This window comes from Arthrobacter sp. HS15c, assembly GCF_040812005.1.
Classification (GTDB): domain Bacteria; phylum Actinomycetota; class Actinomycetes; order Actinomycetales; family Micrococcaceae; genus Arthrobacter.
Window position 1 is genome coordinate 57,672 of the sequence record NZ_JBFOHM010000007.1, and the last position, 57,671, is coordinate 115,342.

The 57,671-nt window shown below is 66.2% G+C and carries 51 protein-coding genes and 1 tRNA gene (2 of these 52 cut by a window edge); 24 read left to right on the forward strand and 28 right to left on the reverse strand.

Going from position 1 to position 57,671, the window contains the following annotated elements:
- Both glmU and ABV518_RS12815 read right to left on the reverse strand, forming a co-directional pair.
- Positions 1–913, reverse strand: partial view of a bifunctional UDP-N-acetylglucosamine diphosphorylase/glucosamine-1-phosphate N-acetyltransferase GlmU gene (gene glmU / locus ABV518_RS12810; RefSeq protein ID WP_367767466.1) — the 5' portion only. 569 nt of this gene lie to the left of the window's left edge; 913 of the gene's 1,482 nt are visible here — the first part of the coding sequence; it begins with the start codon at positions 911–913; its stop codon lies off the left edge, out of view.
- 124 nt (positions 914–1,037) lie between these two features.
- Positions 1,038–1,109 (reverse strand) — tRNA-Gln (locus ABV518_RS12815).
- Between the two features lie 124 nt (positions 1,110–1,233).
- Between ABV518_RS12815 and ABV518_RS12820 the strand changes: the two genes are divergently transcribed.
- The gene (locus ABV518_RS12820; protein ID WP_367767467.1) at positions 1,234–1,860 is read left to right on the forward strand and encodes a TetR/AcrR family transcriptional regulator; all 627 of its coding nucleotides are present in this window, start codon (positions 1,234–1,236) and stop codon (positions 1,858–1,860) included.
- Between the two features lie 583 nt (positions 1,861–2,443).
- Here the strand turns inward: ABV518_RS12820 and ABV518_RS12825 are convergent.
- The 5 genes from ABV518_RS12825 to ABV518_RS12845 form a co-directional block, all read right to left on the reverse strand.
- Entirely contained in the window at positions 2,444–4,270 is a 1,827-nt protein-coding gene (locus tag ABV518_RS12825; RefSeq protein ID WP_367767468.1) for an ABC-F family ATP-binding cassette domain-containing protein, read from the reverse strand.
- 36 nt (positions 4,271–4,306) lie between these two features.
- The gene (locus ABV518_RS12830) at positions 4,307–5,269 is read right to left on the reverse strand and encodes a 4-(cytidine 5'-diphospho)-2-C-methyl-D-erythritol kinase (RefSeq protein ID WP_367767469.1); all 963 of its coding nucleotides are present in this window, start codon (positions 5,267–5,269) and stop codon (positions 4,307–4,309) included.
- Complete coding sequence (rsmA, locus tag ABV518_RS12835) at positions 5,266–6,138, reverse strand: 16S rRNA (adenine(1518)-N(6)/adenine(1519)-N(6))-dimethyltransferase RsmA (RefSeq protein ID WP_367767470.1); 873 nt, start codon at positions 6,136–6,138, stop codon at positions 5,266–5,268. The genes ABV518_RS12830 and rsmA overlap by 4 nt, the downstream gene beginning before the upstream one ends.
- A 167-nt stretch (positions 6,139–6,305) precedes the next feature.
- Positions 6,306–7,463, reverse strand: a complete 1,158-nt coding sequence (locus ABV518_RS12840) for a transglycosylase family protein (RefSeq protein WP_367767471.1) — start codon at positions 7,461–7,463, stop codon at positions 6,306–6,308.
- Between the two features lie 283 nt (positions 7,464–7,746).
- A complete protein-coding gene (locus ABV518_RS12845; RefSeq protein ID WP_367767472.1) occupies positions 7,747–8,652 on the reverse strand; it encodes a TatD family hydrolase in 906 nt (301 codons plus the stop codon).
- Between the two features lie 164 nt (positions 8,653–8,816).
- Between ABV518_RS12845 and ABV518_RS12850 the strand changes: the two genes are divergently transcribed.
- Genes ABV518_RS12850 through ABV518_RS12860 form a run of 3 tightly spaced genes read left to right on the forward strand, consistent with a single transcriptional unit; the run spans position 8,817 to position 13,934 of the window.
- A complete protein-coding gene (locus ABV518_RS12850; RefSeq protein ID WP_367767473.1) occupies positions 8,817–9,947 on the forward strand; it encodes an AAA family ATPase in 1,131 nt (376 codons plus the stop codon).
- Between the two features lie 10 nt (positions 9,948–9,957).
- Positions 9,958–11,448, forward strand: coding sequence for a DUF58 domain-containing protein (locus tag ABV518_RS12855; RefSeq protein ID WP_367767474.1), 1,491 nt, complete (start codon positions 9,958–9,960; stop codon positions 11,446–11,448).
- Complete coding sequence (locus tag ABV518_RS12860; RefSeq protein WP_367767475.1) at positions 11,445–13,934, forward strand: transglutaminaseTgpA domain-containing protein; 2,490 nt, start codon at positions 11,445–11,447, stop codon at positions 13,932–13,934. Before ABV518_RS12855 ends, ABV518_RS12860 begins: the two co-directional genes overlap by 4 nt.
- A gap of 35 nt (positions 13,935–13,969) precedes the next feature.
- On the opposite strand, the gene ABV518_RS12865 is transcribed toward ABV518_RS12860, so the two are convergent.
- Positions 13,970–15,469, reverse strand: a complete 1,500-nt coding sequence (locus ABV518_RS12865; protein WP_367767476.1) for an NAD-dependent succinate-semialdehyde dehydrogenase — start codon at positions 15,467–15,469, stop codon at positions 13,970–13,972.
- A 219-nt stretch (positions 15,470–15,688) separates the two neighbouring features.
- The gene (gene rsmI, locus ABV518_RS12870) at positions 15,689–16,558 is read right to left on the reverse strand and encodes a 16S rRNA (cytidine(1402)-2'-O)-methyltransferase (RefSeq protein ID WP_367767723.1); all 870 of its coding nucleotides are present in this window, start codon (positions 16,556–16,558) and stop codon (positions 15,689–15,691) included.
- 82 nt (positions 16,559–16,640) lie between these two features.
- Here rsmI and ABV518_RS12875 point away from each other — a divergent pair, with 82 nt between their 5' ends.
- Together ABV518_RS12875 and ABV518_RS12880 are read left to right on the forward strand one after the other, a co-directional pair.
- The gene (locus ABV518_RS12875) at positions 16,641–18,371 is read left to right on the forward strand and encodes a dolichyl-phosphate-mannose--protein mannosyltransferase (RefSeq protein ID WP_367767477.1); all 1,731 of its coding nucleotides are present in this window, start codon (positions 16,641–16,643) and stop codon (positions 18,369–18,371) included.
- A 68-nt stretch (positions 18,372–18,439) separates the two neighbouring features.
- The gene (locus ABV518_RS12880; RefSeq protein ID WP_367767478.1) at positions 18,440–20,269 is read left to right on the forward strand and encodes a long-chain fatty acid--CoA ligase; all 1,830 of its coding nucleotides are present in this window, start codon (positions 18,440–18,442) and stop codon (positions 20,267–20,269) included.
- 32 nt (positions 20,270–20,301) lie between these two features.
- Here ABV518_RS12880 and ABV518_RS12885 read toward each other — a convergent pair whose 3' ends face one another.
- Positions 20,302–21,360, reverse strand: a complete 1,059-nt coding sequence (locus ABV518_RS12885) for a TIGR01906 family membrane protein (RefSeq protein WP_367767479.1) — start codon at positions 21,358–21,360, stop codon at positions 20,302–20,304.
- A gap of 124 nt (positions 21,361–21,484) precedes the next feature.
- Positions 21,485–22,477: a stage II sporulation protein M gene (locus tag ABV518_RS12890; protein ID WP_367767480.1), complete on the reverse strand. Its 993-nt coding sequence runs from the start codon at positions 22,475–22,477 to the stop codon at positions 21,485–21,487.
- Between the two features lie 72 nt (positions 22,478–22,549).
- On the opposite strand from ABV518_RS12890, the gene ABV518_RS12895 reads away from it, so the two are divergent.
- Entirely contained in the window at positions 22,550–23,347 is a 798-nt protein-coding gene (locus tag ABV518_RS12895) for an RDD family protein (protein WP_367767725.1), read from the forward strand.
- 7 nt (positions 23,348–23,354) lie between these two features.
- On the opposite strand, the gene ABV518_RS12900 is transcribed toward ABV518_RS12895, so the two are convergent.
- The 4 genes from ABV518_RS12900 to ABV518_RS12915 all read right to left on the reverse strand — a co-directional run bounded on the left by ABV518_RS12900 (position 23,355) and on the right by ABV518_RS12915 (position 26,925).
- Positions 23,355–24,593, reverse strand: coding sequence for an Ig-like domain-containing protein (locus ABV518_RS12900; RefSeq protein ID WP_367767481.1), 1,239 nt, complete (start codon positions 24,591–24,593; stop codon positions 23,355–23,357).
- A gap of 63 nt (positions 24,594–24,656) precedes the next feature.
- Positions 24,657–26,135, reverse strand: coding sequence for an adenosylhomocysteinase (ahcY, locus tag ABV518_RS12905; protein ID WP_367767482.1), 1,479 nt, complete (start codon positions 26,133–26,135; stop codon positions 24,657–24,659).
- Between the two features lie 74 nt (positions 26,136–26,209).
- The gene (locus tag ABV518_RS12910) at positions 26,210–26,458 is read right to left on the reverse strand and encodes a hypothetical protein (RefSeq protein ID WP_310167501.1); all 249 of its coding nucleotides are present in this window, start codon (positions 26,456–26,458) and stop codon (positions 26,210–26,212) included.
- Between the two features lie 77 nt (positions 26,459–26,535).
- On the reverse strand, positions 26,536–26,925 hold the full coding sequence (locus tag ABV518_RS12915) for a DUF3499 domain-containing protein (protein WP_131132658.1): 390 nt from the start codon (positions 26,923–26,925) through the stop codon (positions 26,536–26,538).
- Between the two features lie 117 nt (positions 26,926–27,042).
- Here ABV518_RS12915 and ABV518_RS12920 point away from each other — a divergent pair, with 117 nt between their 5' ends.
- Entirely contained in the window at positions 27,043–27,558 is a 516-nt protein-coding gene (locus ABV518_RS12920; protein WP_367767484.1) for a metallopeptidase family protein, read from the forward strand.
- 50 nt (positions 27,559–27,608) lie between these two features.
- Here the strand turns inward: ABV518_RS12920 and ABV518_RS12925 are convergent, their stop codons facing one another.
- From ABV518_RS12925 to ABV518_RS12935, 3 genes are read right to left on the reverse strand one after another with little or no spacing between them, the layout of a single operon-like run.
- Positions 27,609–29,210, reverse strand: a complete 1,602-nt coding sequence (locus ABV518_RS12925) for a DUF5719 family protein (protein WP_367767485.1) — start codon at positions 29,208–29,210, stop codon at positions 27,609–27,611.
- The gene (locus ABV518_RS12930) at positions 29,203–32,550 is read right to left on the reverse strand and encodes a glycosyltransferase family 2 protein (RefSeq protein ID WP_367767486.1); all 3,348 of its coding nucleotides are present in this window, start codon (positions 32,548–32,550) and stop codon (positions 29,203–29,205) included. The genes ABV518_RS12925 and ABV518_RS12930 overlap by 8 nt, the downstream gene beginning before the upstream one ends.
- An 11-nt stretch (positions 32,551–32,561) precedes the next feature.
- A complete protein-coding gene (locus ABV518_RS12935; protein WP_367767487.1) occupies positions 32,562–33,104 on the reverse strand; it encodes a WhiB family transcriptional regulator in 543 nt (180 codons plus the stop codon).
- A gap of 411 nt (positions 33,105–33,515) precedes the next feature.
- Here ABV518_RS12935 and ABV518_RS12940 point away from each other — a divergent pair, with 411 nt between their 5' ends.
- Complete coding sequence (locus ABV518_RS12940) at positions 33,516–34,211, forward strand: TIGR03089 family protein (RefSeq protein ID WP_131132662.1); 696 nt, start codon at positions 33,516–33,518, stop codon at positions 34,209–34,211.
- Positions 34,212–34,253: 42 nt separating this feature from the next.
- On the opposite strand, the gene ABV518_RS12945 is transcribed toward ABV518_RS12940, so the two are convergent.
- Positions 34,254–34,829 carry a GtrA family protein gene (locus ABV518_RS12945; protein ID WP_367767488.1) on the reverse strand — a complete coding sequence of 192 codons (576 nt, stop codon included), beginning with the start codon at positions 34,827–34,829 and terminating at the stop codon, positions 34,254–34,256.
- A gap of 172 nt (positions 34,830–35,001) precedes the next feature.
- Here ABV518_RS12945 and ABV518_RS12950 point away from each other — a divergent pair, with 172 nt between their 5' ends.
- From ABV518_RS12950 to ABV518_RS12970, 5 genes are all read left to right on the forward strand, one after another.
- Positions 35,002–36,198: a 5-(carboxyamino)imidazole ribonucleotide synthase gene (locus ABV518_RS12950; RefSeq protein ID WP_367767489.1), complete on the forward strand. Its 1,197-nt coding sequence runs from the start codon at positions 35,002–35,004 to the stop codon at positions 36,196–36,198.
- On the forward strand, positions 36,195–36,782 hold the full coding sequence (purE, locus tag ABV518_RS12955; protein ID WP_367767490.1) for a 5-(carboxyamino)imidazole ribonucleotide mutase: 588 nt from the start codon (positions 36,195–36,197) through the stop codon (positions 36,780–36,782). The genes ABV518_RS12950 and purE overlap by 4 nt, the downstream gene beginning before the upstream one ends.
- Positions 36,783–36,835: 53 nt before the next feature.
- Positions 36,836–38,443 carry an LCP family protein gene (locus ABV518_RS12960; RefSeq protein ID WP_367767492.1) on the forward strand — a complete coding sequence of 536 codons (1,608 nt, stop codon included), beginning with the start codon at positions 36,836–36,838 and terminating at the stop codon, positions 38,441–38,443.
- A gap of 63 nt (positions 38,444–38,506) precedes the next feature.
- Positions 38,507–39,757: a mannose-6-phosphate isomerase, class I gene (manA, locus tag ABV518_RS12965; protein ID WP_367767493.1), complete on the forward strand. Its 1,251-nt coding sequence runs from the start codon at positions 38,507–38,509 to the stop codon at positions 39,755–39,757.
- 3 nt (positions 39,758–39,760) lie between these two features.
- On the forward strand, positions 39,761–40,729 hold the full coding sequence (locus tag ABV518_RS12970; protein ID WP_367767494.1) for a lipid II:glycine glycyltransferase FemX: 969 nt from the start codon (positions 39,761–39,763) through the stop codon (positions 40,727–40,729).
- A gap of 27 nt (positions 40,730–40,756) precedes the next feature.
- Here ABV518_RS12970 and ABV518_RS12975 read toward each other — a convergent pair whose 3' ends face one another.
- Both ABV518_RS12975 and glpX read right to left on the reverse strand, forming a co-directional pair.
- Entirely contained in the window at positions 40,757–41,554 is a 798-nt protein-coding gene (locus ABV518_RS12975; RefSeq protein ID WP_367767495.1) for a hypothetical protein, read from the reverse strand.
- Between the two features lie 305 nt (positions 41,555–41,859).
- A complete protein-coding gene (gene glpX, locus ABV518_RS12980) occupies positions 41,860–42,882 on the reverse strand; it encodes a class II fructose-bisphosphatase (protein ID WP_181037131.1) in 1,023 nt (340 codons plus the stop codon).
- Between the two features lie 229 nt (positions 42,883–43,111).
- On the opposite strand from glpX, the gene ABV518_RS12985 reads away from it, so the two are divergent.
- The 5 genes from ABV518_RS12985 (at position 43,112) to ABV518_RS13005 (ending at position 48,451) form a co-directional block, all read left to right on the forward strand.
- On the forward strand, positions 43,112–43,792 hold the full coding sequence (locus ABV518_RS12985; protein WP_367767728.1) for a DUF4245 domain-containing protein: 681 nt from the start codon (positions 43,112–43,114) through the stop codon (positions 43,790–43,792).
- A 9-nt stretch (positions 43,793–43,801) separates the two neighbouring features.
- Positions 43,802–44,416 carry a carbonic anhydrase gene (locus tag ABV518_RS12990; RefSeq protein ID WP_367767496.1) on the forward strand — a complete coding sequence of 205 codons (615 nt, stop codon included), beginning with the start codon at positions 43,802–43,804 and terminating at the stop codon, positions 44,414–44,416.
- 76 nt (positions 44,417–44,492) lie between these two features.
- Positions 44,493–45,914 (forward strand): class II fumarate hydratase, encoded by a 1,422-nt coding sequence (locus tag ABV518_RS12995; RefSeq protein WP_104042977.1) that lies wholly within the window; start codon positions 44,493–44,495, stop codon positions 45,912–45,914.
- A 162-nt stretch (positions 45,915–46,076) separates the two neighbouring features.
- The gene (locus ABV518_RS13000; protein ID WP_367767497.1) at positions 46,077–46,742 is read left to right on the forward strand and encodes a TetR/AcrR family transcriptional regulator; all 666 of its coding nucleotides are present in this window, start codon (positions 46,077–46,079) and stop codon (positions 46,740–46,742) included.
- A complete protein-coding gene (locus ABV518_RS13005) occupies positions 46,739–48,451 on the forward strand; it encodes an MDR family MFS transporter (RefSeq protein ID WP_367767498.1) in 1,713 nt (570 codons plus the stop codon). Before ABV518_RS13000 ends, ABV518_RS13005 begins: the two co-directional genes overlap by 4 nt.
- A 98-nt stretch (positions 48,452–48,549) precedes the next feature.
- On the opposite strand, the gene ABV518_RS13010 is transcribed toward ABV518_RS13005, so the two are convergent.
- Both ABV518_RS13010 and ABV518_RS13015 read right to left on the reverse strand, forming a co-directional pair.
- Entirely contained in the window at positions 48,550–49,020 is a 471-nt protein-coding gene (locus ABV518_RS13010) for an NUDIX domain-containing protein (RefSeq protein ID WP_367767499.1), read from the reverse strand.
- 64 nt (positions 49,021–49,084) lie between these two features.
- On the reverse strand, positions 49,085–49,642 hold the full coding sequence (locus ABV518_RS13015; RefSeq protein WP_367767500.1) for a prepilin peptidase: 558 nt from the start codon (positions 49,640–49,642) through the stop codon (positions 49,085–49,087).
- A gap of 59 nt (positions 49,643–49,701) precedes the next feature.
- Here ABV518_RS13015 and ABV518_RS13020 point away from each other — a divergent pair, with 59 nt between their 5' ends.
- Positions 49,702–50,496, forward strand: a complete 795-nt coding sequence (locus ABV518_RS13020; protein ID WP_367767501.1) for a hypothetical protein — start codon at positions 49,702–49,704, stop codon at positions 50,494–50,496.
- A gap of 21 nt (positions 50,497–50,517) precedes the next feature.
- Positions 50,518–51,165, forward strand: coding sequence for a GNAT family N-acetyltransferase (locus ABV518_RS13025; protein WP_367767502.1), 648 nt, complete (start codon positions 50,518–50,520; stop codon positions 51,163–51,165).
- A 248-nt stretch (positions 51,166–51,413) separates the two neighbouring features.
- Here the strand turns inward: ABV518_RS13025 and ABV518_RS13030 are convergent, their stop codons facing one another.
- Together ABV518_RS13030 and ABV518_RS13035 are read right to left on the reverse strand one after the other, a co-directional pair.
- Positions 51,414–52,844, reverse strand: a complete 1,431-nt coding sequence (locus ABV518_RS13030; RefSeq protein WP_367767503.1) for a PhoH family protein — start codon at positions 52,842–52,844, stop codon at positions 51,414–51,416.
- A 238-nt stretch (positions 52,845–53,082) separates the two neighbouring features.
- On the reverse strand, positions 53,083–53,844 hold the full coding sequence (locus ABV518_RS13035) for an isoprenyl transferase (protein ID WP_367767730.1): 762 nt from the start codon (positions 53,842–53,844) through the stop codon (positions 53,083–53,085).
- Positions 53,845–54,076: 232 nt separating this feature from the next.
- On the opposite strand from ABV518_RS13035, the gene ABV518_RS13040 reads away from it, so the two are divergent.
- Positions 54,077–54,742, forward strand: a complete 666-nt coding sequence (locus tag ABV518_RS13040; protein WP_367767732.1) for a hemolysin III family protein — start codon at positions 54,077–54,079, stop codon at positions 54,740–54,742.
- A 46-nt stretch (positions 54,743–54,788) separates the two neighbouring features.
- Here ABV518_RS13040 and ABV518_RS13045 read toward each other — a convergent pair whose 3' ends face one another.
- Positions 54,789–55,130, reverse strand: a complete 342-nt coding sequence (locus tag ABV518_RS13045; protein ID WP_367767504.1) for a hypothetical protein — start codon at positions 55,128–55,130, stop codon at positions 54,789–54,791.
- Between the two features lie 101 nt (positions 55,131–55,231).
- On the reverse strand, positions 55,232–56,137 hold the full coding sequence (mca, locus tag ABV518_RS13050; protein WP_367767505.1) for a mycothiol conjugate amidase Mca: 906 nt from the start codon (positions 56,135–56,137) through the stop codon (positions 55,232–55,234).
- A 106-nt stretch (positions 56,138–56,243) separates the two neighbouring features.
- Here mca and ABV518_RS13055 point away from each other — a divergent pair, with 106 nt between their 5' ends.
- Both ABV518_RS13055 and greA read left to right on the forward strand, forming a co-directional pair.
- Positions 56,244–56,702: a DUF4307 domain-containing protein gene (locus tag ABV518_RS13055; protein ID WP_367767506.1), complete on the forward strand. Its 459-nt coding sequence runs from the start codon at positions 56,244–56,246 to the stop codon at positions 56,700–56,702.
- Between the two features lie 153 nt (positions 56,703–56,855).
- A complete protein-coding gene (gene greA, locus ABV518_RS13060) occupies positions 56,856–57,350 on the forward strand; it encodes a transcription elongation factor GreA (RefSeq protein WP_131132681.1) in 495 nt (164 codons plus the stop codon).
- Between the two features lie 78 nt (positions 57,351–57,428).
- Here the strand turns inward: greA and ABV518_RS13065 are convergent, their stop codons facing one another.
- On the reverse strand, positions 57,429–57,671 hold the 3' end of the coding sequence (locus tag ABV518_RS13065) for a rhomboid family intramembrane serine protease (protein WP_367767507.1). It continues 363 nt past the right edge of the window; the window shows 243 of its 606 coding nt (coding positions 364–606); its start codon lies off the right edge, out of view; it ends in the stop codon at positions 57,429–57,431.

A 57,671-nucleotide genomic window follows, 5' to 3' on the forward strand; every position in this document is an offset into this window, starting at 1 on the left:
CGACGACGGCGTCCCGGGCCACGGTGGTGTCGCCGTGCAGCTGTGTGTTGGGCAGGATCCTGACGTCCTCGTCCAGCGTGACGGTGGAATCGATCCAGGTGGTGGCAGGATCAACCACGGTGACACCTGCCCGCATCCATGCTTCAACCGTCCTGCGGTTCAGTTCCGCCCCCAGTGCCGAGAGCTGGACACGGTCGTTGGCGCCCTCCACCTGCCAGCGGTCCTCAGTAACGACGGCGGCAACCCGACCGCCCGCCTGCCGGGCCAGGCCCAGCACGTCGGTGAGGTACTTCTCACCCTGGGAGTTGTCGGTGGTGACGTGGACCAGCGCGTTACGGAGGACGGCCGCGTCGAAAGCGTAGATGCCTGAATTGACTTCGCGGATGAGGCGCTCAGCCTCGGTGGCGTCCTTGTGTTCGCGGATGCCGGTGACGGTCCCGTCGTCCCCGCGGAGGATCCGGCCGTAGCCGGTTGCGTCCGCCAGCACGGCTGTCAGGACGGTCACTGCGTTGGCTTCACGCTCATGGGTGGCCACGAGTTCGGCGAGCAGGGTGCCGGTCAGCAGCGGAACATCGCCATAGGTGACGACGACGGTACCGGATAGCTCCTGGTGTGCGTCCAGGGCCTGGAGCGCGACTTCGACAGCGCGGCCGGTGCCCGGGATCTCGTCCTGGTCAACGATGACGGCGTCGGGGTCCAGTTCCACGAGGTGTTTGGCCACAAGGTCACGTTCGTGCCGGACCACCAGGGCCAACTGCCGGGGGTGGATGCTGCGGGCAGCCAGCAGGGCGTGCCCCACCATGGAGAGGCCGCCGATTTCGTGGAGGATCTTGGGGGTACGGGATTTCATCCGGGTACCGGCGCCTGCTGCCAGAACTATGACGGCGGCTGGACCGGTAGTCTCGGGGATCACGTACGGGCTCTCCTTGCTTGTTGGCGCGGTGCTTGTGTGCGCCGTGCGCTGGGCGCGATGCCGGCCGGGCCAGCGGCCTGGTGCGGCACCGAGTTCATCCTACTGGACGGTCATCGCACAGCAGTTCCGCCCATAGGATTCGAACCTATACTCCACGGCTCCAAAGGCCGGGGTGCTGCCATTACACCAGGGCGGACCATGCCGCCGGCACAAGGCCCGGGCACAAGTATTTATTTTGCCATGGGTTCGGGGCCCGATGCGACATCGGCCGGAATCTGCCCGTATCAAGGGGCTTCCCGCCGGTAGGGCATGATGGAAATGTGAGCAACAACCCTCCCCGGACACGGATGACAGGCCTGCAGCGGCGCAGCCAGCTGATCGAAGTGGGCCGGGGCCTCTTCGCCATCCGGGGGCTCGACGGGACCACCATTGAGGAAATCGCCGCCTGCGCCGGCGTCTCCAAGCCGGTCATCTACGAGCACTTCGGTTCCAAAGAGGGCCTGTACACCCAGGTGGTGGACTTCGAGTTCCGCATCCTGCTCGATTCGATCAACAGCGCCCTCACCGAAGAAGCCAAGCCCCGCATCCTGGTGGAGCGCGCCGCCCTGGCCCTGCTGACCTACATCGAGGACCGCACCGACGGTTTCCGCATCCTGATGCGGGACGCCCCGCCGTCGCAGCCGGAAGGCGCCTTTTCTACCCTGCTGTCCCACGTGACCGCCCGGGTGGAACACATCCTCTCCGACGAATTCGACCGCCGCGGCTTCAGCTCCGAGGACGGCGCCATGTACGCCCAGATGCTCGTGGGCATGGTGGCCATGACCGGCCAATGGTGGCAGGACAGCCGCCAGCCCGACAAGCACACCGTAGCCGCGCATCTGGTCAACCTCGCCTGGAACGGCCTGACGGGCCTCAAGAAGGACCCGGAACTGACGAGCGAGGCTTAGGTTTTCATGCCCGCGTGGTCGTCCGCGGCGCAGGCGCCATTCGCTGGCGTCCTTGGTCACCTTCGCGGCGCAGGCGCCATTCGCTGGCGTCCTTGGTCACCTTCGCGGCGCAGGCGCCCTTCGCCGTCGCTTAGACACGGGCCATAGGGGCTCCAACGGTCGCTAGGCGACCTTATGGGCCCGATGGCCCGCGATGCGCGACTACGCGAAGGCCCCCTGCCCCGCTACTGCCGACGGCTCCGTTCGGGCGCCCTACACGAGTACCCCCTGCCGAACGTTCCGCGCGGGTTGCCCACTGTTCCAGGCCGGAAGGTGACGTGCTTTGTCGGGAGGCGGGCCTTCGGTAGGTGACGTCCGCTCGCCGGAGGCGGTCCTTCGGAAAGGAGCGCATCGCGGCGCGTCAGGGCATGGAGGTCGCCCGCGACCGGAATGTCCTCTACGCGTCGTGTCTAAGCGACGCCGAAGGGCCGGCTCCGGCACCCAAGGCGTGCGGAGCCCCTCAGGGCCGGCTCCGGCACCCAAGGCGTGCGGAGCCCCAGGGCCTGCTCCGGCACCCAAGGCGCGCGGACGCCGAAACCCTGGGCTACTCGCCAAGGACTTCCAGGGCTTCGAGCCATTCGAGTTCTAACGCTTCGCGTTCCCCGGCGAGGTCCTTGAGCTTTTTGTTTTGCTCGGCCAGGGCGTCGAAGTCGTTGTCGTTGGTGCTTTTGACCATCTGGTCGTGGAGCTTCTTTTCCTGCTGCTCGAGTTTGCCCAGCTGGCGTTCGATGCGGTTCTTGGCCTTGCGGGCGTCGCGCTTTTCGGCTTCGGAGGCACCGGTCGCTGCGGGGGCGGAGCTGCCACTCGGACCGGTGACGGGGTTGCCGCCGCCGGTGATGGTGGAGCCGGCCAGGGCGGATTCGCGGAGCTCCAGGTACTGGTCCACGCCCCGCGGCAGGGCGCGGATCTTGCCGTCGCCCAGGAGCGCCATCTGGTGGTCGGTCACGCGCTCCAGCAGGTAGCGGTCGTGGCTCACCACAACGAGGGTGCCCGGCCAGCCGTCGAGGACATCCTCGACGGCGGCGAGGGTGTCGGTGTCGAGGTCGTTCGTGGGCTCATCGAGCATCAGCACGTTCGGCTCCCCCACCAGCAGGCGCAGGAGCTGGAGGCGCCGGCGCTCACCGCCGGAGAGGTCCTTCACGGGGGTCCACTGCTTTTCGTTGGTGAAGCCAAGCTGCTCGACGAGCTGGCCGGCGGTGAACTCCTTGCCGCCGACGTTGAAGGACCGCTTCTCGCGCTCGATCACTTCGATGACGCGGAGGTCCTTGACGTCGTCGAGCTCTTTGACCTCCTGGGTCAGCACGGCGGTGACAACCGTCTTGCCGCGCTTGAGCTTGCCGGAGGACGGCTCAATTTCTCCGTTGAGGAGCTTCAGCAGGGTGGTCTTGCCGGCGCCGTTGACGCCCACCAGGCCCAGCCGCTCACCCGGGGCAAGCCGGAGCGTGATGTTGTCGAAGAGTTTCTGGCCTTCGTCACCGCCGAGGAAGTCCAGGGAGACGTGCTCAAGGTCCAGCACGTCCTTGCCAAGGCGCGCCGTGGCCATTTTGCTCAATGCCGTCGAGTCGCGCGGCTCCGGGACATCGGCAATGAGTGCGTTGGCTGCCTCGATCCGGAACTTGGGCTTGGCCGTGCGTGCCGGGGCGCCGCGGCGCAGCCATGCCAGCTCCTTCTTCACCAGCTGCTGGCGCTTGCTTTCCATCACGTTGGCGGAGCGGTCACGTTCGGCCCGGGCCAGGACGTAGGCTGCGTAGCCGCCGTCGAACGGGTCCATGATGCCGTCGTGGATTTCCCAGGTCTTGGTGCAGACTTCGTCGAGGAACCAGCGGTCGTGGGTGACCACGAGGAAAGCGCCCTGGTTGGCGCGCCAGCGGGTCTTCAGGTGCCGGGACAGCCATGCGACGCCTTCGACGTCGAGGTGGTTGGTGGGCTCGTCGAGCATGATGACGTCGTGGTCTTCGATGAGCAGCTTGGCGAGGGCAACGCGGCGCTTTTGCCCGCCGGAGAGGGCATGGACGTTGGCGTGCCAGTCGACGTCGGACACCAGCCCGCCCATGACCTCGCGGATCTGCGGGTTCCGCGCCCATTCGTAGTCCGCCTGGTCCCCGACGATGGCGGCACCGACCGTGAGGTCGCCGTCGAGCACGTCACTCTGGTCCAGGTATCCGATGTTGACTTCGCTGCGCTTGGTCACCCGGCCGGAATCCGGGGTGGAGCGCATGGCCAGCAGCCGCATCAGCGTGGATTTGCCGTCACCGTTCCGGCCCACCATGCCGATCCGGTCACCCTCTTCCAGTCCGAGGGTGATGCCGTCAAGGACGGTGCGCGTCGCGTACGAAACCGTGAGGTTTTCGCCGCCAAGAAGGTGTGCCAAGGGGACTGCTTTCTACTGCTAAATACGAAAGGGGCTCTAAAGGAGGGTATCGGAGATGATGCGGGCACCGGGCACTGGCCCGTGCACAGCCCAGGCTGTCAGCCCATGGTGCAGCAGGTCCTCGGCAAGGCTTTCGGCCGCCGTCGGGCTGTGCGCCAGCAGTGCCACCGTGGGCCCTGAGCCTGAGACGATGCCCGCGATGGCGCCAAGTGATTCGCCCATCCCCAGCGTGCTGCGGAGGTCGGGAGCCAGTTCGATGGAGGCACGCTGGAGGTCGTTGACCAGGACCCGGCTCAACGCTTCGGCGTCACCGCTCCGCAGTGCCTGCAGGATCTTGGGATCGACGCCGGCAGGCTCGGCGGCGACGAGGCCCTCGGCATCGCGGAGCCGGTCCAGGGTGCGGTAGACCTCGGGGGTGGACAGCCCATAGTCGGCCGCCACCAGGACCCAGTCAGTCTGGGCCTTGGCCAGTGCCGGCGACAGTTCGTCGCCCAGGCCCAGCCCTACGGCGGTCCCGCCGAGGAGGGAAAACGGCACGTCGGCGCCGAGCTCCGCCGCCAGGTGCGCCAGTTCCTCCCGCGAGAGTCCGCTGTTCCACAGTGCGTCGCAGGCCAGCAGCGTGGCGGCGGCGTCCGCAGAGCCGCCACCCATGCCACCGGCCACGGGAACCCGCTTGGTGATTTCGAGGTGGACCCCGGTGGCGTGCTCGGAGACGTCCGCCATGATGGCCGCGGCTTTGTACGCGAGGTTGTTACCGTCCAGGGGGATGTCCACGCCGTCGAGGTCAAGGGTGCTGTCCGGGCTGATGCTGACCGTGATGCCAGGGGTTTCCGTGCTTGTGGCGGCGACTTCCTCATAGAGCGACACTGCGAGGTATACGCTAGCCACCGAGTGGTAGCCATCCGGCCGGAGCGGGCCTACATCCAGGGAGACGTTGACCTTGCCCGGGGCCTTGACCCGGACGGTCCGGGCGGCGAACCGGCCTGCCCGGGCATTCACGCGGTGGCCTGGCGGGCTTCAGCGATCCGGGCGAAAGCCACGATGTCGATGACCTCGCCGCGGGCGGTGGGATCCACGCCGGCTGCCACGAGGCAACGTTCAGCCTCGGCGGCGCCGCCTGCCCAGCCTGCGAGGGCGGCCCGCAGCGTCTTCCGGCGCTGCGCGAATGCTGCGTCGATCACGGCGAAGACCTGTTCGCGCGTGGCAGTGGTGACGGGCTGCTCCCTGCGCGTGAACGCCACGAGCCCGGAATGGATCTTCGGCGCGGGCCAGAAGACGTTCATCCCGATCACCCCGGCTTTGCGCATGCTGCTGTACCAGGCCGCCTTGACCGACGGCACCCCGTAGGTCTTGGATCCGGGCCCGGCTGCCAGCCTGTCAGCCACCTCGTCCTGCACCATCACCAGGCCGTGCTGCAGGCTCGGGAAGTGCTGCAGGAGGTGGAGGACCACGGGCACGGCAACGTTATAAGGGAGGTTGGCCACCAGCGCCGTTGGTTCGACCGGCAGCGTGGTCACCTTCATCGCGTCGGCCTGGACCAGGTAAAAGTCGTCGGCAGCACCGGGCCGCCACTCGTTGACCGTATGGGGCAGCTTCGCCGCCAGGACCGGATCGATTTCGACGGCGACCACTGACTTTGCGGCGTCCAGCAGCCCGAGCGTCAGCGAGCCAAGGCCGGGACCGACCTCCAGGACTGTCTCCTCAGGGCCGATGTTGGCGGCAGATACGATCCTGCGGATGGTATTGCCGTCGATGACGAAATTCTGGCCAAGGGTCTTCGTGGGCCGGATTCCGATCTCCTCCGCCAGCCGGCGTATATCGGAGGCACCGAAGAGGGGTGCGGGCGCGGCGGGGCTCGGTTCAGTCACCTAGGTATCCTATCCCGGCAGGTGCAAATGCCACGCGGAGTTAACGGAAGCGGCCGGCCCCGGGAATCCGGGTCCGGCCGCTGCACGTGCTTGTTCGCCCTGTGCCCTGCGCGGCTGTGGTCAGCTGCCGCTGCAGGCTTGCCCGCGATGCGGGGCGGGCGATGATCCTAGCTGGTAGCCGCCCAGCCGCAGCCCCACGGCTGGAGGCCCCGCTGTGCGTAAACGCGGTTCGCGATGTCGATCTGCTGGGCCTTGGTGGCGAGGCTGGCGTTGGGGGCGTACGCGCCGCCGCCCGAACCGATCCACGTCCGGATGTCGAACTGGAGGCCGCCGTAGTAGCCGTTGCCTGAGTTGATGGACCAGTTGCCGCCCGATTCGCACTGGGCGATCTTGTCCCACATGGCTTCGTTCATCATGGCCGGCGCTGCTGCACCGGTGTTGGCGCCCGCCGTGGCGGTTGCTGCGGGCTTTGCCTTGGTGCCTACCGTGACCTGCTCCGTCACGGGCTGGACGGAAACGGTCTCGGAAACCAGGGTGCGTGAGGCTTCGCGGCCGTCAACCAGCACGAGCTTGAAGGTGCGCTCGACCTTTCCGGCAGCCCCGGCCTGGGTCACTTTTTTCTCACCCTTGAACAGGTCCGCGCTTTCGGAGGTCATGGTCTCGAACGCTACGTCTTCAGTGGTGGCCGCCGTCTGGCCGGTGTCCACCCGGGAAACCTTGACCACCATGTTGTTGACTACCAGGGCATTGCCGGGCTGTGAGGCCCGGTCGTTGACACCCAGGGTCACGCCGGCGTCCTCCAGGACAGCCTCCACCGTGGATGCGGTGGTGGTTGCCGTGGTGACTTTACCGTCGGCGACGATGCTCACGTTCTTGGGGGTGGTGATGGAAACGAATGATCCATCCACCGCCAACTGGGCGTCCTTCGGGACGGAAACGGACGACGAACTGGCCACACCGAGCTCGGTCACCAGCCCGGCGACATCCGGGGCGGTGGTGCTGACGGTCTTCTCAGAGCCGTCCAGGCTGACTTTCACGGCCTTGGCCATGTTCACATTGATAACGGTGCCGTTTTCCACGGTCGCGTCGGCTGACGGGGATACGCGGTCTGCGGGCTTCAGGTCCAGCTTTGCGCTTTTGACTACCTGGCCTACTGTGCCGCCGAAGGTCTGGACCGAAGTCACCTTGCCGTCGACGTTGAGCGTGATTGTTTTGTTATTCCCGACAAAGGCCACGAGCCCGACGACGAGTGCGCAGAGCACCAGCAGCTGGGTACCAACCTTGACGAAACTGAACTTGCCGTCAGATGTGAAAAGCTTGACCACGTTTGCCCGTAACTTTAGGACCGTCCGGGCACGGGGAAAAACGCAGTAAAACACCCGGCGCAGAACCCCTGAGGTCAGCTCCGGGCACCTTTGCGCCGCCACACTCCACTTGGCACTCATGCGGCATCAAAGCCGTTCATGATCCTGCTGCGGATGAAGTGAAATTATCCGAAGGCCTTCCCCGACCCCGGCTAATAGTTACCCACTGTAACCGTAGCGTTATAAAGCGGCCAAGAATTTTGCATACCTGGTATTTAAAGTCGGAATTCTTCCGGCTGTGATTTCAGTCCCACGATCCGTATGCCCGCACGGTATTTTCGCTGATCTGCTGGCAGAGTTCGGAGAGGTCGGTTCCTGTCAAATCAGCCATGGCACGGACGGTGTACGGCACCATGTAGCTGGCATTGGCCCGGCCCCGGTGCGGGTGCGGGGTGAGAAAGGGCGCGTCCGTTTCCACCAGCACCAGCTCGGGTTCGGCGACGGCGAGCGCCGCCCGGAGGTTGTGCGCGTTCTTGAACGTCAGGGTGCCCGCGAACGACATGTTCCAGCCCTCCGCGTTGCAGATGCGCGCGAGCCCCTCATCGCCGGAAAAGCAGTGGAACACCACGCGCTCCGGGGCTCCCTCCTCGCGCAGGACCTGCACTACGTCGTCGTGGGCGTCACGGTCATGGATCTGGAGGGTGAGGTCAAGACGCTTGGCGATGTCGATGTGCCGCCTGAACGAGTAGCGCTGGTGCACCAGGCCCTCGCCCCCGGTACGGAAGAAGTCCAGCCCGGTTTCGCCGATGGCCCGGATCCGGGGATGCGCGGCCAGGCGCTCAATCTCCGCCAGCGCGTCCTCCAGCTCGCCACGGGCCGCGTAGTCCGGTGCATCGTTGGGGTGCAGTGCCACCGCCCCCAGGAGCCTGCTGTCCAGATCCACCGCCTGCACGGTGAAGCGGGAGGATTCGAGGTCGCAGCCCACCTGGACCGCACCCTGGACTCCGACTGCCTGCGCGGCATCCAAGGCCGCAGCGACCCCTACCGGCCCGGCGCCGTCGGGAAAATCAAGGTGCGTGTGGTTGTCCATGACCGGTGCCGGCAGCGGCTCCGGCGCCGGCGGAAAATCCCGCCGGCCCGCGGCGCCTGCCGCGGGCGAACCGTCCGGTCCGGCGGCACGGTAAGCGGCAGGAATCAGCGAATTGCACATCCCTCTAGCCTAGCGGCGGGCGATGCATCGAGAATTACGGGAACTCTCTGTCAGGCACGGCAGTTCTGTTAGTAGTCTGTTACCAACAGATGCGAACGCCCACCGACGGGCGAAGGCAGGCTTGCTGTCCCGTCCCAGTCGATACCCGGGCTGAAAGGTTGCCGATGGACTCCCACCGACGCACGGCCGTCAATGAGATCGACCCCGCGGGCCGGAACTTCGCAGGGATTGCGGAACCGGTCACGCAGCTGAACGGCCACAAGGCCCAGGCGATGGACGCGGCCGCTTTCCACTCTGCAAGCCAGCGCATCCTGGATGAAGTCAATACTGTGATCGACGGAAAGTCGGAAGCCGCGAAACTGGCCCTGACCGTCCTGCTGGCCCAGGGCCACCTCCTCCTCGAAGACGTTCCCGGCGTTGGCAAGACCCTCCTCGCCAAGACCCTGGCCAGGACCATCGACTGCACGGTCAGCCGGATCCAGTTCACCCCTGACCTCTTGCCGTCCGATGTCACCGGTGTGTCCATCTACAACCAGTCGTCCCGGCTGTTCGAGTTCCGCCCGGGCGCCGTGTTTGCCAACATCGTGATCGGCGATGAAATCAACCGCGCCTCGGCCAAAACCCAATCCGCCCTCCTGGAATGCATGGAGGAGCACCAGGTCACGGTGGACGGACACTCCTACAAACTCGACGAGCCGTTCATGGTGGTGGCTACCCAGAATCCGATCGAGATGGAGGGGACCTATCCCCTCCCGGAAGCACAGCGGGACCGCTTTATGGCGCGCATCTCCATGGGTTATCCGGACAAGGACTCTGAGATCGAAATGCTCGAAACCCACCAGGCGACATCACCGCTGGCCAAGGTATCCGCCGTGGTCACGGCGGCGGACGTCGCGGCAATGATCGCCTCCGTCCAGCAGGTCTACGTGTCCCAGGCCGTCAAGGAATACACCGTGTCCGTGGGCAGGGCAACCCGCGAGAGTCCCCTGCTCCGCCTGGGTGCCAGCCCGCGCTCGATGTTGCAGCTGCTCCGGGCGGCCAAGGCCACCGCGGCCTTGGACGGGCGCGATTTTGTGCTTCCCGACGACGTAGTCAACGTGGCTGAATCCGTGTTGGCGCACCGGATCATCCTTGACCGCAAGGCCGCCAGCGCCGGGGAAACACCGCACAGCGTCATCCGCGGGATCCTGAACAGGTTGCCGGTGAGCCAGGACCTGGCGGATGCCTCGGCACGGTCCGCAGCCGGACCCGCGGCCAAGACTCCATCGGCCTCCGGGCTCCGCAGGAACCACTAGGCAGAGCCCCATGGCACTGCTGGACCGGCTCCCCCGCCACCTTTTCAGCCAGCGCGGCTGGGGCCTCCTCGCGGCCGGCGCGGTGTCGCTGTTGGCTGCGCAGATCATGGGCCGTCGGGATCTCCTCAGCCTCAGCATCCTGCTGATTGTGCTTCCCCTGGTCTCGCTGGCGGGGATCCGGCTGGTTAAACCAAAATTCCAGGTCTACCGGGAGTTCAATCCATCTCCCGTGGAGACCTCGGCCGCCACGACAGTCAGGCTGGCTGTAGCAAGGACCGGGCCGGTCACCGGACGCGCGATCATGGAGGAACGGCTGCCGCCGCGGTTTGGCGAATCTCCCGCATTCCGGTTCCCCGCGCGGTCGGCAACCGGCGGCACCAGCCGGTACGAATACCATCTGCGTTCCAGCCAGCGCGGCCAGTTTCTCATCGGGCCGGTGACCGCCGAGTTCACCGACCCGTTCGGGTTGTCCCTGCACCGGCAGGCAATCGACGACGGCGAGACGCTCACGGTGACGCCGGCCGCCGTCGAGCTTCCGGTCACCGGTCTCGCAGGGGCGCGCGGGAGCGACGGCGTCACTGCCACCCGGATCCGGGCCAACCCCAGCGACGACGACGTGATGACCCGCGAATACCGGCACGGCGACCCGATGCGCCGTGTCCATTGGGCAGCGACTGCCCGGCACGGTGCACTGATGGTCAGGCAGGAGGAGTCCGTCACCACCCCCGAGGCCACCATCATCCTTGACCAGCGGTTCGCCGCCTTCGCAGGAGGTCCCGGGACGGGCTTTGGCGGGAATGCGGCCATGGACGGCCACGAGATGGTCACCAGCGACACCTTCGAGTGGGCAGTGGTGGCGGCCATCTCCATCAGCGCGCATCTTGCCGAGCGGAATTATGCGCTGCGCCTGCTCGACGCCGCCGGCGAACCGGCCTTCCTGCGTTCCCCCTCAGCGCCTGAACCGCAGACCGAGGAGTACCTGGGCACTGGCGGGCTGCAGTCCATTGCCGAAAGCCTGGCAGCCATCCAGCTCTCCGGCCCGCACCACGGCTATCATGGCCATCACGGCCGCAAGGAGGCCGCCCCCCGGGGCCCGGTCCACACGGGCGCGGTCCGCACGGACTCCTCAGGTGCCGCGCGGGATCATGGCGGTGGGCAGGATTCCGGTCCGGGGCTTTTTGACGACCTGCTTATGGACAAGCTCTCCGCGCACCGGATGCGGGGGCCGATCATCGCGGTGCTGGGCAGATTGTCGCTGGCGGAAGCCATCGCCCTGGCCCCGGCGGCAGGTTATGGGGCGAATTCCTTCGCCATCATCGTCGCTGAGAGGCCGTCGGATTTCCACGACGAACTTGAAGCGCTCCGGCGTGGGGGGTGGCGTGCGGCGGCCGTGTCCCCGTCGGTTTCCGTGCCCGCCGCCTGGAGCCACTTCGACCAGGGCGGAGCAGCCCTGGATGCCGCTGCGGCGGATGTCCGGCGTGGCGCGGGGGTGGCACGGTGACACTCGCCCCGGAAAAGCACACCTCCGCCGCGGCGCAGCCTTCCAGCAGTCCGGTTTCCGGCAAGCAGCCCGGCAAGGCCAGGGTCGGCGCTTACCCGTGGGTCATGGCCGGAGCTGTGGGGCTGTCGGTGTGTGGTGCGGCCCTTTCGCTGAACGGTGTCCTGCGGGGGTGGGCGTGGTACCTGCCCGTGCTGACTACGGTTTTTGTGGTCTGCCTGACCATGGCCGGACTCCGGGCTTTGCGGGCGCACCCCCTCGTTGTCACAGCGGGTGGCTTCGCCGCCCTGGTGGGTATCCTGACGCTGACGTTCTTCCGCGGCTCAGGCATTGCCGGGCTCATCCCGTCGGGCGCCACGATGAAGGAGCTGGACAGGTTCATCCGCCGGGCCAGCGAGACAGTTCTGGCCGAAAGCGCGCCGGTCGCCCCCAACGCCGGCATTGTGATGGTGACCTGCGCCGTCCTGGGCCTGACGGTCATCCTCATCGATGCTTTGGCGTTGCCCCTGGCCATGCCTGCCACCACCGGCCTGGGGCTCGTGGCCATCCTCATCGTGCCGGCCATGGTGAAGCCGCAAAGCGTGGGCATGTGGGGGTTCATCGCCACGGTGGCCGGCTACCTGCTGATACTGGCGTGCAGCCAGTGGTTCGCGCCGGACGCGCGTACGCCGGCCGATACCGCCCGCAACCCAGGGCAGATGAAGCGCGCCGCACTCACCGGATCCGTTGCCCTGGTGGCCACGCTGATCATCCCGCTGGCCATCCCCGGCTTCGACCAGGGAACGTTTCCGCAGGGTTCGCGGGTGAACCCTTGGGGCACCTCCACTGGGCTGAATCCCATGATCACCCTCGGAAACAGCCTCCGCCAGCCCGCCGGCACAGGACGGATCACCTACGCCACCACGGCCACCGCCCCGATTTACCTGCGGTCCGTCACGGTGGACAATTTCGACGGCGACTCCTGGGGACCCGACGACCGCGACGCATCGCGGCGACCAGTGGCCGGACCCATCGAGACCGGCTACGAGATCCTCGCCGACGAGCAGCTCCGCCAGGTCACCGCGGTGGACACGGGCTCTTTCACCAGCCCTTACCTCCCTGTTCCGTACGCTCCCGAGTCCATTCGGGGACTGGCCGGGCGCTGGACATGGGACCCCGCCACCCTGAGCGTTAAGGGAGCAGACACCAACTCGCGGAGCCAGGAATACATTGCGGTCTCTTCAGTGCCCCGGCTGACCGCCAGCCTGCTCGACCGCTCGTCAGCCACTGTGCAGGGAATAGCGGACGATTTCACCCGCGTACCCGGCAACCTGCCTGACATAGTCAGGACCACTGCGGATACCGTCACCGGATCGAGCGGCACGGCGTATGCAAAGGCCATGGCCATCCAGAAATACCTGCGGTCTGCCGAGTTCACGTATTCGCTCCAGTCCCCGGTCCAGGGCGGCTATGACGGCAACGGACTGTCCGTGCTGGCCGACTTCCTCGCCCAAAAAAGCGGATACTGCATCCACTACGCCTCGGCGATGGCAGTCATGGCCAGGCTTGAAGGCATTCCCAGCCGGATCGCCGTCGGCTACGCCCCCGGACGGCTGACCGGAGCCACCGTGACCGTGGCCGGGCAAGGTGCGCTGGCAGAGTACGAAGTGGACGCACGGGATGCCCACGCGTGGCCCGAACTCTACTTCCAGGGCCTCGGGTGGGTGCCGTTTGAGCCCACGCCCTCGCGGGGGGTGGTCCCGGATTACGCCACCGAAAGCTCGGTACCCGGCTCGCCCGGCTCCCTCGACAACAACTCCGACCTCGTACCTTCCGGCAACCCGCTGGCAACCCCGCTGCCAAGCGCCGCGCCCCTGCCCATGCCCGGCACTGGCCCGGGGAGCGACACAGGGTCGCAGGTCCTGCCGTGGCTGCTGGGCCTGGCAGGATCAGCACTGCTGCTCCTCCTGGCCTCTTCGCCGCGGCTGGTCCGGCTGGGGGTCCGCGCCCGCAGGCTGCGCAGCACCGATCCTCCGTCCCCGGCGGCCGTCCCCTTGGCGTGGTCCGAGCTCCGGGACCTCGGCACGGACTTTGGCCTGCCGCCGGGACCAGCTGAGACGCCCAGGACATATTCCGCCCGGATCCGCGGCTCGCATCTGCTGGGTGAACCAGGCGGAATGGACGACGCCGCACACCAGGCTGTCATCTCCCTCACGGCCGACTTCGAACGGCACGCGTACGGCCCGCCAGCCGCCGGTTCCCCGGGTTCGGTCAGTGCGGAACCTGCAGCCGCCCGGATTTCCGCGCTCCAGGGGTCAATGCGGGCCAACGTCACCCGTATCCGACGGCTGCGCGCTGACTGGCTGCCGCCGTCGGTCCTTGCCCGCTGGGGACGGATGCTGACGGCGCCGTTCCGGTTCATCGGCAGGCTGGCCCGGCGGACGGCAAAGGCCGCCGCCCACTCGTGGTCACGAGTACGCGACGGCCTGCGGCGTCCGAGCGAAGGCTAGCTTCCCCTGGCCCGTCCGCGGATCACCGTGGTGGGTCAGCCGGCGTAGGGGTCGGCGATGCCGATGTACTGGGTGTAGAGGTATTCCTCGATGCCTTCGAGGCCGCCTTCACGGCCGAGTCCGGATTGTTTGACGCCGCCGAAGGGCGCCGCGGCGTTGGAGATGACGCCGGCGTTCAGGCCGAGCATGCCGGTTTCGAGGCGTTCGCCCATCCGGATCCCGCGGTTCAGGTCCTTGGTGAAAACGTAGGCGACGAGTCCGTATTCGGTGTTGTTGGCCAGCCGGATGGCTTCCTCTTCGGTGCCGAACGTGATGATCGGTGCGACGGGGCCGAAGATTTCCTCGGACAGGATCCGGGTGCCTTCGGTGACGCCGGTGAGGATGGTGGGCTGGTAGAAGTAGCCGGGCCCCTCTGCAGGTGCGCCGCCCAGGACCGCCCGGGCGCCGGAGGCCACGGCGTCGGAGACGAGTTCGTGGACCTTGTCCCGGCTCTTGGCGTCGATCAGCGGACCCACCTTGGAGTGCGGCTCGGTGCCCCTGGCGGTGGTCATCTCCCGCATCTTCGCGGCGAACTTCTCCGCGAACTCGTCAGCGACCGATTCGTGGACGATGAACCGGTTGGCCGCGGTGCAGGCCTCGCCCATGTTCCGCAGCTTGGCCAGCATGGCCCCGGCGACGGCGGCGTCCAGGTCGGCGTCTTCAAAGACGACGAACGGGGCGTTGCCACCGAGCTCCATGGAGGTGCGCAGCACTGTCTCGGAGGCGTCGGCGAGCAGGCGGCGGCCCACTTCGGTGGAGCCGGTGAAGGAGAGCTTGCGGAGCCGGGAGTCCTTGATCAGCGGGCCCGTGGTGGCGCCGGCCGTGGAGGTGGGGATGACGTTCAGGACGCCGGCGGGCAGGCCGGCTTCCTGCATGACGGCGGCGAACAGCTGGGAGGTCAGCGGCGTGAGGTTCGCGGACTTCAGCACCATGGTGCAGCCGGCGGCGACGGCGGGGGCGATCTTGCGGGTGGCCATGGCCAGCGGGAAGTTCCACGGGGTGATCAGCAGGCAGGGACCCACCGGCTTCTTGGTGACCAGCAGCCGGGACTTGCCGTCCGGGGAGACCGAGTAGCGGCCGAAAGCACGGACAGCCTCTTCCGAGAACCAGCGCAGGAACTCGGCACCATAGGTCACCTCACCGCGGGCCTCGGCCAGGGGCTTGCCCATTTCCATGGTCATCAGCAGCGCGAAGTCCTCCGCGCGCTCGGTGACCAGGTCAAAGGCGCGGCGCAGGATTTCGCCCCGCTCACGCGGCGGGACCTTCGCCCAGGACTCCTGGGCGGCAGCAGCGGCGTCCAGGGCCGCCTTGCCGTCCTCGGCGCCGGCGTCGGCAATGCTCAGCAGCACCTTGCCCGTGGCGGGATCCTCGACGTCGAACGTCTTTCCGGAAGCGGCCGGCCGCCACTGCCCATTGATGAGCAGGCCGGTGGGAACAGAGGCCAGCAGCTCGCTCTCGCGCTCGGCGGTAACAGCTGGCTGTGCAGTGACAGTCACGATGACTCCCTCGTCAGTAGGGTTGTTTCCAGCCGCGCACCGGCGGCCGGAGCGGCCTGCCTTTGTGGCTGATTAACTGTCAGACTACTGCTGCCGCTGCCGGAGGGTCTACGCCTGGACGCACTACAGAATCAACGCCACGCTGTGCAGGTGCACAGCGTGTGGGCGGCGTGCTTACGCTCCTTCAGCCCCGCATCCGGGAGGCTCTGCCAGGATGAATCAGCGCGCCGCCAGCACGGCAGAATACAGTTCCCTCTTGCTGACCCGAACGTCCTCGGCCACCGCGGCCACGGCTTCCTTGAGCCGGATTCCCTGGGACACCAGCGCGTTGACCGCGGCCACGTGGTCTTCGGGCGTCCCCGGTGCCTGTTCGGGCGCTCCTCCGAGGACCACCGCTATCTCGCCCCTGACCTCATTCGCTTCAGCCCAGAGCAGCAGTTCGCCCACGGTCCCCCGGATGACCTCTTCATAGGTCTTGGTCAGTTCGCGGCAGACAGCGATCCGGCGGTCCGAGCCAAACCGCTCACGCAAGGCGCGCAACATGGCTTCCAGTCGGTGCGGGGCTTCAAAGAACACCATGGTCCGGCGCTCAGCTGAAAGGTCGGCCAGCCTCGATGCCCGTTCCCCTGCTTTCCGCGGAAGGAAGCCCTCAAAGCAGAACCTGTCCGTGGGCAGGCCGGAGAGAGCCAGGGCTGTCAATACGGCCGAGGGGCCCGGGGCGGCCGTAACGGTGAGTCCGGCGGCAACGGCTCCCTCAACCAGACGGAAACCCGGATCCGAAACCGAAGGCATCCCCGCGTCAGTAACCATGACCATGGTTTTGCCCGCCCGGACCGCATCAAGGAGTTCTGCAGTTTTCGCCGCCTCATTGTGCTCGTGGTAGCTGATCACGCGGCCCGCCACCGTAACGCCGAGGTTCTGGACGAGGCGGTGGAGCCGCCGGGTGTCCTCTGCCGCGACGATGTCTGCGGTGGCCAGCAGTTCAATGAGCCGGGCGGAGGCATCGCCGGCGTTGCCGATCGGCGTTGCGGCCAGCACGATCCGCCCCGGCCCGGTGCTGCCCGCGTTGGGGCCGATGGCGTCAGGCAGGCTGGAGTCGGGCAGGGTTTCGGGGTTAGGGTCCACGCCACCAGCCTACTGCTGGCAGGCGGCTCAAGCTGCAAAAGGTAGCATGGGGCACGTGACGCAGACCCCCACACGGCCCGTCGGGTCCGGCCAGGCCCACCCGGCAGGCCCGCCCCAAGGCTCCCCGGAAAGCGCCGCACAGGCACAGGCTCCCGCCGGCAAGCCCTGGGTCATCCGGCCCGCCGTCGCATTTTCCGCAGAAGCCCTCCAGGAGCGGCTGATCGGAAGCGTCCGCAGCTGGCGGGACTACCCGCCGTCGCTCCGGCTGTGGTTCTGGCTGGTTCCGGTGCTGACGGCGGTCATCGGAGGGATCCTCCGCTTCGTCCGTCTGGAGTCCCCGCACAGCCTGGTCTTTGACGAAACGTACTACGTCAAGGATGCCTATTCCTTCCTGGTCAGCGGCTATGAGCGGAGCTGGCCGGACAAAGCAAACGATTCGTTCAACGCCGGGAACCCCAACATTCTGCTGGGCACTCCCGAGTACGTGGTCCACCCGCCAGTGGGCAAGTGGATGATCGCCGGCGGTATGTGGCTTTTCGGCGCCGACAACCCCTTCGGCTGGCGCTTCGCCGCGGCCCTGACCGGCACGGTATCCATCCTGTTGCTTGCCCTGATCGCGCAAAAGCTGTTCCATTCGCTGCCCCTGTCGGCGGCGGCAGGACTGCTGCTGGCCGTGGACGGCCACCACCTGGTGATGTCAAGGACGTCGCTGCTGGATATTTTCCTGATGTTCTGGATCCTGGCTGCTTTTGGGGCCCTGCTGATGGACCGCGACCACGGCCGCCGCAGGCTGGCCGCCCGGCTCGGCAGGCAAGCCGCTGCCGGCAGGCACGGCCGGCCGTCCGCAGAGCAACTGCTGGCGGGCCCGTGGCTGGGGATCCGCTGGTGGCGGATCGCAGCAGGGGTGTGCCTGGGCCTTGCCGTAGGGACCAAATGGTCAGGGTTGTTCTTCCTGGCCGGCTTCGGGCTGCTGTCCGTCCTGTGGGACCTCTCGGCCCGTCGCGTCGCGGGAATCCGCGGCTGGATCACCGGGGGCATCATCAAGGACGGCCTCCCGGCCTTCCTCAGCATGGTTCCCGTGGCGGCCCTGGTGTATGCCGCCACCTGGACCGGCTGGTTCCGTTCCAACGACGCCTACTTCCGGCGCTGGGCCCAGTCCAATCCCTCGGCCGAATGGGGCTGGCTTCCGGACGCGGTCAGGTCCCTGGCCCACTACCATCTGGAGGCGTACAAGTTCCATCAGGGGCTGGGTTCCGAGCACCCCTACGAGGCGAGCGCCTGGAGCTGGCTGGTGATGGGCCGGCCCACATCGTTCTTCTACGAATCCCCGCAGCAGGGGACGCAGGGATGCGCGGTATCGAACTGCGCCTCGGCCATCCTCTCCGTCGGAAACCCCCTCATCTGGTGGGGTGCCACCGTCTCGCTGGCCGTGCTTCTGCTCTGGTGGGCCGGACGCCGCGACTGGCGCGCCGGCGCCGTGCTGGCCGCGTTCGGTGCCGGGTATCTCCCATGGTTCATGTACCCGGAACGGACCATGTTCTACTTCTACGCCGTGTCCTTTGAGCCTTTCTTGGTCCTGGCGCTGGTCTACTGCCTGGGCCTGGTCCTGGGACGGGACACCGATCCGCCGTGGCGCCGGCGCTCAGGCCTGTACCTGGTGGCACTCTTTGTGGTTGGGGTGGTGTTGCTGTCCGCCTTCTTCTACCCTGTGTGGGCAGCCGAAGTCATTCCCTACCAGCAGTGGCGCTACCGGATGTGGATGCCGTCCTGGATCTAGGGCAGGATTGCAGAAGACCCTGACGATTTCAGCCGCGCTGCGGTGTGGCAGCCGAACGGAGACCGCCTGTGAGAGAAGCAAGCACGGAACTGCTGGTGGAGCTTGATCCTGCCAGCAACGTGACGGACCTCCTCCTGGAACAGCAGGCGGCCAACCCTGCCCACGCGCTGTATGCCCGCAAGGGGCCGAACGGCTGGACGGACGTTACTGCCCGGAAGTTCGTCCAGGACGTCAGCGCACTGGCGAAAGGACTGATCGCGGGCGGGCTGGAGCCCGGCAACACCGTGGCGGTCATGTCCGCCACCCGCTACGAATGGACACTGGTGGACTTCGCCATCTGGTTCGCGGGCGGCGTCACCGTGCCGATCTACGAAACCTCCTCCGCCAGCCAGGTCGAGTGGATCCTGCATGACTCCGGAGCGCTGAGGGTGTTTGCGGAGGACCGCGGAAAAGTGGACCTGGTGGCCAAGGTCCTGGCGTCGTCCGAGCTCCTCAAGGACCGCCTGGTGAACGTGGTGAGAATGGATTACGACGGCGTAGCCCCGGATCTTGCCAGCCTCGCCGCTGCAGGCATGGGGGTTACGGACGCGGAGCTCGAACGGCACCGCTCCTCGGCGGCGCTCGAAGACGTCGCGTCCCTCGTGTATACCTCCGGCACCACCGGCAACCCGAAGGGCTGCGAAATCACTCATGGGAACTTCGCTTTGGTGGCCAGGAACATCGTGGCGTTCCTCCCGGAGCTCCTGCTGCAGGAGAACGCCCGCACCCTGATGTTCCTCCCGCTGGCCCACGTGCTGGCCCGCGCTGTCCAGGTGGTCTGCCTGAGCGCCGGGGCCACGTTCGGCCACACCGGCAGCGCAACACAGCTATTGGAGGACCTGGGCACCTTCAAGCCGACGTTCCTGCTGGTAGTGCCGCGGATCTTCGAAAAGCTCCGTGCCGGTGCCGCGCACAAAGCCGCGTTGGCCGGCAAGTCGGGCATCTTCGGTGCCGCGACGGCCGCTGCGATCCGCTTTTCCCGTGAGCAGGACGCCGCTGCGCGCGGGGAGGGCAAGGGGCCGGGTTTCCTGTCCCGCACCCGTCATGCCCTTTTCGACCGGCTGGTGTACCCCAAACTGCGCCAGACGCTGGGCGGGCAGGTACGCTACACCGTCTCCGGAGCCAGTCCCCTTGGCGCGGACGACGCGCACTTCTTCCGCGGTGCCGGGATCCCGGTCCTGGAAGGATACGGCCTGACAGAGACCACCGCTCCCTGCACAGCCAACACTCCCACCCGGACCCGCGTAGGCAGCGTCGGCGTACCCATTCCCGGCACCACCATCCGCGTCGCTGCGGACGGCGAAATCCTGGTCAAGGGAATCGGCGTTTTCAAGGGCTACCACGCCAACGAGGCCGCCAACGCCGAAGCCTTTGTCGATGGCTTCTTCCGCACCGGGGACCTGGGAGAGCTCGACCCTGACGGCTTCCTGACCATTACGGGACGAAAGAAGGATGTGCTGGTCACGGCAGGCGGAAAGAACGTTGTTCCCGGTCCTCTCGAGGAAAGGATCCGCGCGCACCAGCTCGTGGCCCATGCCGTTGTGGTGGGAGAGGGAAAGCCGTTCGTCGCTGCCCTGGTCAGCCTCGACGCGGAAGGCCTGGAAAACTGGTGTGCACTGCACAAGTTGCCGGCGCTGTCCCTGCGTGAGGCCACGGCCGATCCCGGTGTGCGGGCGGCCATCCAGGAAGCCGTGGACCAGGCTAACGGACTGGTCTCCAAGGCGGAATCCATCCGAAGCTTCGCGGTGCTGGACGCCGAGTTCACCCTCGCTTCCGGGCATCTGACGCCCTCGCTCAAACTCAAGCGGGCCGCCGTCGTGCGTGACTTCGACGCTGAGATCACCAGGCTCTACGGCTGAACAGCACCCGGCCAGGGCAGGGTTCTCCGGGCTTACGTGGCTTCCGCAGGTGCCTGGGTTGGATCGCCGGCTGTTAGGCCACGGCGCCGGCGGGTGGGCCAGGTCAGGATCAGGGTCACCAGCGCCGTGAGGAGTACCAGCCCGGCGATCACGATGCCGGCGTCGATCCAGAACTGCCCCGGGAACAGCCTGATCAGGGTGTCCTCCAAGGCAAACGTCCACGAGCCGCTGGCGAAGAAGATCCGGTGGAATTCCGTGAAGAACTGCTGCCAGCCCAGTACGGCCAGCGCACCGAGGCCCAGGATAATTACGAGGGTCAGGATGGATCCTCCGAAGAGGCCACGGCGCACGCCCCCCGTGCTTCGGCGGCGCAGGTAGGCGATGGCGATGATGCTGACAAGGACCAGCAGGGCCCCGGCACCGAAAGTGGACAGGATCACGAGCTTTACGTCCGCCATGTGGCTGACCTCGCCGTCCTTGAAGAGCTTGTCCCCGCTCCGGTTGACGAGCTCCCCCAGATAACGCGGTCCGGACCAGTTGCTGAGGTAGTCGACAGCGTAGGAGCCGTAGGTCATTCTGTCGTCGGTGCTGAACCCGTAGCCATCGCCCGGAAAGCCGGGACGGTTGTACTCGGTCCAGAGGAACAGGGGGCTGGTGACGGCCCGGACTGCCAGGACCAGGAGGATGACGGGGTAAAAAATGGCGAGGAGCACCTGCATCACGCGAGGTGCCAGCGGCTTGGCGTTGGCAGCACTCTCGCGCTGGGCGTTGCGCCGCTCCACTTCCTCCTGAGGCGGACGGACCTGCAGGGCCGAGGTGGGAAGCGGTTCACTGAACGGCTGCGCGTTTGGCTCGGCGGCTGGTTCGACGGCGGCTTCCGCAGCCTTGCGGTCTGCCCGGCTTTCGGCCTGCTGGACACTCTCGGATCCGCCGGTGTCCACGTTTTTCGAGGGGCCTTTGCTGTCCGCACCGCTGGACGTGGAATCACTCATCCAGGAAAAGGCCGGTTCATCCGAATCCGCCGATGAGTCCAGGAGGGGATCGGGCTGCGGCTCCATGCGTTTGGCAGGGGTCGGAGAATTGTCATTCACAGCAGCGTCACTTCCGTTGGGGTCCGTGCCGCCGGCTCTGGTCCGGGCGTCACAAGTATCTCTGGGACGAGCCTACCGTCCGGTCCTCGGGCACGGCGAGGAGCCACCCCGGGCGGCCGACGATTCAGGCTGCAATTTCGCTGTACCCGGCATCCTCGGACCCCAGGTCGCCTCGCGCCCCGGCGAGGTAGGCGCGGCGGCCCCAAGCCAGGACATACAGCCAGTACGCGGCCAGAACGGCAGACCCGATAGCGATCTTGGCCCACACCGGCAACGGGCTGGGTGTCACGAATCCTTCCACCAGGCCGGAGACGAACAGCACCAGCACCAGTCCCAGCGCCACGGTGATCAGGGACCGTCCTTCCTCGGCGATGGCCCGGCCCCGGGTGCGGGGGCCCGGCGCGACCATGGCCCAGAAGATCCGCAGGCCTGCGGCGCAGGCGATGAACACCGCTGTCAGTTCCATCAGCCCGTGCGGCAGGATGTAGCTGTAGAACACGTCGGTTTTGCCGGACGCGGCGAAGATTCCGGCGGCGATGCCCACACCCTGCGCGTTGCTGAACAGGATCATCGGCACCCAGAACCCGGTGATGCCCAGCGCTACGGCCTGGGCGCTGATCCAGGCGTTGTTGGTCCACACCGCGCCGGCAAACGATGCTGCCGGGTTTTCGGAGTAGTAGCCAACAAAGTCTTCCTCGACGTACTGCCTGACGGCGGCCTCGGAGGCGACCGCGCGGAGTGCGTCCGGGGACGTTCCGATCCAGAGCGCGTAGGCGCCGCCGATCAGGATGAAGGCCGCCCCGCAGGCCACGGTGAGCCACCGCAGCCGGTACAGCGCGGCCGGGAGCGCCACCACAAAGAAGCGGGCAAGGTCGGCCGTGAAATTCGAACGTGCTCCGGTAAACCGCGTCCTGGACTGGGCAAGGGTTGCCGAGAGGGACGCCGAGAGCCCGCTTTCCGGGGCGATGGACCTGATAAGGGACAGGTGCGAGGAGGTCAGCTGGTACAGGCGCAGCAATTCGTCCGCCTCAGCCCCGCTGAGCCGCCGTTTGAAGGCAAGTTTGTGCAGCCTCGACCATGTGTCCCCGTTGACGGCCGAGAAGGCATCCATATCCACGGCACCAGCCTAGCGTCACGCCATTAGACTGTGAGCGTCCGCAGGATCACTCGCGTCGAACGGAACACTGTTTTGGGCTCAATCATCACGGGCGAGGCCGTTGTCCTTGAACTGCGGCCCGCGTCCTTCGCGGCCCGTGCGCTGGGGCTGTTGCTGGACGTGATGGTCAACGTGGTCCTGCTGGTGCTGATGCTCATCGGTGTGGCCGCGGCCAGCGCCGAACTCGACGAGGCGGCGGCGCGGGCGCTGATGCTCTCCAGCGTCGTGTTCTGCTTTGTGATTGTCCCGGTCGCTGTGGAAACCCTCAGCCGCGGTCTCTCGCTGGGAAAGCTGGCGGCGGGGCTGCGCGTGGTGCGCGATGACGGTGGCGCCATCCGGTTCCGGCACGCCCTGATCCGCGGTCTGACCGGGTTCCTGGAGATCTACCTCACGCTCGGCGGGCTGGCCATTGCCGTGGCCCTCTTCAACGACAGGTCGAAGCGGCTCGGGGACACGATGGCGGGAACCTACGCCCTGCGCAGCCGTGTGCCTGTTGAAGCCGCGGCCCCGGTGTTTATGCCGCCCCGGCTGCGCGCCTGGGCGGAAACAGCAGACATCGGCCGCATACCGGACGCGACGGCACGCCAGGCGTCCCAGTTCGTCCGCCAGGCAGGCAGGATGTCACCGCTGTCCCGTGCCGGCATGGCGGCATCGATTGCCACGGAACTGGCCAGGCATGTGGCACCCCCGCCGCCGCCCGGGACGGGCCCCGACGACTATCTGGCCGCGGTGGTCGCTGAACGGCGCAACAGGGAGCTCGTCAGACTCCGGGAGGCCCGCCGTCGTAATGCGGTGGTGGGCGAGCGGCTCGAACGGCTTCCGTTCGGGTAACGACGCGTCAGTTGTCGTATTCCGCCCACGGAATGTTCCAGTCACCGTAGCCGTCCTCGCGCGCGGCGTAGTCCCCTTCGGTGTTAATGATCTGCACTACGTCGCCGGTGGTCATGTTGTTGAACACCCAGGCCGCGCCGTCGGGGGCGAAACCGATGCAGCCGTGCGAGACGTTGGTGTTGCCGATGTAGGGGAAGGCGGACTCCAGCGCCTGGTGGATGTAGGCGCCGCTCAGCGTCAGGCGGATCGCGTACTCCACATCCACTTCGCCGTAATAGGCGGGATCCCCGGGCTTAAGGCCGATGCTGGCCGCCCTGAAGTGGTCGTACCGGTTCTTTTCCATCAGCACGGCATAGCCGCGGGCTGAGGGGAAGCGCTGGTCCCCCATGCTTACCGGGAGCGTCTTGACCACCTGGTCGTTGACGCTGAGTGTGAACGTGTGCGCGGCGGCGTCGGCGATTGCCACCTTTTTGTCGCCGAAGTTGACGTTGACTTTTTTGTTGAAATTGGCAATCTGGCCGTTTCCGAGGTCAACGCCGAAAAGCTGCATGTCCATGGTGACCGTGGAGTTGGCCGCCCAGAAGGCCTCCGGCCGGTAGCGGACCATGGTGTCGCTGAACCAGTGGAAGGCGCCGGCCTGGCCGGCGCTGGACGTGATCTTAATGGCCTTTTCCACCTCGGCCCGGTTCACCACGGGTTCGCTGAAGATGATCTGCAGCGGCTGCCCCACGCCAACCTTCATGCCGTCCAGCGGGTAGATCGCAGCATCCGCTTCGTGGGTGCTGGAAACCGTGTTGAACGCCCGCGTTGTGCTGGTTTCCCGGCCGGCGCCGTCCGTGACGACGTAGGTGTAGCTGTACTCGGTGTTGAACTTGAGGGGTTCGGCCGCGGTCCAGCTGCTGCCGTCGTTGGCGAAGGTTCCCTGCACGGTGTCGCCGGCCGTGCTGGTGAGCGTGACGCTTTCGATCCGCCCGTTGCCGACTTTTACGGAGACGGGTGCTGCGGGGTTAACCTGCTTGGCGCCGTCGGCCGGTGCCACGTCCAGGGTGACCGGAGCAACCACCGGCGACGCGATGCCGGGAGCGGAACGTGACGCGGAGCCTGCCTCGGATTCCAGCGCAGCATTCGCCAGGCCCGGTGCCACTGCGGCGAAGGCTCCGCCGGCAGCCGCCAGGACACACACCATCGCCACCAGGAAAATCTTCTTGGCGGTTCCGGCGCGGCGTGGCTTGTCGTCAGGCTCCATATACCGATCTTAAGGGCTGGAGGTAACAACCCCGGGCGCACCCGGCGCCCGGGGCGTCACGCCTCAGTAACGATAGTGCTCCGGCTTGTACGGGCCTGCCACGTCGAGGTCCAGATAGTCAGCCTGTTCTTTGGACAGTTCGGTCAGCTCGACGTCGAGGGCCGCGAGGTGGAGGCGGGCAACCTTTTCGTCCAGGATCTTGGGCAGGACATATACCTCGTTGACGTATTCCCGTTCGCCTTCAGGCTGGTCCCGCTTGGTCCACAGTTCGATCTGCGCGATCGTCTGGTTGGCGAAGGAGTTGCTCATGACGAAGGACGGGTGGCCGGTGGCGTTGCCCAGGTTCAGGAGCCGTCCCTCGGAAAGGACGATGATGGAGCGCTCTTCCGCGGTCCCGGCGTCGAGGACCCACTCGTGGACCTGCGGCTTGATCTCCACTTTCTTGATGCCGGGGATGCGGGCCAGCCCGGCCATGTCGATCTCGTTGTCAAAGTGGCCGATGTTGCCCACGATGGCCTTGTCACGCATGCCGGCCATGTGCTCGGCCAGGATGACATCCTTGTTGCCCGTGGTGGTGATGAAGATGTGGCCCTCGCCCAGCACTGACTCCAGCTTCGCCACCTGGTAGCCGTCCATGGCTGCCTGGAGCGCGCAGATGGGGTCGATCTCGGTGACGATGACCCGGGAGCCCTGGCCGCGGAACGCCTCGGCGGCGCCCTTGCCGACGTCGCCATAGCCACAGACGACGGCGACCTTGCCGCCCATCAGGACATCGGTGGCGCGGTTGATGCCGTCCGGCAGCGAGTGGCGGATGCCGTACTTGTTGTCGAACTTGCTCTTGGTGACGGAGTCGTTGACGTTGATTGCCGGGAACAGCAGTTTGCCCTGTTCAGCCAGCTGGTAGAGGCGGTGCACGCCGGTGGTGGTTTCCTCGGTGACGCCGCGCAGGCGGGCACCGATGCGGCTCCACTTCTGCGGGTCCTCCTGCAGGGATGCACGCAGCACGTCCAGGAATACGAGGCCTTCTTCGGACTCGTCCGCGGCCGGGGCCGGAACGGCGCCGACGGCCTCGAACTCAACACCCTTGTGGACCAGCATGGTGGCGTCGCCGCCGTCGTCCAGGATCATGTTCGGACCGAGGTCCGGGTTGGTGTCGGCTCCGGGCCAGGTGAGGATCTGCTGGGCTGTCCACCAGTATTCTTCGAGCGTCTCACCCTTCCAGGCGAACACCGGAACGCCCTGCGGGTCCTCAACTGTTCCGTTGCCCACCACGACGGCGGCAGCTGCTTCGTCCTGCGTGGAGAAGATGTTGCATGAAGCCCAGCGGACCTCCGCTCCCAGGGCGGTGAGCGTCTCGATCAGCACGGCAGTCTGGACGGTCATGTGGAGGGAACCGGCGATCCGGGCACCCTTGAGCGGCTGGGTGGGCCCAAATTCCGCGCGGAGGGACATGAGGCCGGGCATTTCGTGTTCCGCCAGGCGGATCTGGTGGCGGCCGGCCTCTGCCAGCGAGATGTCGGCAACCTTGTAATCAAAAGTCATGGGGATCCTTTGCTCTGTCCGATGGGGCGACGGCGTCAATGCGTCTGCGGTGGGTGGTGCGGGTGATGGGAGGCTTAAGCAGTGCCGGCAGCGGTACCGGCCGGCCCGGGCAGTGAATCGTGCTGGTCCGAGCTGGCGGCGTTGGCGGCCTGCAGCAGTTCCGGCGGCAGGAGCAGCGGAATGCCGTCCTCAATCGCATAGCGGAGCTTTTCGCCGGAGTCCCCTGCCGCCGTCGAGACGAGTTCGTCGCCTTCCTGGACCAGCTTCGATCCGGTGACGGGGCAGCGAAGGACTGACAACAGTTCAGGACTGATCTTTGGCATGGTTGATGCTCCCTGAGGGGCACGCTGGCCCCGGTGGCTGACTGATTAGCAGCCTCCAGCCTACCGCCAGATCGGTGTCAGGACGGTTCACGGAGCACGCGGAGATGGCCACGGCGGGCGCCTTCCGTGCCTGCCGGCGCTTCGAGCGCGGAGTGGGTTGCGCGCTGCCCCTGCGAAGCAGGGGCCTGCGGCGGGAGGGCCGCCGCTTCACGGACGGCATTGGCAAGTGCCAGGAGGTCGTCCGGACCCGGCTGGTGGGGAGTTGACGGCATGGCCAGCCGGAGGACTTCCCAGCCGCGCGGCACTGTCAGTGAGCCGGCGTGCTGCTCGCACAAATCGTAACAATGCGGTTCAGCATAGGTGGCCAGGGGTCCGAGGACGGCAGTGGAGTCGGCGTATACGTACGTCAGAGTAGCCACCGCCGACTGGCGGCAGCCTGACCTTGAACATTGACGGATAGCTCCCACGACATCCCAGACTACTCGCTGTCACGTGCGGTTCGCCGCATTGCGCCTCACGCCGCGCCACGGAGGGGCCGGGCCGATTGTGTCGCGCAAACGGGCTGCCGGGTTTAGAGTCAATGTATGCAGTCATCGAACCATGATTCAGCTTTTACGGTCCGGTTGGCTGACCCGGGTGTCCGCAGCGAGGACACCGGCTCGGGCTCCGCGGGCAGGAGTTTCGCGATGCGTCGGCGGAACAGGCACGGGCGCGGGCTTCGCGGCGAGTTGATGCTCCCCACCCACCCCGCCTACCGGACGCGGTCTGACCGCTTTGACGACATGGTCCTCGACTCCGCGCAGCGGCTCCATGACATCTGGGGCAAAACACTGGACGGCGTCCGGTTTGCGGTCGACGAAATACCCCCGCAGCTCGAAAAGCTCGTTGCTGAGGCGGGGGCGGCCCCGATGGGTTCCTACACGCCTGCGACACCCGAGGAAGGGCCGGTCATCACCCTGTACCGCCGCGTTGTGGAACAGGGCTGCGCCAGCCGTGAGGAGCTCCAGGACCTGGTCCACGACGTCGTTGTGGAACACACTGCCGAGATGCTTGGGGTGGCACCCGAAACCCTGGACCCCGTCTACCGTCGACGGTACTGATTACCTTCACTGGAGTACTGGCCGCCCGGCTGCCTTCAGTTGCCGGGCCGTCAGTATCCGAGCTTGACCGGGACCTGTTCCTGGCCTGAGGCGGCGGGCATAAGCGCAATCGACGAAATGTCGTCGCGCCCGTCCTGCTGCAGCAGCAGTGCGCCGTAGGCGGCGTCACCCGAGGCAGACACGACATACCCCACCACCACCGATTCCCCGACCTTCTCCGGAACGTCGATGGACGTGGTGGTTCCGCCGGCGATGTCGGCGGTCGAAGCAGCCTGGATCTTGCCGTCGGCCGTAATGGCTGAGTACGAAATGGAGGCCCGGTCCTCTAAGGCTCCGAAAACAAGGATGCGGTCGCCGCCCTGGGGCACCGGCACAACGTGCTGGCTGCCCAGCCTGACTCCGGCCGGCGCCCACGCGACGTCGGAAGGCCCATCTTCCTTGAGCCCCCGCGTGACCCGCGCCGCAGCCACGAACGACACGTCGGAGCTGGCAGCCACCGTGTAGTGTCCTGCCGGCACGCCTACCAGCGACACCTCCGTCACCGAGCCGGCTTTGGCGGTGACCACTCCCCCGTTCGGCAATGCTTTCTGGCCGTCGCGGCCAAACAGCTTGATCTCCACCACTGCGTCCGACTGCCCCGGCACAGTGAGCTGCAGGGCAGGCCCCGCATCCGCATAGCCCTTTTGGCCGGTGAGCGAGGCGATGGAGGCGCCATCCTGGATATCGATCCCTGTCATGACCTGCCGCGCTGCGGGGGCAGCTCCCGGGGAAATAAAATCAACGCCGCCGGGCGTCAGCCCGCGCAGGACACTCTGCTGGATCGCCGCGGCGACGGGGCCACCGGCGCTCCGGACGTGCACGCTCAGCTGCGCTTCACCCGGCGCGAGCCCTGCCAGGACAATGGACCTGGTACTGCCCGGTGCCACCAGGAGGCCGCGGCTCCCAGGGGCCTGGATCTGGCCTTTGGAGCCGTAGAGTTCCAGGCTGACCGTGGCGGGTGTGGTTGAGGCGTTGCTGAGGGTCAGGACCGAGGTGCGCCCCAACGTGGTGCTGGCTCCGGCGAGCCACACGTCGTTGGAGGGCTGCTGGCAGTTGGCCGCCGCGGATCCCTGGAGGTCGCCGTCGGTGGCCGAGTACTTCATGAGGGCGGCAGCCGACGCCTGCTGGCCCTCACGGGCATCGGCGCTTAAGACGCTCGCGGCGTCCACGGCCTGTTGTTCGATGACGCCGGCCTTGAGCTCCTGCGGACCAGCTGTCCCGCTGGCCTGCGGGCCTCCGGTGGCGATCTCGACGGCGGTGGCCCCGCCAAGCGCCGAAAGCCGGCTGGCGGGCATGACCCCGCCGGGTGCACTGATGACTGCGCCGGACACCGCGCTGCGCGCGGTTGCGGATTCCGGGCTGAACTGGGGATCGGTGCCGGCTTCGGTGCCTTCCAGCAGCCGGGCCGGACCCGGGCAGACTCCGACGCTGGAACCTGCAGGCACAACTGCCAACGCGGCCGGGAGGGCCCGGCTGCCCGCGGGTTGAGGAGCCAGCGAGGCTGCGGCAACCAGTCCCCCGGCAGCGGCAACAATTGCCGCTGCCGAGGCCAGCCCGGTGAAGAGTCCCCTGCGGGTCGACTTTCCCCGTTGCGGGGAAGTGTCCTTATGCATTCTGGTGTTCCTTACGCAAGGAGCCCTCGTCCCGGGACAGACCGGTGTTGGGGCGGCGAGCCGGCATGGGGACCGCGAGCATGACCGTGAGGCCGATGACCGTGATCTGCAGGATGCCGGACCACACGGCCCAGGGGTTCTCGTAGCGGATGGTGAGCTGCCCGGCCGACGGCGGCAGCGTGAAAGCCTGCGCCCAGCCGGAAGTGGTGGAGGTGAGCTTCCGGCCGTCGAACCAGGCGCTCCATCCGGGATCGGCGCGTTCCGCGAGCACCACGAGCCGTCCGTCGGTTCCCTCCGGAACTGACGCGTCGACGTCGTCGAACCCAGAGGGCAGCAGCGCCACGGTGGCGCCGTCGCCGTCGACGATCCGGGCTCGGTGGGCAACGTCCGCCGGCTGCAGAACGGGCTGGTTCAGGGGTGTGATCCGCCAGAGCCAGCCGACGTCCGTCTGTCCGACGGCGATGAGTCCCGGCACCGCATCCATCCTGCTGGCAGTGAGCTGCGCCGCGGTGTCGGCTGAACGCAGAACCACGAAGCCGGCGCCGAGCTGTTCCAGTTCAGGTCGGGGGTCCACGCCCTGTCCGGCGACGATGGTTGCGACCACGCTGCGGAGGGTTGCGGTGACGGTGTCGTCGTCGCGGACTGATTCGGTGCCGGGCGCGCCGAGGATGTTCCGGGCGGACGCGATGGCGGACAGGCTGTCCAGGGTGGTGCCGGCACCGCGCTTCAGGGCGGCGTTGAAGGTGCCGTCATCAGAGGTGCTGATCAGGAGCGTTCGTGTTTGCTCCGGACCTGTTCCCCGGTCGATGGCTGTGGCGGGGAGGGTCCGGGGATCGCCGGCCTCCACGAGCCGGGGCGCTCCCAGCGGGTCGCCCGCTGTACCGACAGGCAGGCCCGCCGCGGTGGTTGACCGGAGCAGGTTCTGCGCGGACCAGGCGGCCATTCCGGCCATGGGGCCGGCCAGCAGGACGACCGTGGCCAGTGCGACGGCAGACCGCACCACGATTTTCCGGGGGCCGCGTGGGGCGGACGCCTTGTCGGCAGCGTCCAGGAGCCGCTCGGCACCGATGAGTGCCGCTCCCAGCAGGGCGAAGCCGGCGGCCGAGACCGAGGGCCCGGTGAAGGGGGTTACCACAGTGTCCGCGTTGACACCTGTGGCAACGTGGCTGGCCAGCCAGCCGGCGGCCAGGACAATGAGTGCTGCCACCCAGAGGGCGCGGGCCGCGCGGCTGCGCTTGCCGGGCACCAGGAGGGCCAGGAAGGCGAGGACCAGCACGGGCACGGCTACCAGCAGGGCGAGAAGCAGGGCCCACGGCACATCGCCGCCGAAGAACGGAAGCCCGGACAGTCCGCCGTCCGGCGTGAACCGGATGGGCTGCCCGAGTATTTGCTGCCACAGGGGTGCCCCCGCAAAGCCAAGCGGCACGCCGGGATCCGCCAGCAGGGCACGGGGTCTGTCCAGCACGGACAAAGCGAAGGGGATGAACAGCGCGGCGCTGGGAAGGAGGGCCCACCACACTGTGCGGCCGCGCCGGCCGGGCAGCAGACCGCAGAGAATGATGACGACGGCGGCCGGGGCAAGCAGCGAAGGCGCGGATGCAGACACCACCGCAAGGGCCAGGCCGGCAGCCGCTGCCGCAGTCCAGGACGGCATGCCGTTGATTCCCGGTTTCTCCGGCGGCCTTTCGGTGAACCGCCTGTCGCCGGGCGTAGGCAGCAGGAAGCGCCCCTGGCCAAGGGCCGTGCCGGTGGCGCGGAGCAGCGCCAGGACCAGCAGCGGAATCATCAGGTGGGCGACCAGGGCGCCAATCCGGCCCTGGTTCAGGGCAACCTGCAGTGCCGGGGCGGCTGCCCAGAACAGGGCGGCGATAAAACGGAACCGGCGCCGTAGCGTCAGGGCTCCTGAGGCGAACCACGCCGTCAGGCCGGACAGCGGGGCTGCCAGCAGGAGCAGCCAGGCCATGGCGCTGTTTGCGTCTCCCCCGCCCAGGACGCCAAGGGTCCACAGCACGTAGCCGAACGGATCCCCTTTGCCGGGCAGCCCGGCGCCCAGGCTGATCCACCAGCTGGACGCGTGGTGCCAGATCTCGCCCAGCGTCGATGACACCGGAATGAGGGCACCGCCGGAGGCAGCCTCCGCACGGAAGAGGCCGGTGAGTGCAGTGAGTGACGCCGCCGCCGCGATGAGTACTGCCGCTAGAGCGCCGTTACCCACCCAGGCGCGCTCGCTGCTGGTCAGGGCCGCGAAGTCATCGGCGGAGTCGCCGGTGGGCTGGTTGGCGAGCGGATCCTTTTCCAGGCCTTCTGACGGCGAGGCGTCGGATCCCAGTGCTTCCATGAGGGAGCGGCGGTGGCTCCAGACCTCACGGCGCGAGGTCTGGAGTTTACTGACGACTGACCGGCGGATCCGTCGCGTTCGGGCGGCCGTTCGACGCGCCTTCGCCACGGCGCCCGGCCGGCCCAGCGCCGCCAACGTGGCCGCGAATTGGGCAAAGCCGTGCCCCGGATCCTTGACAGCGATACTGAGGACAAGCTTGAAGATGCTCCCCAGGAGAGCGCCGGCCGCGTGCAGCGGCACCTTCCACAGCGGCGAGTGCTTGAGCCGCAGATGCACCTGTGCTTTCCTGGCCGCAGACGCATTCCCGAGGGCATGCGGCCTGTGCGCCACATGGAACATCCGGGCGGTGGGCACCACCACTACGCGGTGTCCGGCAAGGCGGTTCCGCCAGCAGAAGTCGATGTCGTCGCCGCTGCCGGGCAGCGCCGGGTCAAACCCCTGCAGCTGTTCCCAGACGTCCCGGCGGACGAGCATTCCGGCAGAATTCACGGCGAAGGTGTCGCTGCGGCCGTCGTACTGGCCCTGGTCCAGTTCGTCGGCGTCGATCAGGGTGAGGCGCTCGGCCCACCTGCTGGTGGAAAGACCGACGTCGATCAGCCTGCGTTCGGCGTGCCAGTCCAGCTGCTTACAGCCGGCCACCGTGACCGAAGGTGCACGCTCCACTGCGCCCAGCAGTTCGGCCAGCGCTTCGGGGGCTGGCGCGGCGTCGTCGTGAAGCAGCCAGATCCACTCCGGGCGGGCGTGTTCAGGTTGCCCGGTCCAGGGTGACAGGGCGTCAAGACCGGCACGAACTGCGCCGCCCATACCGGACTTGGCGTGCGGATGCGTGATGACGTTGGCTCCGCCGAGAGCCCGCGCCAACAGGGTTTCGGAGTCATCCTTGGAGCCTGTGTCCACACCTATGACCGAGTCGACAGGCCGGGTCTGGTCCGCCAGGGCAGCCAGGGTTCTGGGGAGATAGGCACTGCCGTTGTGGGACACCACAACGGCAGTGACGTGCACTTCCTGAAGAATTAGATTGCTCGCTTCCTTAGCCGCCGGCGCTCACGCTCGGAAAGGCCTCCCCAAATGCCAAACCGTTCGTCATTAGCCAGCGCATATTCAAGGCATTGGGACCGCACGTTGCACGCACCGCAGACCTTCTTGGCGTCGCGGGTGGATCCGCCCTTTTCAGGGAAGAATGCCTCCGGATCAGTCTGTGCGCACAGTGCATCAGTCTGCCAGCCCAGTTCGCCTTCGTCATCGAAGTCCTGCTGGAAAGGCAGTCCGATCCATACCGGCTGCGAGGTGGTCCCGGTGAGCGCTTGCAGCTCCATGGGCGGATCCAGGTCGTCATCGTCCTGGTCCTGTCCCCCGTCAAGCAGGGCTTCATGGGCTGCGAGGAAGGCAGTGGCCTGGTCCTCGAAAGACTCTTTGGTGTTGCGGTTGTAGCGCTCAGCGGCGTCCGGATCCGCAGGATCCACGTACCAGTCGCTCGGTACACCTCGTGAACGGTACTTAGCCGTTGCCTGTCCGGCGACGACTGCATCTTCATGGATACGCTCTGCTTGCCCCACGGCGACCCTCCTGATGTTGCTGCCCCTGCCTGGATACTTGGACACTCGGTTGTGTGCCGGTATTTGCGCAATGGCGTTCGATATCTAATTACACGTGTGTAACTACAGGCGAGTCAAGCCGTGGAGGGATAATAATCAATTCCCGCGTCCAAGTACGCGCACGCCACGCCCGGCAATTTTCGCCGACACGCCAGCCGGGCACGAGGGCAGAAGCACGGCGGAGCGCGCATTCCCCCAGATTCCAAGGAATTCGGGCAGAAAATACAGCCTGGAACCGAATAACGCAAGCGAAATGAGAAAATACTGTGAGTAATATCACAGCGAATTCGCCGATCTAAGTCGCCGGTTCCGGGCCGGCCGTGGCCCCTGATTTCCGGTGACGGGTCCCCTTGCCCGTGGCAAGATGTAGGCATGAGCATCCCGGCGATCGACCTGATGACAACCCTGCGCTCCGGCCACTCCACCTCGCCACGGCTGACCTGGTATGGACCGGATTCCGAGCGCGTTGAGCTATCGGGACGGGTGCTGGACAACTGGGTTGCCAAGACGAGCAACCTGCTGCAGGACGAACTCGACGCCGAACCCGGGATGCGACTGGGCCTTGCCCTTCCGGCGCACTGGAAGTCCGTTATCTGGGCGCTGGCAGCCTGGCAACTCGGGATGGAAACAGTCCTGGACGGCGGCGATGCGGACTATCTCGTAACGGACCGGCCTGACTCATCAGGCAGCCACGACGCCGTTATCGCCGTTGCCCTCCCCGCCCTTGCCATGCGCTGGCCGGGTGAGCTGCCCGCCGGGTCCATCGATTACGCTTCCGAAGTCCGTTCCCACGGTGACGTGTTTATGGCCCACACCGATCCCTCTGCCTCCGTCTGCGCCATCCGCGCCCACGACGGCCAGCAGCACCTCCACGAGGGCCTGCTCACGGGATTCGCCGCCCCGCACGAAGACGGCGTACGCCTGCTTGTTGCGGCCTCCGACGGCCTCGAAGCGGCATTGTCGAACTCACTCGGCGCCTGGAGCAGCGGCGGATCAGTCCTTCTGGCACACCCGGACGTTGAGCTGACCGACAAGCTTCTGGCCGCCGAACGCATCCACGGCAAGTAGGACGCCGGACGGGCGCCCTTCGTGCCAGTTGGAACCCGGAGGCTAGGGCTGCCGAGGGGTTTCCGAGGTGTCCTTGTCCAGTTGTTCCGCACGCTGGGCAGCTGCAGCAGCAGCGGCCTTCTCGTGATGGTGCCGCTCGATGAGCTCGTGGTCATGGGAGAATTCCGGCTCCTGGTCCAGTTCTTCATTGAACACAAGGAACCGGTAGGCGAAGAAGCGGACCACCGTCGCTACTAAAATCCCCACAATGCCGGCGGCGAACAGCATGTTCTTGTCCGTCACGTTGAACGAGTACTTGGCAAGGGCAGTGAATCCTGTGGAGATCCCAATCCCGATGCCGTTGATGAGAATGAACATCAGGAACTCGCGGAGAACGTTGGCCTGCCGCCGATGCCGGAAGGTCCACATCCGGTTGGCGATCCAGGAGAAAATCGTCGCGATGCTCGCGCCGACGAAGCGCGCTTTGGCTTCGCTGTCGGACATCGGGCCGTGCATGAGGTAATAGGTCAGTCCGTTATCAATGACGAAGGCAACACCGCCGACGGCTCCGAACTTGGCTACCTCACGCCAAAAAAGCGAGGCGAGCCCCCGGATACGATCTGCAAGTGCGTTGTACATGACCCTCCATGGCCGTCAGAACTTTGGGCCACACGGCCAAAGGCCCATTTTAGCGCTGAAATCACCCACGCTGCCTCCGCCCCCGGGAAACTGGGGGCCGAATTACCCTAAATTCAACCTCCGTGGCGCCGGAAAGCCGGGATCCGGCCCGCTTTTCTGTAGGCTGGCACTTGTGACTTTTCCAGTAATCGGCGTGGTTGGCGGCGGCCAGCTAGCGCGCATGATGGCCCCAGCCGCCACTGCCCTAGGCTTTGAACTCCGAGTCCTGGCCGAGGCGGAGGACGTCTCCGCCGTATCGGCCGTTGCCACCTCGCCGGTGGGCGACTACCGGGATCTCCAGACGCTCCTCGACTTCACGCAGGGCCTCGATGTCATGACCTTCGACCATGAACACGTGCCCACGGACCACCTCCGGGAGCTTCTGGCTGCGGGCGTGAACGTCCAGCCGGGTCCGGACGCGCTGGTCAACGCGCAGGACAAACTGGTGATGAGGGCAGCCATCGAAAGGCTGGAGCTGCCGAACCCTGCCTGGGCCGCGGTCCAGGATGTGGCGGCCCTGGTCAGCTTCGGCGACCGGACCGGCTGGCCGGTGGTCCTCAAGATGCCCCGCGGCGGCTATGACGGAAAGGGTGTGCGGATCGTCGACTCCGCCGACGACGCCGCAGAGGCCGCACCCTGGTTCGAAGCCATGAGCCCGCTCCTCGCCGAAGCCAAGGTGGACTTCAGCCGGGAGCTGTCGGCCCTGGTGGCACGCACCCCTGACGGCGAGTCACGGGCCTGGCCCGTTGCCCACACGATTCAGGTGGACGGGGTGGCAGACGAAGTCATCGCCCCCGCCCTGGATATCGCAGTGGAGGTAGCGGCGGCAGCCGAAGACGCCGCCCTGCGGATCGCAGGTGAACTGGGCGTGACGGGGGTAATGGCCGTGGAGCTTTTTGAAACACCGGGAACCGGGGCCGGATTCCTCATCAACGAGCTGGCCATGCGGCCGCACAACACCGGCCACTGGACCCAGGACGGCTCTGTCACCAGCCAGTTTGAACAGCACCTCCGGGCCGTCCTGAACCTCCCGCTGGGCGCCACTGACGTCCTCGGGCCGGTTGTCGTGATGAAGAACATCCTGGGCGGAGACAACCAGGATCTCTTTTCCGCGTATCCGGCCGCCCTCTCCAGCGAGCCGGCCGCGAAGGTCCATTGCTACGGCAAGTCGGTGCGGCCGGGACGCAAGATTGGCCACGTCAACCTGGTGGGTGCCTCCACTGACGAAGTGGACTCGGTCAGGCAGCGTGCCTCCAGGGTGGCTGGCATCATCCGCGACGGCCGGGTTCCGGCCGAAGAATCAGCACGGATTTCCGAGGAGAACGCATGAGCACTGAAACTTCACCTGACACCAGCACCACCGAAACCAGTCCTCTTGTCGGCCTGGTCATGGGCTCAGACTCGGATTGGCCGGTCATGGAAGCCGCGGCAGACGCGCTGGCCGAATTCGGCATACCTTTTGAAGCGGACGTGGTGTCCGCGCACCGGATGCCTGCTGAAATGATCCGCTACGGCCAGACGGCCCACGAACGCGGGCTTCGGGTCATCATTGCCGGTGCCGGGGGCGCTGCGCACCTTCCGGGCATGCTCGCGAGCGTGACGCCCCTGCCCGTCATCGGAGTCCCGGTCCCGCTGAAGACCCTGGACGGAATGGATTCCCTCCTGTCCATCGTCCAGATGCCCGCCGGCGTCCCGGTGGCCACCGTTTCCATCGCGGGTGCCCGCAACGCAGGCCTGCTGGCGGTCCGCATCCTGGCATCGGGCACGGACGAACTGGCCGCCTCGCTCCGGGCCGACCTCCTGGATTTCGCCCAGGAGCTCAATGATGTTGCCACCCGGAAGGGCGCCAACCTCAGGCAGAAAGTCAGCGAAGTCTTCGCTGACGGCAATGGTGTCCTCCGGGGCAGCCGCTAAGGCACCGCAAGATGTCCAGAAGCGAAACGCAGCAGCCCTCAGCCGGAGGGGTCATGACTGATCCCGTCCGGTATCCGTCCAGCGCCTCGGCCCCGGTGCGGACCAAACGGGCCTTTGTCCTGCTGCTGATGACCCTCCTGGTGCCGGGCAGCGCCCAAATTGTGGCCGGCGACCGGAAGCTCGGCCGCATCGCCCTGCGGGTCACCCTGTGCGTCTGGGCGTTGCTGGCAGCCACACTCCTGTTGCTGGTGCTCAACAGGTCCCTGTTGATCAACATCGTGGCGAATCCGTTTGCCTCGCTGCTGATCGTTGTGGTCCTGGTTGCCCTCGCCCTAGGGTGGGCGTTCCTCTTCATCAACACCCTCCGGCTGATTCGCCCGGTGCTGCTGGCACCCGGGGCGCGTCCCGCCGTCGGCATTGCCCTGGTCCTTGCCCTGGTCCTGAGCAGCGGCTCCCTGGGGTACGCCGCATACATGCTTAATGTGGGTCGCAACGCGATCGGCAGCATTTTCTCGGCAGGCCCGGCAATCGATCCCGTGGACGGCCGCTATAACTTCCTGATGATGGGCGGCGACGCGGGCGAAGACCGCACCGGCCGACGGCCCGACAGCCTCTCCGTGCTCAGCGTCGACGCCAAGACTGGCCAGACGGCCATCATCTCCGTGCCGCGCAACCTCCAGAACGCCCAGTTCAGTGAGGGATCCCCCATGCGAAAGATCTATCCGGACGGCTACGACTGCGGCAACGAATGCCTCATCAACGCCATCAACACCGAGGTCACCAACGAGCACGCGGACCTCTACCCCGGCGTGGCCGATCCCGGCGCCCAGGCCACGCTTGAAGCCGTCTCGGGCACCCTCGGAATCACTGTACAGGCCTACGTGCTGGTTGATATGGATGGCTTCGCCAAGCTGATCGACGCCATGGGCGGTATCAGGATCAAGGCGGGCGGCTGGGTGCCCATGAGCGGCGACATGATCGACGAGGCGAACGGCATCCACGGCATGCCGCTTGGCTGGCTCCCTGCCGGGGAACTGCACCTGAACGGCTACCACGCCCTCTGGTACGGGCGCTCCCGCGAATTCGTCGACGACTATGCCCGCATCCAGCGCCAGCAATGCGTCCAGCAGGCAATGCTGAAGCAGCTGGACCCGGCCACTCTGCTGTCCAAGTTCGAGGACATTGCCAGCGCGGGAACCAAGGTGGTGGACTCAAACATCTCGTCCTCCCAGCTGGGAAGTTTTGTGGACCTTGCCATGAAGGCCAAGGGGAAGGAGGCCAAGCGGCTCACCATCGGGCCCCCCGATTTTGACGCGTCCTTCTCCACCGTGCCCGACTTTGACGTCATCCACGACAAGGTGGACCAGCTGCTCGCTTCGGCGTCGGAGCCTCAGGCCGCCGCGCCTGTTGACGGCATCGTGCAGGCCCCCGCGGTAGGCGGCCGGCTGCAGGCAGCCGGCCTGCAGCAGCCCACTCTGCTGGCAGCTGGCGGCGCCCTGGCACAGCAGCCCACGCCGCCGTCGTCGGACTTCACCCCGGTGACCACCACCCCCGACGGCGAACCGATCACCGAGGCGATGCTGAACCAGCTCAAGCGCGAAGGCAATGAGCAGGCTCTCCGTGAGCTGGTCGCTTCGAACGGACTGTGCGCACCGTTGTAGGCGCCTGCTCCCCCGTAGACCGCATGCCCCGTATACCTGAAGACCAAGAAATGGACACCCGCTGTGTACGAAATTGAGAATGTCCTCCGCGATTATGCCTGGGGATCCACGACGGCGATCGCAGGGCTCCTGGGCCGCCCCGAATCCGGCAGCCCGGAAGCCGAACTCTGGATTGGCGCGCACCCGGATTCCCCCTCCATCGCACGGCTGCCGGACGGTTCCACGGTGCCGCTGGACCAGTTGATTGCCGAGGATCCGGAGCATTTCCTCGGTGCTGAGTCGGTGTCCGGTTTTGGACCGCGGCTTCCGTTCCTCACCAAGGTCCTCGCGGCAGCCCAGCCGCTTTCGCTCCAGGTCCACCCCAGCCTCGAGCAGGCGCGGGCCGGATTCGCCCGCGAAAATGCTGAAGGCGTCGCGGCGGACGCGGCCAACCGGAACTACCGCGATGACAACCACAAGCCTGAAATGATCTTTGCCCTGACGCCCTTTGAGGCGCTGTGCGGCTTCCGGCCTGCGGCTGAAACACGCGGCATCCTGCTCCACCTGGCAGCCGCCTTCGACGCCGTCGAGGCTGGCCGTCCGCAGCTGCTGACCGACCTGCTGGACGACCTCGATGAGGCTGACGAGGGCGCCGGGCTCCGGAAGGCCTTCGAACGGCTGATCGCGGGCGGGCCCGCCGTGTCTGAGGCTACTGCGCTGGTGGCTGGTGTGCTCGTCTCCGGCGCCTCCCTGGAGCCGTACCGGTCCGAGCTGTCCACCGTGATCAGTCTCAACGAGAAGTACCCGGGCGATCCCGGCGTGCTGATTTCGCTGCTGCTGAACCGGATTTCGCTGGCTCCGGGTGAAGCGGTTTACCTGCCCGCCGGCAACGTGCACGCCTACTTGCATGGCCTGGGGGTGGAGGTCATGGCGTCCTCCGACAACGTGCTCCGCGGCGGGCTGACGCCCAAGTTCGTTGACGTCCCCGAACTCCTGCGCACCATCGAGTTCAAGCCGGTGGCCGTGCCGATGCTGACCCCCGAAATTTCCGGCCTCGGCCAGGAGCTCTACCAGCCGCCGTTCCGGGAATTCCAGCTGCAGCGGATCGAGCTGGCCCCGGGGGCGTCGCCCGTCCCGCTCGCCCAGTCCGGCGCGGCCGTGGTGATCGTGGTCGCGGGGTCCGTGTACCTCGACTCACCCAAGGGTGACCTGCAGCTCGGCCGGGGAGGCAGCGCCTTCCTGGCTGCCGCCGAGGCTCCCGTCAACGTCCACCCGGTCGCCGGGGCGGAAGCCGCCGCTGTAGCGTTCGCCGTCACCACGTCGATGAGGTCCTGACCGGTGGAGTATTTCCTCCAGACACCAGCGTGGGCGGACGTCCAGGCATCCCTGGGCCGCACAGTCCATCAGCAGTCCGGTCCCGGCTGGAGCTTCGTGGCAGTTGAGGAGACAAACCCCGCCGGCAAGGTGCTCTACGCCCCTTACGGCCCGGTGGCTTCTTCCCCTGGCGCGTTCGACGCCGCCCTGGCCGCCCTCGTGGAACTGGCACGGTCCTGCGGTGCTGTGTTTGTCCGGATCGAACCGGTGGCTGCCGGGCTCGACCTTCCTTCTGCCGCGGACGGCCTCCGGCGCCGGGGCCTTCAGCCGGCTCCCAGCAACCCGCAGCCAGAGCTCAGCTGGATCGTGGACCTGGAGAGTGACTTCAAGGACGTCCTGGCGGCCATGAAGCCCGTCAACCGGAACCTCTACCGGAACATCCATAAAAAGGGCGTCACGTTCCGGTCCTCGCAGGACCCGGAGGACATCGGCATTCTGCTGGACTTCCTCCACATGACGGCCCGGCGGAACGGCTTCAAACCGCAGAGCGACGACTACCTGACCCGGGTGGCTGCTTCGCTGATGCCGGCAGGCGCTGCCACCCTGTTCATAGCGGAACTGCACGACGAACCCATCGCCGCGGCCCTCGCCTACGACTCCGCGGACACGCGGACTTACGCCCACGCGGCCCTGGACGACGCCCACCGGAAACTCAGCGCGGGCATTCCGCTCTTGGTGACCCTGATGGCCGACGCCAAGGACCGTGGCCTGAAGCATGTGGACCTGTGGGGCGTGGCACCGGCGGACCAGCCCGAGCATAAGTGGGCCGGCTTCACGGCCTTCAAAAAGTCGTTCGGCGGCCGCGAAATCGCGTACCCCGGCGCCTGGGACCTCCCGGTGAAGAAGCTCCGCTACAACGCCTACCAGGTGGCGCGGCGGCTGCGCGACAAGCTCCGGACCCTGCGCTCCCCCTCCGCGCGAACTGGCAGATAACACCCTCAAATTCGCTGTTTGGCGTCATTAGCTGCCGGTTCGTTCCCAGTGGGCTCGGCCGGAAGAACCGCTCAACAGTGCTCTGACCTTTTCGACGACGAACGGCCGCTCCCCCTCCAGATCACCCTGCTGCACGCGAAGCTCCCGCCAGCCCAGACTTTCTGTCAGGCTCTGCCGCTTGATGTCCCGCCGGTACTGGTCAGGATCGCCATGGTGGGCGCCGTCGTATTGCAGGGACAGCCGCTGGTCCGGGTAGGCCGCGTCGGGCCAGACGACGGGGTGGCCCAGTCCGTTGCGGAGCACAACATTCAGTTCCGGTTCGGGAAGCCCTGCCTGCATCAGTGCCAGCCGCATCATAGTCTCGGGTGCGGAGTCCGACCCAACCCGGATCAGGTCAAGGGCCAGGCGTGCGACCTTCACTCCGCGCATTCCCGGGTGTTGGCCCACGATCTCTCTCAGGTCGGCGACTGTTGCCAGCGGTTTCCGCTGCACCGGGAAGCCATCGCCGTGGCTGACGACGATGGAGTCACCAGCCGCAACGAGTTCGCTGAGGTTCAGGCGACCAGCAAGGTCCAGCCATGTACGGGCAGGCGAGGTGAGCCGAACGCCGTCGAACGATATGACCTCACCGGGCTTGAACGATAACTGGTGTCCCACAACATTCCGGCGGCGCGGCTTACAGCCGTCGGCGGGGCGGGCTATGTGGATCTTCCAGTCCTGCTCCAGCCATGCGGGGAGGCAGATACCGCAGATCCGCGCAGCGCTGCAATGCGTCAGGACACACCTGGGGTCGAGCCGGGTGTAGGCCCGGACGTTTTCTGCCACATTCCCGGTGCCGTGAAGCGTTACTCTGATGCCGCGCGATGGCGTGAATATGCCGCTGCGGCTCAACTGCCTCCGACTGAGGCCGAGGGCCTCCGCATCGGCAACAAGAAATGATCCAGGTGGGAGCTGGGGAGGCATCGGAATCCGGGACATGCTTCAGTGTGGACCGTTCCGGCCTGCAGATTTCAGTTATCCACAGGATGATTTGGGTCCTGAAACGCGAACTGGCAGCTAATGCCGCCAAATCTGAGATTTGAGCGTATTAGCTGCCAGTTCGCGCTATCTAGGGGCGCGGCGCGAAGAACCTAGTTCTTGCGGGCGTAGCCTTCCCACTTGCTGGCCTGGTGCTCGCCGTCAACAAAGCGGATGGTGCCGGACTTTGAGCGCATCACGATTGACTGCGTGAGGACCTTGTCCTTGGAGTAGCGGACGCCCTTGAGGAGGTCGCCGTCCGTGATGCCGGTGGCCGCGAAGTAGCAGTTGTCGCTGGACACGAGGTCGTTGGTGGACAGCACGCGGTCCAGGTCGTGGCCGGCGTCGATGGCCTTCTGCTTCTCGTCATCCGAGGTGGGCCACAGGCGGCCCTGGATAACACCGCCCAGGGACTTGATGGCACAGGCGGCCACGATGCCTTCGGGGGTGCCGCCGATGCCCATGAGCGCATCAACGCCGGTTCCGGAGCGGGCCGCGGCGATGGCGCCGGCGACGTCGCCGTCCATGATGAACTTGGTGCGCGCGCCGGCTTCGCGGATCTCCTCGACCAACGGGCGGTGGCGGTCACGGTCAAGGATCATAACGTTGAGCTGGTTGACCTTCACGCCCTTCGCCTTGGCGATGAGGTGCAGGTTCTGCTTGACCGGTAAACGCAGATCAACCATGTCGGCGGCTTCGGGGCCGGTGACCAGCTTCTCCATGTAGAACACGGCGGAGGGGTCGAACATGGAGCCGCGTTCGGCCACAGCCAGCACCGCGAGGGCGTTGTTGATACCGAGTGCAGTCAGGCGGGTGCCGTCGATAGGGTCGACTGCGACGTCGCATTCCGGGCCGGTGCCGTCGCCCACGTGCTCGCCATTGAACAGCATCGGGGCTTCGTCTTTTTCGCCTTCGCCGATAACCACAACGCCGTTGAAGTGGACCGTGTGAAGGAAGGAGCGCATGGCGTCAACGGCAGCGCCGTCGGCCTTGTTCTTGTCGCCGAAGCCAACCCAGTGGCCACCGGCGATGGCCGCTGCCTCGGTGACGCGGACAAGTTCAAGGGCAAGGTTGCGGTCAGGCTCGTCGATCCCCACAGCCAGGGACGGCGAAATCGTGGAGTACTGCTGGGTCATAGGCGCTGGTGACACGTGAACCTCTTCTTCGAGTGGCGATCATTGGACCCGTTCCACCGGTTGAGGCGGATACGGTGATTCCTCTGCTTCCGATCATAGTCGCGGCGCCGCCCTCCCGGCATGGCATGACGCGGGCCCGCAATGTGCAGGACGGAGCGGGGGCAGCCGTTGCCGCCGCCCCGAGTGTGAGAACGACGCCTGCATGGGCGACTATAGAGGGGTGAGTGATATGCAGGAAAAGACCACCCCGGGCCAGGATGCCTCCGGTTCCGGGAGCGCGGACCAGGCCCCGGATGCCGCGGTGCAGCAGCCCGTCAAGCCCGTAATCCCGGCGGCAGCGGCCAAACGCGCCAACGCATCAGTGATGGGCATGATGATTGCCCTGGTCGTCAGCATTGCTGCCTTCCTGCCGATCGTCCTGATGAACCCGTTCCCGAAAAGTGAAGGCTTCCGGCCGGACATCGATGTGAGCGCCGTGGCCCGGAACGCCACGGATGTGGCAGGATTCACACCCGTCGCGCCGGAGACCGGCGACACATTCACGTCCAACTACGCCCGATGGGAGTCGGGCAGCGGAAGCGGCGTGCCCACCTGGGAAGTGGGTTTCCTCACACCCAACGACTCCTTCATCGGACTGATCCAGACCCGGCTGGCCAATCCCACCTGGCTCCTCCAGGAGACAGGAAACGCACCCGTCACGGGATCCCGCAATGCGGGAGGCCAGGAATGGGAGCTTCGGGACTCGGGCAAGGGCAACAGGAGCATGGTGCTGAACTACAGGGGCACCACCGTCATCCTCACCGGGCCCGCCAAACTGGACGAGTTCGCGGTACTGGCGGACGCCGTCGTGAAGTCATTGGAAAGTAACCCGGCCGCCACAGTTTCACCCTCGGCCACACCTTCGCCGTAAAGTAACCCCGTGGCTACTTACCTGACTCCTGCCCTTGCCTGGCGACGCATGCGCGAAGGCAACGAACGCTTCGTCGCCGGCGAATCCTCGCACCCGAACCAGGACGCGTCCCGCCGGTCCTCGCTGGTGGAAAACCAGCACCCCTTCGCCGTGATCTTCGGCTGCTCGGACTCACGCCTCGCCGCAGAGATCATCTTTGACCTGGGACTGGGGGACGCCTTTGTGGTGCGTACCGCCGGCCAGGTGATCGACGACGCCGTCCTCGGCTCGCTCGAGTACAGCGTCGGTGTGCTGGGGGTACCGCTGATCGTGGTGCTGGGGCACGACAGCTGCGGTGCGGTGAGCGCCACAAAGGATGCTGTCGAAACCGGGAAGATGCCTGCGGGCTTTATCCGGGACCTCGTGGAGCGCATCACCCCCTCGGTCCTGACGTCCCTGCGCAATGACCAGCATGAGGTCAACGACATGGTGGTGGAGCACGTCAAGCAGACGTCCCAGCGCCTGGTGGACAGCTCCCGTGTGATTTCCGCCGCAATCGAGGACGGCCGCGCCGCGGTGATCGGCCTCTCCTACAGCCTGGCGGAGGGCCGCGCGAACGTGGTTTCCGGCATCGGCGAGGTTTAGGCCCTGCCCGGAACAGCACCCGTAGCATGCGGTTCACGGTTTTAGCCCCGGCGGCCAATCGCCCTAAGCTAGCCCCATGACTTCCACTGAAGAATTCCGCATTGAACATGACACGATGGGCGAAGTCCGCGTCCCCGTGAACGCCCTGTACCGTGCACAGACGCAGCGTGCAGTTGAAAACTTCCCGATCTCCGGCAAAACCCTGGAACGCGCCCACATCGAAGCCCTCGCCCGGGTCAAGAAGGCAGCCGCCCAGGCCAACGCGGAACTTGGAGTGCTCGACGGCGAGCTCGCCAAGGCGATCGCGGATGCTGCCGATGAGGTAGCTGCAGGCAAGTACGACGGCGACTTCCCCATCGACGTTTTCCAGACCGGCTCCGGCACGTCCTCGAACATGAACACCAACGAGGTCATCGCCGAACTCGCCACCCGCGCGCTCAAGGCGGCAGGCAGCGACAAGGTGGTGCACCCGAACGACCACGTCAACGCCTCACAGTCCTCCAACGACGTCTTCCCCACGTCGGTCCACGTCGCAGCCACCTCGGCCCTGATCAACGACCTCATCCCGGCCCTCGGCTACCTGGCCGAGTCACTGGAGCGCAAGGCCGTCGAGTTCAAGGACGTCGTCAAGTCCGGCCGCACGCACCTGATGGACGCCACTCCGGTCACGCTCGGCCAGGAGTTCGGCGGCTACGCAGCCCAGGTCCGCTACGGCATTGAGCGCATCAACGCCTCGCTCCCCCGCGTTGCCGAAGTTCCCCTCGGCGGCACGGCTGTGGGCACCGGCATCAACACCCCCGCCGGGTTCCCGGAGCGCGTCATCGAACTGCTCGCCACCGACACCGGCCTGCCGCTGACCGAAGCCCGCGACCACTTCGAGGCCCAGGCCAACCGCGACGGCCTGATCGAAGCGTCCAGCCAGCTGCGCAACATCGCGATCTCCTTCATGAAGATCAACAACGACCTCCGCTGGATGGGTTCCGGCCCCAACACCGGCCTCGGCGAAATCGCGATCCCGGACCTGCAGCCGGGCTCCTCGATCATGCCGGGCAAGGTCAACCCCGTCATCTGCGAGGCCTCCATCATGGTGGCGGCCCAGGTCATCGGCAACGACACCGCCATCGCGTGGTCCGGAACCAACGGCGCCTTCGAGCTGAACGTCGGCATCCCGGTGATGGCCGCCAACCTGCTCGAGTCCGTCCGCCTGCTGGCCAACACCAGCCGTGTCATGGCTGACAAGATGATCGACGGCATCACCGCAAATGTGGAGCGCGCCCGCTTCCTCGCCGAAGCATCGCCGTCTATCGTCACCCCGCTGAACAAGTACATCGGCTACGAAAACGCGGCGAAGATCGCCAAGAAGGCCGTCGCCGAGGGCCTCACCATCCGTGAGACCGTCGTCGCTATGGGCTTCCTGGAACGCGGCGAGGTCACCGAAGAGCAGCTGGACACGGCCCTGGACGTCATGTCCATGACGCGCCCGCCGCACAAGGCCTAGATCCCAAGCACGACGGCGGCCGCCCACCTTCATCACGAAGGTGGGCGGCCGTTTTGCGTTAAGGCAGTTGTGCGCACCAAGGGCGCCAAGTGTACGTTCGCGCCGTTCCCGGACCCCAGCACAAAGTTGCACTAATTAAGATTAAGTGCAAAACTTTACTTTGTGAATGATAGTGCAGTAATTGAAGGCGGCCTCCGCGAGCGCAAGCGCGCCGCCACCCGCGCGGCCATCACCGCCGTCGCGCGGACCCTGACCGCCGAACGCGGGCTCAACGGCTACACCGTGGAGGAAGTCTGCGAGCGTGCCGACATCTCCCGCCGCACGTTCTTCAACTACTTCCCGACCAAGGAAGACGCCATCCTTGGCCATATTGACGACGACATCCCTTCAGAGGTCCTCGAGGAGTTCATCGCCGGTGGCAAGGCATCACCGCCCGGGGAAATCTCCCCCACCCTGTTCCAGGACCTCGTCAGGCTGTCCCTGAGGCTTTCCGAGCACATGGCAGCCTCCGAAGAGGAAACCCGCCAGCTGATCGGCGTGGTCAAGAAGGAACCCCAGCTGATCCTTCGGATCATCGGCGTGACCGAACAGCGTGAAGCGCAGTTCGCCCGCGACGTTGCCCTGCGCGAGGGCGTCGCAGCTGACCACCCCGTCGTCCAGATGGCGGTCGTACTGCTGGGCACCATCGCCCGGAAAAGCAGCATGGCCTATTTCTCCGAAGGCAACACCCGCCCTTACGCCGAGTTGCTGATGGAGAACATCTCCGCCGCCAGCCAACTCTTCTCCCAGCCGCTCCAAGAACCAGTACCCGCAGAAGGACAACCATGAGCACCACCGCCAGCCCCAGGGCAGCCGCAGGACCGCTGCTGCTGACCCAGAAACGCATCTGGATCATCTTTTCGGCGCTCATTGCCGGGATGCTCCTCTCCAGCCTTGACCAGACCATCGTCTCCACCGCCATGCCCACCATCGTGGGCAAGCTCGGCGGCGTGGAGCACCAGGCCTGGATCACCACGGCCTACCTGCTGGCCACCACCATCGTGATGCCGATCTACGGAAAATTCGGTGACATCCTCGGCCGCCGCAACCTCTTCCTGGTGGCCATCGCCCTGTTCACGCTCGCCTCGGTGGGCTGCGCCTTCGCCACCGATTTCTGGGGCTTCGTGATCTTCCGCGCCATCCAGGGCCTGGGCGGCGGCGGACTGATGATCCTCTCGCAGGCCATCATCGCCGACATCGTTCCCGCCAAGGACCGCGGCAAGTACATGGGCCCCCTCGGCGCCATCTTCGGCCTCTCCGCAGTAGCCGGTCCCCTGCTCGGCGGATTCTTCGTTGACCACCTGACCTGGGAATGGGCCTTCTACATCAACATCCCCATCGGCATCGCCGCGTTCACCATCGCCTGGTTCACGCTGACCCTGCCGAACAAAAAAGCCGAAAAGCGGATCGACATCCTGGGCGTGCTCCTGCTGTCCGCCGCCACCACCTGCCTGATCTTCTTCACTGACTTCGGCGGCAAAAAGGACCAGGGCTGGGACTCACCCCTGACCTGGGCCTTCGGCGCCGGGCTGCTGGTCGCGGCCGCAGCCTTCGTTATGGTCGAGCGCCGCGCGGAAGACCCCATCATCCCGCTCAGCCTCTTCACGAACCGGATCTTCGTCAACGCCACGGCCATCGGCTTCACCCTGGGCCTGGGCATGTTCGCTGCCATCGCCTTCGTCCCCACGTTCCTGCAGATGTCCTCCGGAACGTCAGCCGCTGAATCCGGGCTTCTGATGCTGCCCATGATGGTGGGCCTGATGGGCATGGCCATCTATTCGGGAATCCGGATCTCCAAAACCGGCAAGTACAAGATGTTCCCCATCCTCGGCGCCTCCCTGACGATCGCGGCGATGCTGTGGCTGACCACTCTGACCGCCGAAACGCCCATCTGGGTCATCTGCGTCCAGCTGTTCGTGTTCGGCGCAGGACTGGGATCGATCATGCAGGTCATCGTCCTGGTGGTGCAGAACTCGGTTCCGGCCGACCAGATCGGCACCGCCACCAGCACCAACAACTACTTCCGCGAAGTCGGCGCGTCCCTGGGCGTGGCAGTCTTCGGTGCAATCTTCACCAACCGGCTCTCAGAGTCGCTGACCAGCGCGTTCACCGGCGCCGGCGCCTCTACTGAGCAGGCCGCGCAGTCCACCAGCACGCTGGACCCGCAGGCGCTGAGCCAACTCCCGGAGCAGCTGCGAGACGCGATCGTTAACGCCTACGCAAATTCCCTGGCGCCGGTGTTCTGGTACCTGGTGCCGTTCCTGGCCATCGCACTGGTCCTGGCCGTCACGCTGAAGCAGATCCCGCTCTCGGATACCGCCGGTATGGTTGCCCGCGGCGAGGCCGTCGGCGGCGAAGAAGCCGAACGGCTCGAAGCCGAGCACCTTGCCCTGCTGCACGGTGAAACGGCCGGCAGCAACGCGCGGGCGGGCGCCGGGGACGGGGTCACCGGCGGCATCAAGGACGACGACGGCGAGCTGGCCTCCCAGCGCCGCTGACCGCCGTCGTAGGGCCGTAAGCCACAAAACATGCAGGGGCACCGCAATCTTGGGGGTTGCGGTGCCCCTGCGGCATGTCACCGAACTGCTGCTGCAGATCACGGCTCGAAGTGGGCTGCCTCCTCCGGGGACAAAGCACGGCGGATGCTTGTGAGGTGCCCCGGCATCAGTTCCGGCAGGCCGTCCAGGCTGAACCATCCGACATCCAGCGACTCGTCGTCGTTGACACGTGCCGTGCCAGAGACGTAGCGGCAACGGAACACCACGTCCAGGAATTCGCAGACGTCACCGTTGGGATAGGTGAACGGTCCGACCGTGCCCACCGAGACAACACGTTCTGCCTCCGCAACCACGGCGGTTTCCTCGAAGATTTCACGGACAAGTCCGCGGGCCGGCTCTTCACCAGGGTCAAGCATGCCGCTGACGAGCGCCCAGTGGCCATTGTCGGCACGGCGCGCCAGGAGAACCCGGCCGGAATCGTCAAGGACCACTCCGCGGACACCGGGCACCCACAGCGGGTCATGGCCGATTTTCTCGCGGAGCTTGAGTATGTAGTCAGGAGCAGGCATTTTTCCAGCCTATCGGCCGACGGCGGCACTGGCCGGGCGGAATCGGCACGGCATGCGGAGCGGGTCAGGCCGGCAGCAGCATGGCAGCTGCCGCGCCCGCCAACATAAACGGACCGAACGGGATGGATGATTTCAGTGTTCCCCGGCGGGCCGCCAGCAGGGCCAGGCTCCACAGGCCGCCCAGCAGGAAGGCACCAAAGGTTGCGGCAAAAACATGTGTCCAGCCCAGATATCCGAGGTACATGCCCAGGACGCCTGCCAGCTTGACGTCACCGAAACCCATTCCGGGTGGGTAGGCCAGCCGGAGCACAAAATAGAAGGCCCACAGGACCGCTCCCCCGGCGATGATGCGCAGGGCCGGGACCCCGAACAGGGCGGCAGCGCCATCCGGCCCGGCCGGCAGTGTCCAGGCACCGGTCACCGCCGGAACAACTGCAGCGGCAGCCAGCAGGACGCCGGCCACGGCGTAGGAGGGAAACACGATCCGGTTGGGCAACAGGTGATGGCGTATGTCAATGACGGTGAGCCGGACAGCCATCACCGCAAAATACGCGCACGCCGCCAGGACCAGCCAGAAGGCCAGCGGGGCTGCTTCCCAAAGTTCGTCCAGTCGTCGGATCACTCCTCGGATGCTACTGGATTTTCCCTTCCTGCCGGAGGGCCCACGCGTAAACTGTGGATATGTCGACATGGGACACCAGGCGCCGGCCGGATCCGGACCGCGGCGGCTCGCCCGCTGACCTGACTACGGTGTTCCGCAACCTCTGCCGGTCCTCACCATGGAAATGGCAAAGCCTCCGCTTTGAGTACTGGGATGAACCGTTTACCACCGCTCCCGACCCGTCGGCACCGCTGGTGCGTGCCTGGCTGCGCCGGCCCGGCGCGCTCCGGCTCGAAACCGCCGACGGACTCGTCCTCCACAGCACTACGGGGATCAACGATTCCAAAGACGGGTTCTACGTCAGCGCCACCCGGAAATCGTGGCTACTGCCGCCGCACCTTGTGGCGCCCGTTTACGACGACGGCGGCCTGGTCAGGCGCCGCCCCGAGGCCGCCTACGGTGAACCGGGCTTCGGCAACGGCCGCTTCTCCGCTGCCCTCGACCCCGTTGAGCTGGCCGGCAACGCACCCGTCCCGCTGGAATTTCCGGGCAACAACGCAGTGGAAATCAGTGATGTGCGCCGTGTCGACCACGAAGGGCGGCCGGCCCTTGAGGCCGAGGTCACGCCGACGCCCGCATACCACCCGGCGGACCCCGGAGCGCCGCTCTGCCTGCCCGGCACCAGCCGGGTCCGGATCGACGTCGGGACCGGGGTCTGCGTGGCCAGCCAGTCCCTGGAATCGGCAACACCGGAGTACGGGCACTGGCTTCGGGTCATTGCAGTCGACGAATACATGCTGGATGACCTTTTCCTGGCGGAGTCGATGAACCTCACCGATGTCCGACGCCACATCAGCTGGGACGTCACCGCCTGAGTCGTCGGCTAGGCTTCCCTGATGACCGTGCTGACATCCCTCTGGCCCCTCTTCGGCCTCACCCTGACCACCCCCCGGCTCGTGCTGCGGCCCATCACGGATGACGACATCCCGGCTGCCGTGGAGGCCGCAAAGAGCGGAATCCATGAGCCCGGCCGGAACCCGTTCAGCACGCCATGGGCGGAACTCCCCGCAGCGGAGCTGGGTCCGAAAATGGCCCAATGGTACTGGCGCTGCCGCGGCCAGGCGACCGCCGAGGACTGGACCCTGCTCCTGGGCATCTGGCACGGGCACGAGTTCATCGGCTGCCAGGACATCGGCGCCAAGGACTTCGCCACTCTTAGGACCGTCAGCACCGGCTCGTGGCTCAGGCAGTCCGTCCAGGGCCAGGGGCTCGGCAAGGAGATGAGGGCCGCCGTCGCCCTTTACGCGTTCGACTGGCTCAAAGCCGACGTGGCGGAGTCCGAAGCCGCCGTCTGGAACGCCGCCTCCCTGGGAGTATCCCGCTCGCTCGGCTACGAACCCAACGGCGTCACCCGGGTGAGCTGGGGCGGCAAAATGGAGGACGTCCAGAAGGTCCGCCTCACCCCGCAAACCTTCAAGCGCCCCGACTGGACCCTGCAAGTAGAGGGCCACGAACCCGCTGCGTCGTTCCTGGGGGTTGGCTGAGTCGTGGCTGGGTCCCGTCAGGTGGCGGCACTTCGCCGCACCGCCGCACAAGGAGGTCCTCGGGCCTTCTCGTAGGAGCGCATCGCCGACCAAAGCGGAGCGCAGGTCGCTCAGCGACCGTAGCAGAGCGGCGGGAGGTGTCTAAGCGACGGAGAAGGGCCGCGGCCCGACGAACGCAACCACTGCCCACGCACGAGGGGCCATGGTCCGACGAACTGGACCACGGCCCCTCGAGAACCAAACGCTGGCTAGATTTCTGCACCCTCCAGCAGTTCTGTTACCAGGGCTGCTATCGGTGAGCGTTCGGAGCGGGTGAGGGTGATGTGGCCAAAGAGCGGGTGGCCCTTCAGGGTTTCGACGACGGCGGCTATGCCGTCGTGCCGGCCGACGCGTAGGTTGTCGCGCTGGGCGACGTCGTGCGTGAGGACGATCTTGGAGTTCTGGCCGATGCGGCTCATGACCGTGAGGAGCACGTTCTTCTCCAGGGACTGGGCTTCGTCCACAATCACAAAGGCGTCATGCAGGGAACGTCCGCGGATGTGGGTCAGCGGCATGACTTCCAGCATGCCCCGGTCCATGACTTCCTCCACGACTTCCTGGCTGACGAGGGCGCCCAGGGTGTCGAAGACCGCCTGCGCCCACGGGTTCATCTTTTCCGACTCGGAGCCGGGCAGGTAGCCAAGCTCCTGTCCGCCGACAGCGTACAGGGGCCGGAACACAATGACCTTCCGGTGCTCGCGGCGTTCCAGGACGGCCTCCAGGCCCGCACAAAGGGCCAATGCCGATTTACCGGTGCCGGCCCGGCCTCCGATGGACACAATTCCGACGGCGGGATCCATCAGCATGTCGATGGCCAGCCGCTGTTCCGCCGAGCGTCCATGCAGGCCGAAGACGTCCCGGTCCCCCTTGACGAGCCGGACCTGCTTGTCGGCGCCTACCCGGCCCAGGGCCGAACCCCTGTTCGAGAGAAGCACCAGCCCGGTGTTGACGGGCAATTCCGCGGCCGCGGGGATAAAGACGGGCTCGTGGCCGTAGAGGGTGGAGATCTCGTCCTCGCTGGCCTCCACTTCCGCGACGCCGGTCCAGCCTGAGTCCTTCACCAGTTCATTGCGGTACTCGTCTGCGGTCAGCCCCATCGCGGAGGCCTTGACGCGCATCGGCAGGTCCTTGGAGACCACCGTGACGTTCCGGCCTTCGTTGGCGAGGTTCTTGGCCACAGCCAGGATCCTGCTGTCGTTGTCGCCGCTCCTGAAGCCCAACGGAAGCACCTCAGCGGAAATGTGGTTCATTTCCACGAGGAGGGTGCCGCCGTCGTCACCTATGGGGATGGGCCGGTTCAGGCCGCCATGTTTGACGCGCAGGTCATCGAGGAGCCGCAGGGCCTTGCGGGCGAAGTAGCCGAGTTCGGGGTCGTGCCGTTTGGCCTCCAGCTCGCTGATAACCACGATTGGAACAATGACCTCGTGCTCGGCGAAGCGGAGCAGCGCCCGCGGGTCAGAGAGCAGGACGGATGTGTCAATGACGAAACTGCTAATGGTGGTTCCCCCTCCGGAGACAGCAAAACCGGCCGCAGGCTTTTCGTCTGCTGCACCGGTTGTTGAGGTGGCTCGCGTGGCGCGAGAGGTAGCTTTCTGTCCCTGATCAAAAACGAGCTCGGGCAGTTGTTCAGAAATAGCCACATCGACTCCAGCCCCGGGCATGCCCGGAATTGTTATTGGTGAGGCGGCTCGGCCTGGAGGCCGGGCTCGGCCTCCCATACAACCGGTGCGACAATTCGCTCCATGTACTGGCCTCCCCGATCAGCCGGCGGTTTTGCCTGCTGATAGCTACAACGTAAATCCACACCAAGTAATTTCCGGCTTCATCCGTCGGCGATTCCTGTTGCGGCCATGTGAATTCCGCGTGAACGGCGCCGGCTCAGGTGCCGAAGCGCCGCTGCCTGCCGGCGTAGTCCCGCAGGGCGCGCAGGAAGTCCACCTTGCGGAAGGCCGGCCACAGGGCCTCACAGAAATAGAACTCGCTGTACGCGCTCTGCCACATCAGGAACCCGGACAGCCGCTGCTCTCCGGAGGTCCGGATCACCAGGTCGGGATCGGGCTGGCCACGAGTGTAAAGGAAGCGCGAAATGTCATCAACGCTCAGGCTGTCGGCCAGTTTGGAGATGTCCGCGCCTTTGGCAACCGCATCATGGAGCAGCTCCCGGACCGCATCAACAATCTCCCGGCGCCCGCCGTATCCCACCGCGACGTTCACGTGGATCTTTTCCCGCACGGGCGTCCGGGCTGTCAGCCTGTTGAGCCGTTCAGCGAGGTAGTCGGGAAGCAGTTCCGGTGCGCCCATGGCGTGGACCGAGATGTTCGCATCGTCGTCCAGGCGGTCCAGGGTGTTGGCGATGATCCCCATCAGGAGGTCCAGCTCTTCGCTGGAACGGGACATGTTGTCCGTGGACAGCATGTACAGGGTGACTACTTTGACGCCGAGTTCCTGGCACCAGCCGAGGAACTCGTGGATCTTGTCCGCTCCAGCCTGATGGCCCTGGCTGGTGGGCGCATTGAACTGCTTCGCCCAGCGCCGGTTGCCATCCACCATTACGCCGATGTGCCTGGGGATGCGGTCTCCGGCAAGATCCCTGAGCAGCCTGCGCTCGTAGAAGCCATAGAGGAAGCCGGGCAATTCCACGCGGAGACTCACCTGACTTCCCTTGCTGTACGACGCTTGCACATCCTAGGCTACCGTCCGCGGCGGGGAGCACGGTGCCGGGACCCCGCATGACCGGCGCAGCTGATGTTACCGATGAGTAACTTACTGAAGCGTAGGTTATTCTGGACCCATGAACACCAAGTCTCCAGACAGCCAGCCGGGACCGGCGCCGGAGGGTGGGGCCGGCCCCGTCGATGAAGCCGCTGTCCGTCTGGCCGAACTCCTGATGATCAAACCCAAATGGCGTGGCTGGATCCACACGGTCACCGCACCGCTGGCCCTGGCCGCCGGGATTGTCCTGGTCCTGTTGGCCCCCACAGCCGACCGCAAAATCACGTCCGCCGTCTACGCCGCCACCGGCGTCATGCTCTTCGGTGTCAGTGCTGTCTACCATCGGGGCAACTGGTCTCCCGGCGTCAGGATGGTCCTGAAGCGGCTCGACCACACCAACATCATGCTGGTCATCGCCGGCAGCTACACACCGCTTGCCTGGTCACTGCTGGAGCGGCCCAAGGCGGTGCTGCTGCTCTGGGTCATCTGGTCCGGCGCCATCCTGGGCGTGCTGTTCCGGCACCTGTGGACGCATGCACCGCGCTGGCTGTATGTGCCGATCTACATCGCGCTGGGCTGCGGTGCGCTGTTCTACCTGCCGGATTTTTTTGCGGCCAGTGTTCCCGCTGCCATCCTGATCTGCGTCGGCGGGATCCTCTACATCACCGGCGCCGTCTTCTACGCCCTCAAGAAGCCAAACTTCAGCTACGAGCACTTCGGATTCCACGAACTGTTCCACGCGCTCACGGTGCTGGCCTTCGCCGCGCATTTCACTGCCATTGCCATCGCCGTCCTGAGTTGGCGCAGTCCTGAGTTGACGCCGTAGCGACCCAGGTCCTGGACCCGGCAGTTGCCCCGGAGCGCGGGCCGCCCTAGTCCCGCGGCCGGGAAGTGTCGGGGGCCGGGGCTTGCCCGTCCCCCTCGACCCCGGCATCGCTTTCCGGGCCTGCCATGCCGTCGTGGGCGTCGGAAGCCTCAACATCCGCGGCCGCTGCGGCCGCCAGGCGTTCCTCCTCCACCTGCGCACGGTAGCGGACCCGGCGGATGCGGCGCACCATGTCCACAATAAGCAAGGTGGTGGCCAGCACAAAGAAGGCCGTCATGATGAAGCCCCACAGGCCGGGAGTGATCTGGTCCTCTGATACGCCCTCACGCAGGGAGGGGGTGGGCAGCGGCGACGGTGTGGTGGCCAGGGCGAGGAGCAAGTGATGCACTTTATTAACCTTCTATGGAAACTGATAGGCATCGGCCGCCGGCGGAGGATCCGGCCCCTGCGGGCCACTCTTCTACGCGGCATAGAAATTGCCTGCTGCCTCTATCTTAGCCCGGCGAAAAGGTCCTTCTCCGGCAGCTCAGCGGGGATCCGGGACTGGATCAGGGAGTAGTCTTCCCACGGCCAGGCGCGGCGCTGCATCTCCGGGGCGACGGCGAAGAAGAAGCCCAGCGGGTCCACCTGTGTCCGGTGGGCGCGAAGGGCATCGTCCCGGGCTTCAAAGTAGTCGCCACAGTCGATCTGCGTAGTGGTGGGATGGCCGCCGGGCGGGGGTGTGTGCCCTTCGGCGTCCGTCTCGAGCCAGGCGGCGAGCCGTTCCGCATACGGCGACTGCAGGCCGGCTTCCTCCAGCGCGAAATGCAGGGCCCGGAACCGTTCCGGGCTGAATGCGCGGTCGTAGTACAGCTTGCTGGGTTCCCAGGCCTCCCCGGTATCCGGGTAGCGGTCCGGGTCACCGGCCGCGTCGAAAGCTTCCACCGCCACTCGGTGGGCCATGATGTGGTCAGGGTGCGGGTAGCCGCCGTTTTCGTCGTAGCTGATGATCACGTGGGGCTTGAACTCCCGGACAAGCCGCACGAGCGGCGCGGCGGCGCGTTCCAGCGGCTGGACGGCAAACGAGCCTGCCGGCAGCGGCGGCAGCGGATCGCCTTCGGGAAGGCCCGAGTCCACGAAGCCCAGCCAGCGCTGCCGGATGCCGAGCACCTTGGCCGCCTGACCCATCTCGAGCCGTCGTGCGCCCGCCATGTCCCGCTTCGGGTGGGGTTCGCCTTCCACGGCGGGGTTCTGGATATCGCCCCTGGACCCGTCGGTGCACGTGGCCACCATGACATCGACGCCGGAGGCCGCGTACATGGCCATGGTCGCCGCACCCTTGCTGGATTCGTCGTCCGGGTGGGCGTGGACGGCAAGCAGCCGGAGCGGGGCCTGGGTGGAGCTGGACGCTGTCATCGGTGGACGGCTCCTTTATGTTCTGTAGCCGCTGTGCTGGCCGCTTGTACTGGTGGGGCTGGCTGGTCCGGAGAACCCGGACCCGGATCCGCACTAAACTGGACTGGTGACTTCCCAGGATCAGCCCGCCGTTTCCGCGCCAGCAGACACTAGCCTAGCCAATCGTTATGGCCGTCAAAAGCGGACCCTGTCCCGCAACGCGAAGCGCATCATCGGGGCGGCGGCACTGCTTGCCGGAATCGGCTTTATGGCTTGGGTATCCACGTCCTCAGCCACCTCCAGCGTGACGTTCAAGGACATCGGCTACAGCACTACGGACGCCACCCAGGCGGAAGTGGACTTCCAAGTCACCCGGGAGCCGGGAACGGCCGTCAAATGCGCCGTGAAGGCGCTGGATTCCAAGTATGCAGTGGTGGGCTGGAAAGTAGTGGACATCCCGCCGGGCGAGGCTGAGGCGACTGCCGACGGCGGCCGGACCATTTCCCAGCGCACGGTACTGAAGACCGAGTCGCTGTCCGTGTCCGGGATAGTGGACAGCTGCTGGATTCCGGACAGCAGCAAATAGCGGAATGTGATCTGCGCCGCTTGCTTGTTGGGTTATGTCCACAGGATTGACTACAATGGAGCAATACCTTTACCCCGCTGAGCTGGTTACTGAGTTCCACAAGTGGCCACCGTGGCGGGGTCTTTTGCATGTACGACCGAAGAGGAGAAGTCCGTGTCGACCACCAACAGCGCGCCTGCAGCCTGGCTCACACAGGAAGCTTTTGACCGCCTGACGGCAGAGCTGGACCACCTTTCCGGCGCTGGCCGGGCGGAAATTGTCCAGAAGATCGAAGCAGCCCGCCAAGAGGGCGACCTCAAGGAAAACGGGGGCTACCACGCGGCCAAGGAAGAGCAGGGAAAGATCGAGGCCCGCATCCGCCAGCTCACTGCCCTGCTGCGGGATGCCCACGTCGGGGAAGCTCCCGCCGACGACGGAATCGTCGAAGCCGGCATGATCGTGGTGGCAAAGATCGCCGGTGACGAAGAGACCTTCCTGCTCGGTTCCCGCGAAATCGCCGGCGACTCCGACATTGATGTCTTCAGCGAAAAGTCACCGCTCGGCGCGGCGATCGTGGGCCATAAAGAGGGCGACACCCTCAGCTACACGGCGCCGAACGGCAAGGACATCACGGTGGAGATCCTCTCGGCCAGGCCTTACGCCGCCTAAGAGTCAGTTCTCACGTAAAGAGCCGGTCACCGTAAGGTGGCCGGCTCTTTACGTCTGCTTACGTCTGCCCAGGTATTCCTATACTCCGCGCCGGGGCCGCATCAGCAATGCAGCCGCCACTCCACCCACGGCCCCGCCCAGGTGCGCCTGCCACGAGATGTATCCCGCGACGAAGGGCAGGACGCCCAGCAGGATACTGCCGTAGACCATGAACAGAACGACGGCCAGCAGGATCTGGCGCCAGCTGTGATTAAAGAATCCCCGCACCAGCAGGAACGCGAAGAGTCCGAAGACCAGTCCGGATGCGCCCACGGTCACTCC

Bases quoted from the DNA above. Each gene is read 5' to 3' on its own strand.
- ABV518_RS12995 (WP_104042977.1), top strand. From the start codon at position 44,493: ATGACTTCCACTGAAGAATTCCGCATTGAACATGACACGATGGGCGAA.
- mca (WP_367767505.1), bottom strand. From the start codon at position 56,137: ATGACAGCGTCCAGCTCCACCCAGGCCCCGCTCCGGCTGCTTGCCGTC.
- ABV518_RS12910 (WP_310167501.1), bottom strand. From the start codon at position 26,458: ATGCCAAAGATCAGTCCTGAACTGTTGTCAGTCCTTCGCTGCCCCGTC.
- ABV518_RS12945 (WP_367767488.1), bottom strand. From the start codon at position 34,829: ATGTACAACGCACTTGCAGATCGTATCCGGGGGCTCGCCTCGCTTTTT.
- ABV518_RS13025 (WP_367767502.1), top strand. From the start codon at position 50,518: ATGACCGTGCTGACATCCCTCTGGCCCCTCTTCGGCCTCACCCTGACC.
- ABV518_RS12985 (WP_367767728.1), top strand. From the start codon at position 43,112: ATGCAGGAAAAGACCACCCCGGGCCAGGATGCCTCCGGTTCCGGGAGC.
- ABV518_RS12900 (WP_367767481.1), bottom strand. From the start codon at position 24,593: ATGGAGCCTGACGACAAGCCACGCCGCGCCGGAACCGCCAAGAAGATT.
- ABV518_RS12850 (WP_367767473.1), top strand. From the start codon at position 8,817: ATGGACTCCCACCGACGCACGGCCGTCAATGAGATCGACCCCGCGGGC.
- glpX (WP_181037131.1), bottom strand. From the start codon at position 42,882: ATGACCCAGCAGTACTCCACGATTTCGCCGTCCCTGGCTGTGGGGATC.
- ABV518_RS12940 (WP_131132662.1), top strand. From the start codon at position 33,516: ATGAGCATCCCGGCGATCGACCTGATGACAACCCTGCGCTCCGGCCAC.
- ABV518_RS12845 (WP_367767472.1), bottom strand. From the start codon at position 8,652: ATGTGCAATTCGCTGATTCCTGCCGCTTACCGTGCCGCCGGACCGGAC.
- ABV518_RS13020 (WP_367767501.1), top strand. From the start codon at position 49,702: ATGTCGACATGGGACACCAGGCGCCGGCCGGATCCGGACCGCGGCGGC.
- ABV518_RS12920 (WP_367767484.1), top strand. From the start codon at position 27,043: ATGCAGTCATCGAACCATGATTCAGCTTTTACGGTCCGGTTGGCTGAC.
- purE (WP_367767490.1), top strand. From the start codon at position 36,195: ATGAGCACTGAAACTTCACCTGACACCAGCACCACCGAAACCAGTCCT.
- ahcY (WP_367767482.1), bottom strand. From the start codon at position 26,135: ATGACTTTTGATTACAAGGTTGCCGACATCTCGCTGGCAGAGGCCGGC.
- ABV518_RS12875 (WP_367767477.1), top strand. From the start codon at position 16,641: ATGGGGCACGTGACGCAGACCCCCACACGGCCCGTCGGGTCCGGCCAG.
- ABV518_RS12925 (WP_367767485.1), bottom strand. From the start codon at position 29,210: ATGCATAAGGACACTTCCCCGCAACGGGGAAAGTCGACCCGCAGGGGA.
- ABV518_RS13010 (WP_367767499.1), bottom strand. From the start codon at position 49,020: ATGCCTGCTCCTGACTACATACTCAAGCTCCGCGAGAAAATCGGCCAT.
- ABV518_RS12960 (WP_367767492.1), top strand. From the start codon at position 36,836: ATGACTGATCCCGTCCGGTATCCGTCCAGCGCCTCGGCCCCGGTGCGG.
- ABV518_RS13005 (WP_367767498.1), top strand. From the start codon at position 46,739: ATGAGCACCACCGCCAGCCCCAGGGCAGCCGCAGGACCGCTGCTGCTG.
- ABV518_RS12855 (WP_367767474.1), top strand. From the start codon at position 9,958: ATGGCACTGCTGGACCGGCTCCCCCGCCACCTTTTCAGCCAGCGCGGC.